Genomic DNA, 41,294 nt, shown 5'->3' with positions numbered 1-41,294 from the left:
TTGAATCGCCACGGATAATCTAGACACTTCCGAGCCGTTGATAATACTGGTTTTCATATTCTGTCGGTGACATCTGATTGCTCGAACCATGCCGACGCTTACTGTTATAAAACATTTCGATGTAATCAAAAATATCGCTGCGGGCTTCTTCCCGCGTTCCGTAGATCTTTTTCTTTATCCGTTCGCGTTTCAGCAACTGGAAAAAGCTTTCTGCAACCGCATTATCGTGACAGTTACCGCGACGGCTCATGCTCCCCTCCAGGCCGTGTGATTTCAGGAACGACTGCCACTCATGGCTTGTGTACTGACTGCCCTGGTCCGAATGAACCAGCACCTGTTTTTGGGGATTACGCCGCCATACAGCCATCAGCAGTGCGTTCAGGACAATGTCCTTTGTCATCCGGGATTGCATTGACCAGCCGATAATTTTGCGTGAGAACAGATCAACAACCACAGCAAGATACAGCCAGCCTTCGTGGGTCCTGATGTAGGTTATGTCCGTTACCCAACGCTTATCCGGAGCATCCGGATTGAACTGTCGCTGGAGCCTGTTGGGCGATACGATACTGGCCTCGCCTTTGCGTGCCCGCGGGCTCCGGTACCCGACCTGAGCCTTTATCCCGGCACGATTCATCAGTCGCCAGACTCTGTTCACTCCGCACTGTTGACCGCTATCCCGCAAGTCCAGATGGATCTTGCGATAACCATAAACGCAACCGGACTCCAGCCAGAACTGTTTGATCTGTCCCGTCAGTCTTAGATCTACCTGGTGGCGCTGAGAATACGGTTGCTTAAACCAGGCGTAAAAGCCACTGGGATGAACATCCAGCACCCTGCAGAGCAGACGAACAGGCCAGCAACGGGAGTTGTCACGAATAAAGGCGTACCTCAGTCGGACAGCTTTGCGAAGTACGCCGCGGCTTTTTTTAATATGTCTCGTTCGTCAGTAACCCGCTTCAACTCCTTCTGGAGTCGGCGGATCTCGGCCTGAGCATCTGACTGTTCTTTATTAGTGGATGAGTCCGGACCGTACTTCTTTATCCAGGCGTAAAGGCTGTGGGTGGTGATATCGAGACGTGTTGCAACGCTGGAAACAGAATGACCGCGATCAATAACCTGTTTGACTGCTTCAATTTTAAACTCTTCGGGATAACGTTTACCGCTCATGGGCACCTCTCTTTAAGTCATCTTAAATGACTCCGAGGTGTCTGTTAAACCCGTGGCGATTCAGTTTAGGCATCAAATTATCATGATGTTGACGTTAGTAATCGGTTCGTGCGAGATGGAAATATTGTTTCGGACAGCAATTTAATGGACTCAGTATCCATGATACTTCCTTCCGTGAGCTCGGTACCTCTACTGAGAAGGAGATCAATATCCTCAATAAAATTGAGCACTACGGTTACGGCAGCGAATAAATTCTCATCTCGTTTAACATACCCTGAGGTCCGCTCGTAGATGCTTGCTGCAAGATTATTATGGGAAAATTCAGTGTAGTACTGAGCGAGTCTTTCGGCCTCATTATCCTGAACCCAGTCGCCATTGCGATCTTTAGTGAATATTAGCGCACGATAGTTTTTGCATTTAAACTTCCCTTCCTTAACAGGAACTCCGAACACTAAACTATTAAGCAGTGCCCGTAATTTTACACGTAGCGCCGTTAGCGAGTCCATATACCCCATGTAGAGCTCCTGGTTAAAGCACACTGAGATAAGATTGAGACTGTTAAGCATTTCAATTAACGCACCAAGGAAGCTTTTAACTCTCGTACCGATAAAATCCGGATAAGTCATTTCCGTAACATCTGGTTCGTAACGATACCCCCCCGTAGCATATTCTCTCGATGTGTACATGGAATAATCCATTGTTTCATTCCCAACAACCAATTGTACGCTACCCAAATAGTCATCTATTAAGGCATCAGTTATTCCCGCTAACCTAGCAGCTAAACGGCCACCATGGTCGAGCACTCTCTCTGCCTTTACCGCCTCACTTGTATGTAAATGATCACATTGAGTAAAGAAATGATTAATCTCACCAGCCAACTCAGCGAATTTGACATCAGTCAGAAAATCAATTTTTCCTTCAATTCGGTTCAGAATGCTCCTTTGCTTGTCGAATGACTCACGAATCTTAATTGACATCAATCGTTGAGAGAGGCAAATCTCATCTCTTAAGGCTACGAACAGAGCAGGAGTGTACTCAGATTGATTACTCTTGGTAACCGTTTTGAGATTGGCAACCATTCTTCCATTTGAGGTATCCATCACGGACAAGCCGATTACACGCCATTCGCCGTTATCGATCTTTTCCCTAGCCCCTGGGCTCATTACTGCGTCATACGATACTGATTTCATTTGTTATCACCATTAGATAGACTGCAAGAAGTTCATCAAATGTAGTGAAGTTTAGTGCTCAAAAAAAGAGAGACTTTGGTTTGACCAAACTCCCCTCACTGCTCTGAACCTAATTCTGAATTGCCACTTGGAGGTGTGCGTAATGGCTCTACTGGAACCACATGAAATAAGTATGCTAAATCATCTGGATTGGTTACTCTCTTGTGACCTACTTGTTTGGGATGAGCTTAAGGCTGGTCGGTGTGATGAAGTAATTAACCTACATAAAGAGATAAATAAAAACATAGCCCTTTATATTTACTTGAATCCCGGAGATTCAACGTCGGCTCAATTGGAAAATCAAAAAGACGATATTTCAAAAATACTAATGGATTACCTCTACGCAAAAAAATCAAAAGCCTCGTGGGAAGTGATGGCGATTGAACAGCACATCATGAAAAATTACTCAGATCTGGTTGCTATAATTAATGATAAAATCATCACCAATTCAATCATAGGTATTTTAGATAAAATCACACATCATCACTCCATTCCGTGGACAACAATAATATCTCGCCAAATTAAATTTTCGATGGCATTCGATACTTACTATAGTTGGTTATGGGGTAATTATATTAAAGATGCTTTATTTTATCCTAGAAAACGTCCGAAATTAGTTGATACCCACACATGGGAAGACTGGCTTAAAGTTAGAGAGAATGAAAGTTCACTTGAGGAAAAAATCCCGCGGGAAGAAGCAAAAGTTATTATCGAGAAATGGAACAAAACCACTAAAAATAATTATGGACTAAGTGGCATTGTAGCTGGTTTTTTGAGGGATGCAGATGAAGAACCTATTTCAATTAACAACGAATTAATTGATAATGCTTTTATCATTAACATCCCAAAAGAAATTGATGAGAGTAGGTTCAATTCGGTTATCTGTGACATAAGAACTTTACTCTTCACACGACAGAAACCGTTGCATACAATAAAAGATTATTTAACCCATTACTTACCCACCAGTGTTCGTGGTGAACTTTATAAACGACAAATACTGGAACAAAGGAATCAATTTCTTGGCTATTTTACAGCGATGCTCTGCGATCGCATGTACCACTATAGGAAACAAATCAATGAAGGCTTAGAAATACACCCAAAAATAACCTCATATAACACTGCTGCTGTCCATGCTAATGAATACATGAAAGATTACGGTATCATCTATGGTACGGATTCAATTTTAAAAATGAGAAGGAAATTAATAGTTGATATTATCCCGCAATTGCGTGAAAATTTTAAAGACTTAAACTAATCGTAATTGGAGGATATTTAAAAAACACCGCAATCCATAATTTTTAGCGCTTTATGGTGTTTCCTTATGACTGTAAGGAAAGCCGCCTACCAGTAAAGAGTAGTCCAGCTGTTGAAATTATTATGGTAAGGACTAACATCCGATTCTCGCTCATAAGGGACAACCATACTCAAATCTCCAACATTGCAGGAGATTTGAGTATGAACATGTCACAGTGGAATAAAGACCGTATCATAGGCCAAAAAAGACCACTTCAGATATCTCATATCTGTGGGATCCGAATCCGGCTTGAACTGGAAGGTAAAACGCGTGATTTAGCTCTGTTCAATATGGCCTTAGATAGTAAGCTACGAGGCTGCGATCTGGTGAATCTCAAAGTATCTGATGTTGAATATGGTATGCTCGGTTTCAAGCAGAGCAACGGTGCTGCAACAGAAAACCGGTAGCCCTGTGCAATTTGAGATAACCAAAGGGACAAGAGAAGCTGTTGCTGCATTGATAAAGCTTGGCAATTTGCACAGTAAAGACTTCTTGTTTCGGTCTCGGATCGGAACTAACCGGCACATATCAACCCGACAATACAGCCGAATTTTTCATGGGTGGGTAGAAAAGCTTGGCCTCGAAGCTTCGCTTTACAGCACACATTCCATGAGAAGAACAAAACCTTACCTGATCCAAGAATCTCCGGATGATCCAACTTCTGTTGGGCCATAAGAAACTGGAAAGCACAGTCCGTTATCTGGGCATCGAAGTCGATGATAAATTAGAGATATCTGAATCGATTGAAGTCTAAGGTTGTCAGGGCTGCAACAGCAGCCCTGACAACAGCGGACGTTAATGAGAACAATCTGTGGCAATCAACGGGGTGGGGTCAGTTCATAAATGACCCTGAGGTTTCTGTTAAACCTGTGGCGATTCAACTGACCTTTGATATTGCGGTTTCAAATCTACGTTATAAAGCTTCGCTCTTTGAGCCGATGCAGCCCAAACGAGGATACAGATTTGGCTGACTATAAACTTCTGCTTTTGAGCGAGTTGGAGCATGAATTTCTTCCTGACACATCAATCCGATTGGCGGCGAACCTCGATGTCAACGATGTGGCGAGGCATTCGCCCAAGCCGAAGATCACCGTTAGCGATGGCAATGACGTCCTCATGCTCGTCACCAGCCCACAGGCCAACAAGCTCGTGCAGAAAAAAATCCGCGTAGGAGCAGCTGGCGTCGCGTACCTGCATCGCCAAAACAGTAGTTTTGCTCGTGTGCAACTGGGTCAAATTTCTGACGAGCCGCGCTGGGGCAACCCAGAGAACCGGGTGAGGCGAGGCCGGAGTCGTGAACAGGTAATAGGCGTGTTCTGACTGCTTGAGTATGTCCTCGCACTGCAGCAGGTCGATGCCTACTGTCGAACTGAAGCCCCGTCCCGAAACAGTGCCTCTGCGCTTTTTCACCTGCATAAGGGTCGCACGCTGGATCACTGTTTCCCCCTTGTCCACGATACGGCTCAGGAACAGCACGTCTGCCCCCAGCGGAGCCCCGGCTGATGTGTTCGCCCCTTCCTCTCGCTTGCTAGGTTGACGCACCTTCACTGTCAGGCTCGGATATGTCGCCCGCGTCGTAACCGAGAGTTGATGTAACTGGTCACTCGCGTTGTTCAACGCCTCCATTGTCAGAGTCAGGAGGCGCGCCGTATGGGCCTCCTCGTCATCTCCCCAGGTCTCCGAATATTCGCGACAAAATTTTTCCTCCATCTGGCTAAGCGCCCTATGGATGACGCGCTCCACGGAAGGGTCGCTCAGCCAAGTTTGGGCTCCTACGCTAGGCAACGCAGTAGCACCCTCGCCCCGGCCTACTGGCCCCTCCAGGTCCAGTGCCCCCTGCTTGGACCGCACTAGTCCCTTGCTCCTCAGTTGCAGTTGCCTTGCAGGAGTACCGACAAGCCGATTCGCAAACGCCAGATGCTCCTCGTCATCCATCAATCGCAAAAGCACTGGCTCGACTTCGGCAAATGCCGTCTGCTCGAGCCAAAGGCAGGCAAAATTGAGGAGCCCCTGGGCTAATTCAGGTTCCTCATTCACCAGATCGAACAGATCCTGCCGCCAGGCCTCGCGGGCGGCCGGGCCTAGTTGGGTCCACAGCGTTTCTCGATCCCACGGCTGGGATGGCAATTCTCTGAGGCTGGCAATGACGCTTTGCTGACTAGAGCGCGCTGGGTCTCCAAACTCGTGCCAAGCCGCCGCAAGTGCGAGGTCCGAGGGTATAGTGTCCCCGGACAATTCAGCAAGCCTCGAGAAAGCTTTGGCAACGCACTCCTTGATATTGTTTTCCTTCTCTTTCTGCGAACGGATATTCCAGCGCAGGAACAGATTACGTACATCTTCCGGCAATATCTTGCAGCAATGTTGGATAAGCTTAGGAAAGACTGACGGAACTGCTTGTTCAAAAACCTGTTCGCAAGCCCACCGGGATGTCTGCACTGTCGGCGAATTCGCAAATAGAGAGAAGACGAGCTCTTGCCTTGTGACGCTTGAATAGTCCGACGACATGCCGATATGATTCTTCAAATAGTCGCGTACACGCTGCCAATACAGCTTGACCAGTTTCTCGAAAGCCCAATTATTCTGCCACTGGTGAGGGTCGACTAGTTGAAGAACATCGATGCAATCTTCCTCGGACGTATTGTCCACCAACGCCTCCATGATCTGCTGATCGTCCAAAAAATTACGCCGATAATATGAACGGTCATCGAGCAACCAGTTCACCCAAAGCGCACGTGGCTCGATTTCCGCTACAATGATTTCACGTAAGCCCGGGGGATCGACCTTAAGTAAGCCATTCCTGAAGGTATCCTGAGCGCACCGGTAAGAATTTGGGTCCAAGATAGAGGACGAATTCTCAATCCCCGTGGATCCGTGTCCGAGAACTTTTAAGGTCAGCGCTATCTGCCCCTGCTGTGCCGCATACTTGAATTCGTCTTTAAACTGTTCACGCTTCCAACCCGTAAAAACGTGGTTATCAGGTGATATGTGGGAGTAGTCCAGACGAAGCATGTCTTTGTGGATGGTAAAATACTGTGAGAGGAATTCGACAAGCGGCTGAGCCCAACCTTCCAACGAAATACTGGCAACTGCCAGTTGATCGTCGAAGTCAATATTTAAGAACAAGATGATCTCCCTTTTCCGTAGCTGGCGCCGACGACCTTCGCCATGGTGATCTGCAAAATCTCAATAAGCCCACTATAGCCAAATCGCAGGCGGTTCAAGGAACCACTCTTAGACAACAACAGACATTATAGAATTCCGTTGAACTTTTTATTACTTCTACCTAAACAAATTTGCATATTACCGATCCACTTTAGCCAGATCATGATTGACCTGTTTCCAGTTGACCGACACACGCCATTGTTAGCAAGATTCATAGTGACTCGACTACGAACTTCTGCTCTTCGCTCACAGCGGATCTTCAGCTCAGCCAACTAGTCCGCTTAATGCCAACAGCGAACTTCGCTGAAATCAGCGCTTACTGACCGAATTCAGATTGCACAAATTTTAATGTCTGCCCATGCCGCAATTTACAGACGATATTTTGGTTCGCGAAGATGCCAGGAAATGTTTTCGCCTGTTCTCTCGGAAGAGACTTGATCCAACGAACACCAACAACCCATTCGGAAAGCTCTTCATTGTCAGAGTTTGCGTTTGGGTGTTCCGCTTTCAATCCTGCAGAGAGTAGAGGAACATTCGAATCAGTTATGAAATCGCGAATCATAACCGCTGGTTTGGTCACTTCCCCAAAGCCGACGTAACCGCATCCCTTCATGTAAGCATAAATTTTGTCACCAACTGCAAGACGATTAAGTGCAGATGAATACACCTTCCCTTGACCTGCTCCAATAAAGCCAAATTGTCTGTTATCGTCCCAAGTTCGATATTCGCATTCGCCCACATTCACGAACCAACTACCAGTCCATTCATCTTGATTAGAAGCAATTGTTCTTTGCTTAACTTCTTTTCGTTCAATATAATCTTTAGCCTCCGGCAACGGAATAATTGTTTCCGGCTTGATAAATAGCTCACCATCAGAATCGATAAATGGAGCAATCCGAGTGCATTGAATATCTATGCCATATTCTCGCAACCATAATACTGCGGAGATGACTTCAGAGTTAAACTCTTTTGAGGCCAAAATAATATGCTGTTTCGCGTTAAGTAACTCAATGTCAGCATCAATAAATTCCTCAATTTTTTTAGTCGCATCAAATTCTGACTTGTTTAAATAGGACGCGTATAGCTTAAAAATCTCACCGGGCAAGAGACTTGAGCAATACGATGCATACTTTATTGCCTGCCATTCAACGGACGAGCCAGAATCATCCCGTTTCAACTCAACCACAACAAGTGCTGCCGATTTATTTACGCAAAGCAAATCAAGGCGCTTACCAGAGGCAAGAATGACCTCTTTGCCAATGACAAGTAGTTCCTCACCTAAAATAGTCGGGCTTTTTTCGATCCATTCCTGAATATCAAAACGTTCCTTCAGCCCAAGTTCCGAGAAGTTTGTTGGTTTCAGTTTGATTAGTGTCTTATTTATTATATCTACACGAAACATTGGCTCTATCTCCTTTCAAACGTTTCCTACACATGAATATGCCATATTCAGCGGGATGCCTACACTACTATGACCATAAAAGATAGTACGCAACGTCAGCTCCTCGCTCTTAGCTGACTGTCAAATTTAACTAATCACTGAGAGTGCCAAGCTAAACCACAGCCAACATTGTTCGCCTATATAAATGCCAGTTGCTTTGCTCCCGTTGCCCTGACATAAACGGCCATGCTCATGGAATGACTAAATACCAGAATCTTCCCTATCCCCCCAACTCTACCTCATCCTGCGCTGCCAGCAGTACCAACTCTGACTTTGATACCAGCAGATCTTTCGGCCTCCCGCCGCGCAACCTGCGGTTTGCCGAACCGAACCAGATAGCCAGCCCCCACGGGGTTTTACGCTCCTTAAACAGTGAGAGAATCAAACGGACAACCTTAAGAGGCCGCATTTTCTCATCCAGAACATAATCCGGGTACAGATCCTCCCCGTCGACCTTCAACGAGAATATCTTCCCGGCGGCTTTCCAGCCTTTCGGACCAGCCTCAGGATCGGCAGAACGGAAACCCGCTTTTGCCGATAACTCAGACGCTGTAAGCCATTCCGAGTCGGCCAGTATTCTGGCTTTCAGCTCCTCTAGCTGCCGGTCATTGCGCTCCTGGAAGCTCATATGGTCGAGTGTGCCTCCCGGCGACTTTTTAAAGCCATACGGCACCACATGCCTGAACCGGTTTGCATCCAGATAATCCGCCCACCACTGCATCATTTCCCGGCGCTCTTCCAGGTGCTGCGCCTTATGGATATACGCCGCTCGCACGCGCTTACGCTCCTGATGGCTCATCTGGCGCTCTACCGCGTCGCTTGACCACAGGCCCGACTCCACCAGCGCGCTACAGGCCATAGTGCGAAAACCATGGCCGCAGACGTCTTTCTGGGTGTCGTAGCCCATCACCCGCAGCGCTTTGTTGATGGTGTTTTCGCTCATCGGTTTGCGGTAATTGTGATCGCCGGGAAACACCAGTTCAGTTCCCGGTCTGCAATGCTGCCGCACCTCGTGCAGCAGTTCGATGGCCTGACGCGACAATGGGACCAGGTGTGGGGAGTGCATCTTCGCCCCACGCGCTGAATATTTAACGCCGGGGATCGGCTCACGCTCGGCGGGGATTGTCCACATGGCGTTACGCAGGTCAATTTCATCCCAGCGGGCAAAGCGCAGTTCGCTGGAACGGATAAACAGCAGCAGCGCCAGCTTTACCGCCAGTTGAGTCAGTTGACGGCCTTTGTAATCGTCGATTCTTTCCAGGAAATCAGGGATAAGATTCAGATCCAGCGCCGGGTGGTGACGTACTTTGGGCGTGGAGACCGCGCCGGTTAAATCTGATGCAGGGTTATGATCGATAATGCCGTTCTGGACGGCATAGCGCATCACGCAGGCAGTGCGCTGCTGAAGCCGGGAAGCAACATCCAGTTTGCCCGCTTTCTCCACCTCCTTGATGGGCACCAGAAGGTCTTTGACCTTCATTTTGGTGATGTCGCAGCTGCCGTTCGTGGGGAATACGTAAAGCTCGAAATAACGCAGCACCCGCTTCTTATGTTCCGCCGACCAGTTCACGTTACTGGTGACCCATTCGCGTGCCACAGACTCAAACGTATGTTCCGGCGTTATCGCAAGACGTTCAGCCTTTCGGTGTGCACTCGGATCGATGCCGGAGATCAGCAGTAATTGTGCCTCTTCACGCATGCGTCTTGCCTGTGCAAGCGTCAAAAGCGGATAAGGACCTAAAGCGAGCTTTTTCTCTTTGTTTACAAAGCGGTACTTGATGTACCAGCGTTTTGAACCGTTAGGGTTAACCAGCAGGTAAAGTCCATGCGAGTCACTGAGCTTATACGGCTTGCCACAAGGCTTGGCGTGGACTATAGCGCGATCTGTTAGTGCCATTTGGGGGCCTCACTATTATCGAACTACGTCTAAGCCCCCAATTTGGCCCCCAAATCGCGTGGATGTCAATGGATGAAAAATGACCAACACGGAAAGACCACAAAATAAAAATGGTTATTATTGAAAAATAAATTATCTTTGAATTACAGACGGATATGGACGAATTTGGACGAAAATGGACACAAAAAAAGCCACCCTTAGGTAGCTAATTATTGCATCACTTGGTGCCGAAGGCCGGACTCGAACCGGCACGTATTGCTACGGTTGATTTTGAATCAACTGCGTCTACCGATTTCGCCACTCCGGCACGGAAGGGATGCGGAAAACGTTGTGAATTATACCTGTCATGCGCCACCATGCAAGCGCCAGCGTGTGTCTGGCTCGCTAAGTGTTGAAAATTTCAGCATTACCTTTCTTAGCTGTAGCCATCATCACATTTTGCCCCCTCCTTAATCCCCCCTTCTGCGAAGCGTCCCGTTTCCCCATGCTCTACACTTCCAGTTCAACACCATACTGAGGGAAACACGATGTCGATGATAAAAAGCTACGCCGCAAAAGCGGCGGGCAGCGAACTCGAACTCTATGAATATGATGCGGGCGAGCTTAAGCCGGAAGATGTCGAAGTCCAGGTCGATTACTGCGGTATCTGCCATTCCGATTTGTCGATGATCGACAACGAATGGGGATTCTCTCAGTATCCGCTGGTTGCCGGGCATGAGGTGATTGGTCGCGTGGCGGCGCTCGGCAGCGCGGCACAGGATAAGGGCCTGAAGGTTGGTCAGCGCGTCGGCGTTGGCTGGACGGCGCGCAGCTGCGGGCACTGCGATGCCTGTATCAGCGGTAATCAGATCAACTGCCTTGAAGGGTCTGTTCCCACAATTCTTAATCGCGGCGGCTTTGCCGAGAAGCTGCGGGCCGACTGGCAGTGGGTGATCCCGCTGCCGGACAGTATCGATCTGGCGGCAGCTGGTCCCTTACTGTGCGGCGGCATCACGGTGTTCAAACCGCTGCTGATGCACCATATCACCGCCACCAGCCGCGTCGGGGTGATCGGCATCGGCGGCCTGGGGCATATCGCCATTAAGCTGTTACACGCGATGGGTTGCGAAGTGACCGCGTTCAGCTCCAATCCGGCGAAAGAGCAGGAAGTGCTGGCAATGGGGGCGGATAAGGTGGTCAACAGCCGCGATCCGGATGCGCTACAAGCACTGGCGGGCCAGTTCGATCTCATTATTAACACGGTTAACGTCGATCTCGACTGGCAGCCCTATTTTGAAGCACTGGCCTACGGCGGTAACTTCCATACCGTCGGTGCGGTGCTGAAGCCGCTGCCGGTTCCGGCGTTCACCTTAATAGCCGGCGATCGCAGCATCTCCGGTTCGGCGACCGGTACGCCGTTCGAACTGCGCAAGCTGATGAAGTTTGCCGGGCGCAGCAAGGTGTCGCCCACCACCGAACTGTACCCGATGTCGCAAATTAACGAAGCCATCCAGCACGTGCGTGACGGTAAGGCCCGCTACCGCGTAGTGCTTAAAGCCGACTTCTGATCGTCTTTGCCGGGTGGCGTAAGCTTCCCGGCTATTCTCCCCGCTATTCCAGACAGGTTAAATTCTCCTCACAATCTCCGCAATTTAGCGGTGAAGAGTGCGTCACGGTTGCCTATACTCCAGGCAGGATAAATGGAGGAAATCTCAATGAGCGCACCCCTGCTAATTGCCTGCACGCCGGACACCGAACTGTTTTTACTGCCAGGCATGGCCAACCGTCACGGGCTGATTACCGGCGCGACCGGGACCGGTAAAACCGTCACGCTACAGAAGCTGGCCGAATCGCTGTCCGAGATTGGCGTTCCGGTATTTATGGCCGATGTGAAAGGTGACTTAACCGGCGTGGCCGAGGAAGGACAAGCCTCTGAAAAGCTGCTCGCCCGCCTGAAAAATATCGGCATTACCGACTGGCAACCGCATGCTAATCCGGTCACGGTGTGGGATATCTTCGGCGAAAAAGGTCACCCTGTGCGGGCCACGGTATCTGACCTCGGGCCGCTGCTGCTGGCCCGTCTGCTGAACCTCAACGACGTGCAGTCCGGCGTGCTGGATATTATCTTCCGCATTGCCGATGACCAAGGTCTGTTGCTGCTCGATTTCAAAGACCTGCGGGCCATCACCCAGTACATTGGCGATAACGCTAAATCCTTCCAGAATCAGTACGGCAATATCAGTAGCGCCTCGGTCGGGGCGATCCAGCGCGGACTGCTGTCGCTGGAGCAGCAGGGAGCGGCACACTTCTTTGGCGAACCGATGCTGGACATCAAAGACTGGATGCGTACCGATGCCAACGGCAAAGGGATGATTAATATCCTCAGCGCCGAGAAGCTCTACCAGATGCCAAAACTGTACGCCGCCAGCCTGCTGTGGATGCTCTCCGAGCTGTATGAACAGTTGCCGGAAGCGGGCGATCTGGAGAAGCCAAAACTGGTGTTCTTCTTCGATGAAGCGCACCTGCTGTTCAACGATGCTCCGCAGGTGCTGCTGGATAAAATCGAACAGGTGATCCGCTTGATCCGCTCGAAAGGGGTCGGCGTGTGGTTCGTCTCGCAAAACCCGTCGGATATTCCGGACCACGTGCTTGGTCAGTTGGGAAACCGTGTGCAACATGCCCTGCGCGCGTTCACGCCGAAAGATCAGAAAGCGGTGAAAACCGCGGCGCAAACCATGCGCGCCAACCCGGCATTTGATACCGAAAAAGCCATTCAGGAGCTGGGAACCGGTGAGGCGCTGGTGTCGTTTCTGGACGCCAAAGGCAGCCCGTCCGTGGTTGAACGAGCAATGGTGATTGCGCCATGCTCACGGATGGGACCGGTGACGGACGACGAGCGCAACGGGCTGATTAATCACTCTTCGTTGTACGGTAAATATGAAGAAGAGATCGACCGCGAGTCCGCCTATGAACGTTTACAGCAAGGCGTGCAGGCCAGTACCGAGCAGCAAAATACACCTCCCGCCAACGGTAAAGCTGTCGATGTGGATGGCGGTATTCTCGGTGGGTTGAAGGATATTCTGTTTGGCAGCACTGGACCGCGCGGCGGTAAACGCGATGGCGTAGTGCAGAGCGTGGCGAAAAGCGCGGCGCGACAGGTTACCAATCAGATAATTCGCGGCATGTTGGGGAGTTTGATGGGCGGGAGAAAACGCTAGCCCCGTGTTACGTTGCCGGATGGCGGCGGAAACGCCTTATCCGGCCTACGGGTCCGGAGTAGGCCTGAAAAGCACAACGCCATCAGGCCTACGATTACTATGATTACGACTTACGTAGCATCAGCCACAGGCTTATCAGGAAGAAGCTGGCGCTTGGCAGCAGCGCACCAATAATCGGCGGAATGCCGTACACCAACGTCAGTGGGCCAAAGATTTGGTCCAGCACATAGAACACAAAGCCAAAGCTAATCCCTGTCACCACGCGCACGCCCATCGGGACGCTACGCAGCGGACCAAAGATAAACGACAGCGCCATCAGCATCATGACCGCTACAGACAGCGGCTGGAAGACTTTGCTCCACATATTGAGCTGGTAGCGTCCGGCATCCTGGCCGCTCGACTTCAGGTACTTCACGTAGTTATGCAAACCGCTAATCGACAGCGCATCAGGGTCCAACGCCACAACGCCGAGCTTGTCGGGTGTCAGGTTGGTTTTCCAGGTGCCGCTCACCGTTTGCGAGCCGGTGATTTGTTTCGGATCGGTCAGGTTGGATTCATCCACCTGCGCCAGACGCCAGACCTTCTGCTCCGGGTCAAACGTCGCGCTCGCAGCGTAGCGTACAGACTGCAGACGGCGCTTATCGTTAAACGAGTAGATGCTAATCCCGCCTAACTCTGCGTCGCCTTTCACCCGCTCGATGTAGACAAAGCTGTCACCGTCTTTCGCCCACAACCCCTGCTGGGTAGAGAGCAACGAGCCGCCGTACATCTGCTGCGCACGGTAGTTACGCGCCATCTGTTCGCCTTGTGGCGCGACCCATTCGCCGATAGCCATCGTCAGCAGCACCAGCGGAATCGCGGTTTTCATCACCGACAACGCCACCTGCATACGGGTAAAGCCGGAAGCCTGCATCACCACCAGTTCACTACGCTGGGCCAGCATGCCCAGCCCCAGCAATGCCCCCAGCAGCGCCGCCATCGGGAAGAAGATCTGGATATCTTTCGGCGCACTGAGCAGGGTATACAGCCCGGCGCCCATCGCATCGTAGCTCCCCTGCCCGGCTTTTTTCAGCTGGTCAACGAACTTGATGATCCCGGAGAGCGACACCAGCATGAACAGCGTCATCATGATGGTGGTGAAAATGGTTTTACCGATATAGCGGTCAAGTACACCAAAAGGCTGCATTATACCGCTCCTTTACGCATAAAACGGGCACGTAAGCGGCGCATCGGCACCGTATCCCAGAGGTTAAGCACAATCGCCAGCGCCAGATACGCCAGGTTAACCGTCCACATCCAGAACACCGGATCCAGCTTACCTTTACCGCCGTTCGACTTCAGCGACGTCTGAACCAGGAAGAACAGCAAATAGAGCAGCATTGCTGGCAGCATCGACAGCACGCGCCCCTGACGCGGGTTCACCACGCTCAGCGGTACGACCATCAGCGCCATCATAAATACGGTGAATACTAACGTGATACGCCAGGTCAGCTCCGCACGGGCACGATCGGTGTCGGTCGTCCACAGCGTACGCATGTTCATCTGGTCGGTATCATTTGGATCCAGCGCCACGGCCTGATGACCGATAATCGCCTGATAATCCTGGAAGTCGGTAATGCGGAAATCGCGCAGCAGCGCGGTACCTTCAAAGCGCGTCCCCTGGTTCAGCGTCACGACCTGAGAGCCATCACGCATCTGGGTAAGATGTCCGGAATCGGCTACGACGACCGAAGGACGAGCGTTGCCTTTCGGGCGGATTTGCGCGAGGAACACGTCTTTGAAGTTGCTGCCGTCAACGCTTTCGATAAACAGCACCGAACTGCCGTTGGTCGCCTGCTGGAATTGCCCCTGAGCAAGCGCCGCCATACCGGGGTTCGCTTTCGCCTCCGCCAGGACTTCGTCCTGATGTCTGGAGGACCACGGCCCGGCCCACATCACGTTGACCGCCGCAATAATACTGGTAAACAGCGCCAGCACCATCGCCGCTTTCACGAGCACTGCCTTGCTCAGCCCGCAGGCGTGCATGACCGTAATTTCGCTTTCGGTATACAGTTTGCCCAGCGTCATCAACAGCCCGAGGAACAGGCTTAAGGGCAAGATAAGTTGCGCCATTTCTGGCACGCCCAGCCCCAGCAGCGAGAGCACCAGATTTGCCGGGATATCACCGTCAACCGCCGCACCAAGGATCCTGACCAACTTTTGACAAAAGAAGATCAAAAGCAGGATGAATAGGATCGCAAGTTGGCTTTTGAGCGTTTCCCGAACCAGATATCTTATGATTATCACTTTAAATACGCCCGTAAAAACCCGTCTTTTGCCGGAATTTAGCTTGTTTCATGGCTTAAACGTCATTTATTCTCTTGAGTCGTCGAAATCGTCGCTAAGATCATTATACTCAACGGATCCACCTCTCAGAAATTGTTCTGACGTGCCAATGCCGTAATAACGTTAAGATTAACACGAAGTCACCGCAACAGCGGGTATGAGTTACGAAAGCTTGCAATTCTATCCGTAGCCACCGCCGTTGTCTTTAAGATTCAGGAGCGTAGTGCATGGAGTTCAGTGTAAAAAGCGGTAGCCCGGAGAAACAGCGGAGTGCGTGCATCGTCGTGGGTGTCTTTGAACCACGCCGCCTCTCTCCGATTGCAGAGCAGCTCGACAAGATCAGCGACGGGTACATCAGCGCACTGCTGCGTCGCGGCGAACTGGAAGGCAAACCGGGTCAAACCCTGTTGCTGCACCATGTTCCTAACGTTCTGTCTGAGCGAATTCTCCTTATTGGGTGTGGCAAAGAGCGCGAACTTGATGAGCGCCAGTACAAGCAGGTCATTCAGAAAACCATCAATACCCTGAATGATACAGGCTCAATGGAAGCCGTCTGCTTTCTGACTGAGCTGCACGTCAAAGGGCGCAATAACTACTGGAAAGTGCGTCAGGCCGTTGAGACGGCACAGGAAACGCTGTACAGCTTTGATCAACTGAAGACCAACAAAAGCGAGCCACGTCGCCCGCTGCGTAAAATGGTCTTCAATGTGCCGACCCGCCGCGAACTGACCAGCGGTGAGCGTGCGATCCAACACGGTCTGGCGATCGCCGCCGGCATTAAAGCGGCAAAAGATCTTGGCAACATGCCGCCGAACATCTGTAACGCCGCCTACCTGGCCTCTCAGGCGCGCCAGCTAGCAGACAGCTACAGCAAAAATGTTGTGACCCGTGTAATCGGCGAGCAACAAATGAAAGAGCTGGGCATGCACTCTTATCTGGCCGTCGGTCACGGCTCGCAGAACGAGTCGCTGATGTCGGTCATCGAGTACAAAGGCAATCCGTCCGAAGACGCGCGTCCGATCGTGCTGGTCGGTAAAGGGTTAACCTTTGACTCCGGCGGTATCTCCATCAAACCAGCCGAAGGCATGGATGAGATGAAGTACGACATGTGCGGCGCAGCAGCGGTATACGGCGTGATGCGCATGGTGGCCGAGCTTCAGCTCCCCATCAACGTTGTCGGCGTGCTAGCGGGCTGTGAAAACATGCCGGGTGGCCGCGCGTATCGCCCAGGCGACGTGCTGACCACGATGTCTGGACAGACCGTTGAAGTGCTCAATACGGATGCCGAAGGCCGTCTGGTGCTGTGCGACGTGTTAACCTACGTCGAGCGCTTTGAGCCAGAAGCGGTGATTGACGTCGCGACCCTGACCGGCGCGTGTGTGATTGCGCTGGGCCATCACATCACCGGCCTGATGTCGAACCACAACCCGCTGGCGCATGAGCTGATCGGTGCGTCCGAGCAGGCTGGTGACCGCGCGTGGCGTTTGCCGCTGGGTGATGAATACCAGGAGCAGTTAGAGTCCAACTTTGCGGATATGGCGAACATCGGCGGACGTCCTGGCGGTGCCATTACCGCGGGCTGCTTCCTGTCACGTTTTACCCGTAAGTACAACTGGGCGCACCTGGATATCGCCGGTACCGCATGGCGTTCAGGGAAAGCCAAAGGCGCAACCGGTCGTCCGGTCGCGCTGCTGTCGCAGTTCCTGCTCAATCGTGCCGGTTTTAACGGCGAAGAGTGATGTAAAACGCCGGGTGGCGGCTTCGCCTTACCCGGCCTACAACGTCACTCAACCGTAGGCCGGGTAAGCGTAGCGCCACCCGGCTTTGCATTTAAATCCACAACAAGAAGCCCCATATCATGAGAAACGCAACGTTCTATATTCTGGACAATGACAACACCGTCGATGGCTTAAGCGCCGTTGAACAACTGGTGTGTGAAATTGCCGCAGAACGTTGGCGTGCTGGCAAGCGCGTGCTGATCGCCTGTGAAAACGAAAAGCAGGCTCTTCGACTGGATGAAGCCCTGTGGGCGAGACCGGCAGAAAGTTTTGTTCCGCATAATCTGGCGGGAGAAGGCCCCAGAGGCGGCGCGCCGGTAGAGATTGCCTGGCCGGAGAAACGCAATAGCAGCCCGCGCGACCTGCTCATCAGTTTGCGCGTTGGCTTTGCAGATTTTGCCACCGCTTTCACAGAAGTGATAGACTTCGTTCCTTACGAAGATTCTTTGAAACAATCGGCACGCGATCGCTACAAAGCTTACCGCGTGGCTGGTTTTAACCTGAATACGGCAACCTGGAAATAATGGAAAAGACATACAACCCACAAGATATCGAACAGCCGCTTTACGAGCACTGGGAAAAGCAGGGCTATTTCAAACCTAACGGCGATGAAAGCAAAGAGTCCTTCTGCATCATGATCCCGCCGCCGAACGTCACCGGCAGTTTGCATATGGGTCATGCTTTCCAGCAAACCATCATGGATACCATGATTCGCTACCAGCGCATGCAGGGTAAAAACACCCTGTGGCAGGCCGGTACCGACCACGCAGGTATCGCTACCCAGATGGTGGTTGAGCGTAAGATTGCCGCTGAAGAAGGTAAAACCCGTCACGACTACGGTCGCGAAGCGTTTATCGACAAAATTTGGCAGTGGAAAGCGGAATCCGGCGGCACCATTACTCGTCAGATGCGCCGTCTCGGCAACTCCGTTGACTGGGAGCGCGAACGCTTCACTATGGACGAAGGTCTTTCCAATGCCGTGAAAGAAGTCTTTGTTCGCCTGTACAAAGAAGATCTGATCTACCGTGGCAAGCGTCTGGTCAACTGGGACCCGAAACTGCGCACCGCTATTTCTGATCTGGAAGTGGAAAACCGCGAGTCTAAAGGCTCCATGTGGCACATCCGCTATCCGCTGGCTGACGGCGCAAAAACCGCAGACGGTAAAGATTACCTGGTCGTCGCCACCACCCGTCCGGAAACCGTACTGGGTGATACCGGCGTGGCTGTGAACCCGGAAGATCCGCGCTATAAAGATCTGATTGGCAAATTCGTTGTCCTGCCGCTGGTTAACCGCCGCATTCCGATCGTCGGTGATGAACACGCCGACATGGAAAAAGGCACCGGCTGCGTGAAGATCACCCCGGCGCACGACTTTAACGACTACGAAGTCGGGAAACGTCACGGCCTGCCGATGATCAACATTCTGACCTTTGACGGCGACATCCGCGAAACCGCGGAAGTGTACGACACCAAAGGCGAAGAGTCCGACGTTTACTCCAATGAAATCCCGGCTGAGTTCCAGAAGCTGGAACGTTTTGCTGCGCGTAAAGCGGTGGTTGCCGCCGTTGATGCCCTGGGCCTGCTGGAAGAAATTAAACCGCACGACCTGACCGTACCTTACGGCGACCGTGGCGGCGTGGTTATCGAACCGATGCTGACCGACCAGTGGTACGTCCGTGCCGACGTGCTGGCGAAACCGGCGGTTGAAGCGGTTGAGAACGGCGACATCCAGTTCGTACCGAAGCAGTACGAAAACATGTACTTCTCCTGGATGCGTGATATTCAGGACTGGTGTATTTCCCGTCAGCTGTGGTGGGGTCACCGTATCCCGGCATGGTATGACAACGACGGCAATGTCTACGTTGGCCGTACCGAAGACGAAGTGCGTCAGGAAAACAACCTCGGTGCCGACGTTGCGCTGCGCCAGGACGAAGACGTTCTCGATACCTGGTTCTCTTCTGCACTGTGGACCTTCTCTACGCTGGGCTGGCCGGAAAATACCGACGCGCTGCGTCAGTTCCACCCAACCAGCGTGATGGTTTCCGGCTTCGACATTATCTTCTTCTGGATTGCCCGCATGATCATGATGACCATGCACTTCATCAAAGATGAAAACGGCAAGCCGCAGGTTCCGTTCAAGACCGTCTACATGACCGGTCTGATTCGTGACGACGAAGGCCAGAAGATGTCCAAATCCAAGGGTAACGTGATTGACCCGCTGGATATGGTCGACGGTATCTCTCTGGCAGAACTGCTGGAGAAACGTACCGGCAACATGATGCAGCCGCAGCTGGCTGAGAAAATTGCCAAGCGTACCGAGAAGCAGTTCCCGGACGGCATCGAGCCGCACGGCACCGACGCCCTGCGTTTCACCCTGGCGGCGCTGGCCTCTACCGGTCGCGATATCAACTGGGACATGAAGCGTCTGGAAGGTTACCGTAACTTCTGTAACAAGCTGTGGAACGCCAGCCGCTTCGTGCTGATGAACACCGAAGATCAGGATTGCGGCTTCAACGGCGGCGAAATGACCCTGTCTCTGGCAGACCGCTGGATCCTCGCTGAATTCAACCAGACCATCAAAGCGTACCGCGAAGCGCTGGATAACTTCCGCTTCGATATCGCCGCGGGCATTCTGTACGAGTTCACCTGGAACCAGTTCTGCGACTGGTATCTGGAGCTGACCAAGCCGGTCATGAACGGTGGTTCCGAATCTGAACTGCGCGGCACCCGCAATACGCTGGTCACCGTGCTGGAAGGTCTGCTGCGCCTGGCGCACCCGATCATTCCGTTCATCACCGAAACCATCTGGCAGCGCGTGAAAGTGATTTGCGGCAACACTGCAGATACCATCATGCTGCAGCCGTTCCCGGAATATAACGCCGCACAGGTTGATGAAGCGGCGCTGGCTGATACCGAATGGCTGAAGCAGGCGATCGTCGCCGTACGTAACATCCGTGCGGAAATGAACATCGCCCCGGGCAAACCGCTGGAGCTGCTGCTGCGTGGTTGCAGCGCTGATGCGATGCGTCGTGTGAACGACAACCGCAGCTTCCTGCTGAACCTGGCACGTCTGGAAAGCATTACCGTGCTGCCAGCCGATGACAAAGGCCCGGTCTCCGTGACCAAAATCATCGACGGCGCCGAGCTGCTGATCCCGATGGCTGGCCTCATCAACAAAGAAGATGAGCTGGCACGTCTGGCGAAAGAAGTGGCGAAAATCGAAGGTGAGATTGCCCGTATCGAAGGCAAACTTTCCAACGAAGGTTTCGTTGCCCGCGCACCGGAAGCAGTTATCGCCAAAGAGCGTGAGAAGCTGGACGGTTACGCAGAAGCCAAAGCGAAGCTGATTGAACAGCAGGCGGTCATCGCTGCGCTGTAATCGCCTATGCCGGATAGCGCTGAGCTTATCCGGCAAACGGGCACCGTCAACGTAGGTCGGATAAGTCTAGCGCATCCGACACCACAGACGATAAAGCCTCTGACGCATATGCTCAGAGGCTTTTTATTGAATTATCCTCGCTTGCACTTCCCCTCACCGCAGTGGTATTAACTGCATATGTCTCACTTTTATGTCATGAGTTCGCTATGAGTGCCATTACCTCCGTCGCGGCAACGCTGCGCCGAATTTCTGCCGATGATAACGCCGCCATTGCCCTCGTTATCCGCAAAGTTTCCGCTGAATACGGGCTTACCGCCGATAAGGGCTATACCGTTGCCGACCCTAATCTGGACGAACTGTTCCAGGTTTACAGCCAGCCGGGCGCAGCCTACTGGGTGGTTGAGCAAAACGGTGAAGTCGTGGGCGGCGGTGGTGTTGCACCGTTAGGATGTAGTGAACCAGACATTTGCGAGCTGCAAAAGATGTACTTCCTGTCGAGCGCGCGCGGTCAGGGGCTGGCGAAAAAACTGGCGCTGATGGCGCTCGAACATGCCCGCGAGCAGGGTTTTAAACAGTGCTATCTGGAGACCACGGCTTTTCTGACTGAGGCAATCCGCCTGTATGAACATTTAGGCTTTGAGCATATCAGCGAAGCGCTGGGCTGTACCGGGCACGTAGATTGTGAAGTGCGGATGTTAAAGCCCCTCTGACCTTACGCCGAGAGGCTTTAGCCACGTTACTGCATCTCGGCTGAGAGCATCAGTCGAATAACGCCAGCCGCGCGGGCGGTTGGCAGCTTCAGCACCTGTGACCAGAGATCCTGCACTATCTCACAGGCAATCTTCTCTTTGCCGATCGCTTTAGTCGGATCGGCCATGATCTGAATATCCGGCCCATAGCGCTGTACTAGCCCAGGGCTTATTGCTTGCAGATCCTGCAACGCCAGCTGTTTCTCTTCTGCCGTGACCGTATGTTTGTTTGGACCATAGGCAGCACGCATCATACTCATATCACTCGCCATACGACGGTTCATGATCTCACGCGGAACCAGACGTGCCGGATTAATCCCCCCTTTCACTGCCGGAAACAGAAAGCGGAAGCATTCGTCATCACCGATTTTGGCCACAGCAGCGATCTGCTCAAGGTTAATTTTCATATATTCAATGACATTGGCATCTGGCGCCTGCTGCAATCTCGCCATTTGCAACTGAAGAATTTGCGGCTGTATCGCGTCGATAACCTGCTGTTCGCTACTCCCTGCTTTCTTCATCTGCGCAGCCTGGCTGATAATTTTTTGTGTCAGCTCAGGTTCCTGCTCCTTAATCACCTGAAACGCCGGATTGGAGAGCATCGCCTTTTCAAACTGCTGCTCTTCGGTCAGACCATAATCCGGGCTTTCGCGTGGGATCAGGTAGTGCACATCAAACAGATTCCACGCGATAATCGCCACCACAAAAACCACCGCGCCGGAGATCTTGCCCAGCCAGCCTTTTTTGCGAAACATGCCGACGACGATAGCAATCACCGCCCCGATATAACCTGCCAACAAAACGTGTGCCCAGTTCATTAACCATCCTTATGCCAAATCATCTCTGTTACGGGGATATATTTCCCCTTCGTGTGTTTTGATTATTACGGCAGCAGCGAGCGATTTCCAGCCACCAGATTTTGCTAACAGAAAGAGGAAGGATTAATCCGCGCGGCGATGGACACCGCGCGTCAAAGAAAGGAATTAAGCTGGCACACCACTGTGAAAACGGAATTCATCGTCAGGAGAGGTGATCAACGCGGCTTCTACTTCGCCAAAAAACCGAACCCGGCTACTGATATCATCGGCTGAAACCTGCTGCGCCAGCGCCAGGTAATCCTGATAGTGTCGGGCCTCGGATCGCAGCAGCGACAGATAAAACGCCTGCAGATCATCATCCAGATACGGTGCCAGCGCGGCGAACCTTTCGCAGGAACGCGCCTCAATGTAAGCCCCGCAAATCAGTTTATCGATTAGCGTCAGCGGCTCGTGGGTGCGTACCTCTTTGAGCATGCCTTTAGCGTAACGGCTGGCGGTAATCTTAATATAGGGAATGTTGCGGCTCATCATCGCCTCACGCACCTGCCAGAAGTGATGCAGCTCTTCTTTGATCAGCAAAACCATGCTGTCGATAAGCTTGCGTCCCCACGGGTCGTCGGTTTGCGGCATCACGCTTTTGCTTATCTGTTTATTCAGCGCGATAAAATCCGGCTCATCCCCTTCTCTGAAAGCAAACGCTTCATAGGGTTTCAGCCAGTCCAGCAGCGCCTGCGATCCCTGTTTATCTGCGACATACTTACGCACCAGCAGCATCGCCGTTTGCGCCGCTTTCAGCTCACAGACGAGGTGATCGGTCAATAACAGAGGCAGATTTGCCGGGTCCCGCGCTTTATCAAGCCAGTCCTGGGGCGTTTTACAGTGCAGGAAATTGTGGATCGGGGAGAGTATTTGCAGGTAATCCATACGTTGTCCTTGGCCTGCGGCAGCCTGGGCTACCGCAGGTCAGTTGATGACTTAGTGACGCACGCCGTCATCATCTTCGTCGACGAGGTCTTCATCGTCGCCGTCTTCACCTTCTTCGCCGTTCGGGTCTTCAAAATAGGTGCCCCAACCGTCGTATTCCACATCGTATTTTTCGGCCAGGTTCATCAGTTGCTCAACCTGAGCATCGATCAACTCCGCATTCAGTGCACATTCGCTCAGAATGTCACAGCAAATAACCGTGTCGCCTTCTTCCACTTCCAGCTCTTCCGGCTCGGTCACTTCATAACCCAGCTTGAAGGCTTCTACTGCCGCTTTTTCCAGGGTTTCGAAGTCATCCGCGGAAAGGTGATGCTCGATGGTGTACAGCGCGTCTGGATCGCTGCCATCTTCGAGTAACTCTTCAATAATCAAGCGCGTTTCTTCACGCTGTTCTTCCAGTAGTTCCGGGTTTGCCATGGCTCGTTCCTCATAATGTCCTGCCGATACTCTTATTGTCACATACCGCTGTCATTGCCTCCACCTTTCCAGGAAAGATTTGTTAAACAAGGTTGCAAATGAATAAACATACATATAAATTGAATTTTAATTCAATAAATGGCCTAAGCCATGTGAGGGAACCATGTCTGCGTTTTATCAGAAACATTTTTTGAAACTGCTTGATTTCACCTCTGCTGAACTCACGTCACTGCTTCAGCTCGCCGCACAGCTGAAGGCGGATAAGAAAAACGGCACTGAAGTCGCAAAGCTCACCGGTAAAAACATCGCGCTCATCTTCGAAAAAGACTCAACCCGTACCCGTTGCTCTTTCGAAGTTGCCGCATACGATCAGGGCGCGCGCGTGACATACCTCGGGCCAAGCGGCAGCCAGATTGGCCATAAAGAGTCGATCAAAGACACCGCCCGCGTGCTCGGCCGCATGTACGACGGTATTCAGTATCGGGGCCACGGTCAGGAGATTGTCGAGACGCTGGCGGAATATGCCGGAGTTCCGGTGTGGAACGGATTAACCAACGAGTTTCATCCCACCCAGCTCCTGGCGGATCTGTTAACTATGCAGGAACACCTGCCGGGTAAAACGTTTAATGAAATGACGCTGGTCTACACCGGTGATGCCCGCAACAATATGGGCAATTCCATGCTGGAAGCCGCCGCGTTAACCGGGCTGGATCTGCGTCTGGTTGCACCGCAGGCCTGCTGGCCGGAGGAAAGTCTGGTTGCGGAGTGCAAAGCGCTGGCACAGAAAAACGGCGGCAATATTACGCTGACCGAAGATGTCGCCACGGGCGTGAAAGACGCGGACTTCATCTATACTGACGTCTGGGTATCAATGGGCGAAGCAAAAGAGAAGTGGGCCGAACGTATTGCGCTGCTGCGTAAGTACCAGGTTAATAGCGCGATGATGGCGTTGACCGGCAATCCGCAGGTGAAATTCCTGCACTGCCTGCCCGCGTTTCATGACGATCAAACCACGCTTGGCAAACAAATGGCACAGGAATATGGTCTGCACGGCGGAATGGAAGTGACCGATGAGGTCTTTGAATCCCCCGCCAGTATCGTATTTGATCAGGCAGAAAACCGGATGCACACCATCAAAGCGGTGATGGTGGCGACGCTGGCGAAGTAAGAGCATGGATGAAAAGAATGCCGGATGGCGATGCTAAGCATCTTATCCGGCCTACAATCGCGCTCCCGTAGGCCGGGTAAGGCGAAGCCGCCCCCGGCAAATACGCTTATGCCACCCGCATTTTCACCACGGCTTTGCGTACCAGCGCTGGTGCACCGACCGCGCACAGCGGTTTATGCACTTCGCCCGGATAGAACACCACGAAATCACCTTCGTTCAGCACCACCGTTTTTTCCTGTACCCCCTCCGGTAGGAAGGCGATATCTTTATCCGCCAGCCAGTCAGTTTCCGGCGCGCCCGCAGGCTGCGTGCTGAAGGTCATGCCTTCCTGACCTTTGAGCAGGATCTGAATATCCAGATAGCGCGCGTGATACTCGGCGCGGCGCTGTGCAAACGGCTCCGTCATATCTTCAGCAATCAGATAAAACAGACGATCGCCGTCGATGTCGTGCTTACCTTTTTCCGTCTCATCCGTCACATGCGCTTTAATGTGTTCAATCGCCTGACGCAGCTCTTCCGGCAGCCAGGCATCCAGGTTGTGAATATTGCCGACAATCATCTCAAACCCCTTAATTAAAACATTGTTTCATTTTAGTTGTTATACGAAAAAACGGTCTGCCATACTACTGCTATTTGCCAATATTTTGCGTCAACGCATGTTTATCTCATTGTTGCTGTTTGGCATTCAGGGTGAATGAATATTCATGAGAATCGTTTGCGATGAATAATTTGTGAATTTTTCGCTTGATCCCATAACGGAGCTGAGTATAATCGCGGACAATTTGCCGGGAGGATGTATGGTTCAGTGTGTACGACATTTTGTCTTACCGCGTCTGAAAAAGGACGCTGGCCTGCCGTTTTTCTTTCCGTTGATCACCCATTCCGAGCCCCTCAATTGAGGGGCTTTTTTTTTGCCCAGGCGTCAGGAGATAAACATGGCTAACCCGCTCTATCAAAAACACATCATTTCCATAAACGACCTCAGCCGCGATGACCTCAATCTGGTCCTCGCAACAGCGGCGAAATTAAAAGCTAACCCACAGCCGGAGCTGTTAAAGCATAAGGTTATCGCCAGCTGCTTCTTTGAAGCCTCAACCCGCACCCGTTTATCCTTTGAAACCTCCATGCACCGCCTGGGCGCCAGCGTGGTGGGTTTCTCTGACAGCAGCAACACCTCTCTGGGCAAAAAAGGTGAAACGCTGGCCGACACTATTTCCGTCATCAGCACCTATGTCGACGCCATCGTAATGCGCCATCCGCAGGAAGGCGCCGCGCGTCTGGCTACGGAGTTCTCCGGTAACGTTCCGGTACTGAACGCAGGCGACGGCTCCAACCAACATCCCACCCAAACGCTGCTGGATCTGTTCACCATTCAGGAAACTCAGGGTCGCCTGGACAATCTGCACATCGCCATGGTGGGTGACCTGAAATATGGCCGCACCGTCCATTCCCTGACCCAGGCGCTGGCGAAGTTCGAAGGTAACCGTTTCTACTTCATCGCCCCGGACGCGTTGGCGATGCCGCAATACATTCTGGATATGTTGAATGAAAAAGGTATCGCCTGGAGCCTCCACGGCACTATTGAAGAGGTGATGGCGGAGGTCGATATCCTCTATATGACCCGCGTACAAAAAGAGCGTCTGGACCCGTCCGAATACGCCAACGTGAAAGCGCAGTTTGTTCTGCGCGCCAGCGATCTGAACGGCGCCAGAGCAAACATGAAGGTACTGCATCCGCTGCCGCGTATCGATGAGATCACCACCGACGTCGACAAGACGCCGCACGCCTGGTATTTCCAGCAGGCTGGCAACGGCATCTTCGCCCGCCAGGCGTTACTGGCACTGGTACTGAATAGCGAACTGGCACTGTAAGGGAGAAAAAGAGATGACACACGATAACAAACTGCAGGTTGAAGCCATCAAACGTGGCACCGTGATTGACCATATTCCCGCACAGGTTGGTTTTAAGCTGCTGACGTTGTTCAAACTGACGGAAACCGACCAGCGTATCACCATCGGTCTGAACCTGCCGTCAGGCGAGATGGGCCGTAAGGACCTGATTAAAATTGAAAACACGTTCCTGACCGATGAGCAGGTAAACCAGCTATCCCTGTACGCCCCGCAGGCAACGGTAAACCGCATTGACGATTACGACGTGGTGGGTAAATCACGTCCGAGCCTGCCAGAGCGTATCGACAACGTACTGGTTTGCCCGAACAGCAACTGTATCAGCCATGCTGAGCCGGTTTCCTCCAGTTTTGCAGTGAAAAAGCGCGCTGATGACATCGCACTCAAATGCAAATACTGTGAAAAAGAGTTTTCGCATTATGTGGTGCTGGCCAACTAATTGGGGTTGGTTATGAGATCCCGGCTCCCTATAATGAGCGGGAACATTCTACTACCGCTGTAATTCAGGAGAAATCATGAGCAAGACTATCGCGACGGAAAATGCACCAGCAGCAATCGGCCCATACGTTCAGGGCGTTGACCTGGGTAGCATGGTAATCACTTCCGGTCAGATCCCGGTCGATCCGAAAACCGGTGCCGTAGCGGAAGACGTGTCCGCTCAGGCACGTCAGTCGCTGGAAAACGTAAAAGCTATCGTTGAAGCAGCAGGCCTGAAAGTGGGCGACATCGTAAAAACGACCGTCTTCGTAAAAGACCTGAACGATTTCGCAACCGTAAACGCGACCTACGAAGCGTTCTTCACCGAACACAACGCGACCTTCCCGGCGCGTTCTTGCGTGGAAGTTGCCCGTCTGCCGAAAGACGTGAAAATCGAGATTGAAGCGATCGCCGTTCGTCGCTGATTTCTAGCGTAAAGATAATCCAGGCGACGTTCTGGATTATCTCAAGGTTGACCGCGCCATGGAGGGCCGGTAATGACAAAAGCTCGTTTTACCGCAGAACAAATCGCCGATTTTCTTCAGCAGTCTAAAAACGGCGTATCCAATAAGGTATTATGTGAAAAATACGAATTTAGCGTCAGCACGCTCCGTCGCTGGCAGGAGCAGCACGCCGAAGGCATCCGCCGTGAGTTAAAACAATTAGAATCGACGGGCGCAATCGTATTCTTGTTCTTTTTCATTTCGGCCACATTACTCGCCATTATGTTCTCTAAATCCCTCTCCGCATGTGTGATGTTCTTTTTCCTCGCGTACTGCGTTGGCTACATCCGTCAATTTCGCAAGATATCTGCAAAACACATCCAAGAAGAAAATATCTTTCTCGCCCGCTCCGGACGTGGAGCGAGAAATGCGTTTTATCATTTCAGTTGGGCCTACATTGCTCTTTTTGTCTTTGCCGTTGGGTATATAATTGTGCGCATGGTCTGAAAGATTATCGGCCTGGCGAAGCATAGTTTGTAGGCCCGGTAAGCGCGAGCGCCACCGGGCATTTATCACATCACACCAAACAGTTTCGGCAGGAACAGCGAAATCGCCGGAATGTACGTCACGAGCATCAGCACCAGGAATAGCACAAGGTAGAATGGCAACATCGCCTTCACCACCTGCTCTATTTTCTGTTTACTCACCGCACTGGCCACAAACAGCACCGAACCTACCGGCGGCGTAATCAGGCCGATCCCTAAGTTCACCAGCATGATCATGCCAAAATGGACCGGATCAATGCCGAGCGCGTTGGTCACCGGCAGCAGAACCGGCGTCAGAATGAGGATCAGCGGTGCCATATCCATCAGCGTACCGATCAGCAGCAGCATGATGTTAATACACATCAGGATGACGTATTTGTTGTCCGAGATGCTGGTGAAGGCTTCAGTGATACGCATCGGCAACTGCATATAAGTCATGACGGCACCGAACGCAGCAGCAAAACCTATCAGGATCATAACGATAGTGACCGTTTTCACCGTGCGGAACATCAGCTTCGGCAGCTCAGACCATTTATAGTCACGATAGATAAACATGGTGACAAAGAAGGCCCACAGGCAGGCAATTGCCGCAGACTCCGTTGCGGTAAAGATACCTGACAGGATACCGCCCATGATGATCACAACGGTCATCAGGCCCCACAGCGTATCAACGAAAATCTTCAGCGCCTGGCGAAACGGTACACGTTCTCCTTTTGGATAACCGCGCTTGTGCGCAAAAGCCACGCACATCACCATCAGGCTGAGGCTTAACAGCAGCCCCGGCAGGATCCCGGCGATGAACAGTGCGGCAATCGACACCGTGCCGCCGGTCGCCAGCGAGTAAATAACCGAGTTATGGCTGGGCGGCGTAAGAATCGCCTGTACCGAACCACTGGCCGTTACCGCTGCGGCAAAGTCACGCGGATAACCTTTTTTATCCATCTCCGGGATCATTACCGAACCGATGGACGCGGTATCAGCCACAGACGATCCGGAAATAGCACCAAAAAAGGTTGATGCCACAATGTTTACCAGCGACAGTCCGCCGCGGATAAAACCAACAAAAATATAGGCAAAGTTCACCAGTCGCCGCGCAATTCCCCCTTCGGCCATGATAGCCCCGGCCAGAATAAAGAATGGGATCGCTAACAGAGAGAACTTGTTCACCCCGCTGGTCAGTTGGATCATTACCGCTTCCAGCGGAATATCAATATACCAGGCCCCAATGATGGCGCTAATGCCAACCGCGTACGCTACCGGTACCCCAATCGCCAGCATAATGCCGAGCGTAAAGACGAGAATAAATGCATCCATCTGCTTTCCTTTCTGAAATGGGGGCGGTAACTAGCTGGTCGATCCCAGCATGACAACGGGACGTTGGTACTGCGGACCACGGAAAATCTTTTCAGCGATAAACAGCAGCGTTATGGCAGAGCCTATCGGCAACGGAAGATAGTTTTGCCCGGCGCTTAAAAGCGGGAATTCCGCCACGGGCTGGTCCCACAGTTCAAGACAGAGATTGGTTCCGTACCAGAGGATAAACAGGCTTATCGCCACCAACATAACGTCTGCGATTACCGAGCAATAACGGCGGGAAGCATCCCCCAGACGGTCAATCACCATACTTACCGCAATATGCGAGCCTGCACGATAGCTCACCGCCGCGCCAATAAAGGTGAATGTCACCATACAGAGAATAGCGACGGGTTCAGGCCATGACAGGGCGTTATTCAGAACATAACGCGCGAATATACCAATGGGGATAATGGCGACCATGACCAATAATGCGATACCGGCAATCCACATTGATACCCGATAAAGAAAATCCATTACCGATGAATAGCATTCACCCATAATTATCACCTCGAATTAATCAAAAGATTCAGGCGGAGGGTTGATATCCTCCACCTGATGAATTACTTCACATCCTGAATACGTTTGATCAAATCCTGGTGGTCTTTACCGTAATTATCCCGCACTGACTGCGTGGCTTTATAGAAATAGTCCGTATCAATATCGTGGAACTGAACGCCGTTGGCTTTCATGGTCTCCAGTGATTTCGCATTATAATCCTGCCAAAGTTTTCGTTGCTCTATCTGTGCTTCTTTGGCGAGTTTAATAATGAGATCCTGATCTTCTTTTTTCAACTTATCCCATTTAGCTTTCGAAAACAGAAAAAGCTCAGGAATAATAAAGTGTTTGCTCCAGGTATAGTTTTTCACGACCGGCAAATAGTTATGCGCAACAAACGTTGGCGGGTTATTTTCCGTGCCATCAATAACGCCGGTCTGCATGCCGCTAAATACTTCACTGACGCCCATGACAACGGAGTTAGCGCCCATCGCTTTCAGGGTATCCAGCGCTATCGGACTTCCTTGAACGCGGATTTTCATACCGTGTAAATCTTCCGGTTTCACCACCGGATTTTTGGTGATCAGGTTACGCGTGCCGGCATCCATCCAGCCGAGAAACACCAGCCGCGATTTGGTATTAGCCGTCAGACGGTCGCCAATCTCCTGACCGATCATGCCGTCGAGAACCTTATGCAGATGGTCCTCATCGCGGAAAATATATGGCAGGGTAAACACGTTAATTTCAGGGAGAATGGCGGCAACAGGCGTCATTGAGACACGAATAATATCGATAGCGCCTAATTGCGCCTGTTCAATCATCTGTTTTTCATCGCCTAACACGCCACCAGGAAATGTTTTAATCTCCAGACGCCCGTCGGTCGCGGCGCTAAGTTTTTCCCCCATATGTTTTACTGCGACAACGTTCGGGTAATCAGCCGGATGCACATCTGCGGCGCGAAAAGTTTGTGCCAGCGTTGCATGACTCGCCAGGAATACAGACGCGCCAATACACAGACTTAACAGGTTTTTTGTCAGTTTCATTTGTCCTTCTCCAGAAGTTCATAATATCCATTAACAGGAATAGCTTGCAGAGCAAATGACTGCCGGAATTAAAAACGGGCAGCGAGAAACTTTCTTAACGACGTTACCTGCGCAGACTAACTGGTGTAACAATTTATTTCGATGACTGCGTTCACAAAAACTCGCAGATGCTTAAAATTTTTAGCACACTGTTTCATTTTTGCAATGCAGATCGTTTTATTGATAAAAAAACAACGCAAGGAAGGCGATTTGATACTAATAACACCCGTTAGAATTTCAATAAAAATAAAACACTAATGTTGCGAGGTAATATCTTCGAATGAAAATGAGGAATGCAGGATGGTATTAACACCATCCTGCTGAGGCGTTTGATGTTTACTGCCAGCCGTAGCGACGGCTATAAAAACCTTTCACTAATTGAGTCAATGTCATGTAACCCGCCAGAATCGCAATCAGCCACGGGAAGTAGCTCAGCGGTAATGCCTGCAATTGCAGATAGCTGGCCAGCGGCGAGAAGGGTAATGCAATGCCGACGACCATCACCACCAGCGTCATCAGCATCAGCGGCCACGCGGCGCGGCTCTGGATGAACGGCACGCGACGGGTACGAATCATATGCACAATCAACGTTTGCGACAGCAGGCCCACCACGAACCAGCCAGACTGGAACAACGTCTGATGTTCAGGTGTATTGGCATGGAAGACGAACCACATCAGGCAAAAGGTCAGAATGTCGAAGATCGAGCTGATCGGTCCAAAGAAGATCATAAAGCGGCCCAATTCGCTGGGATTCCAGCGCTGCGGCTTTTTGATCTGCTCTTCGTCGACGTTATCAAACGGAATCGCCACCTGGGATACATCGTACAGCAGGTTCTGAATCAGTAAGTGCAGCGGTAACATCGGCAGGAACGGTAAGAAGGCGCTCGCCACCAGCACGCTAAATACGTTACCAAAGTTTGAACTGGCCGTCATTTTGATGTACTTCAGCATGTTAGAGAAGGTACGGCGTCCTTCAATCACCCCTTCTTCCAGCACCATCAGGCTCTTTTCCAGCAGGATGATATCCGCCGCTTCACGCGCAATATCAACCGCGCCGTCAACGGAGATACCAATGTCCGCCGCGCGCAGCGCCGGGGCATCGTTTATACCATCGCCCATAAAGCCGACCACATGGCCTTCGCGCTTGAGCAGCGTGACAATGCGCTCTTTGTGCATTGGCGTCAGACGGGCAAACAGCGTGGTGCGCTGAGCAAGCCGAGCCAGCTCATCATCGCTTAACCCTTCAATGCTGCTACCGATAACCACATCGCCCGCATCCAGGCCCACTTCATGACACACTTTTGCCGCCACCAATTCGCTATCGCCAGTGAGGATTTTCACCGTAATGCCGCTGGCTTTCAGCGCTTTAAGCGCAGGTGCGGTGGTCTCTTTCGGCGGATCGAGGAACGCAATATAGCCTTCGAGGATCAGATCGGATTCATCAATACGCTGGTAATCACCTTCACGCGCTGGCAGGTATTTCGTCGCCACCGCCACCACGCGCAGCCCCTGGCGGTTCAGCGTGTCCGTAACGCGTTTCACCCGACGCAGCATGTTGTCATCTAACGGGACTATCTCACCGTTGTGACGCACCTGGGTACATACGCTGAGGATCTCCTGTAGCGCCCCTTTACAGACCAGCTGATGCACATCGGTTTCTTCTGCCACCACTACCGACATGCGGCGACGTTCAAAATCAAACGGGATCTCATCGATTTTCTGCCAGCGAGTCGAGAGCTGGCGGGCTGATTCTTCGTCCACACCTTCCAGCACCGCCGTATCCAGCAGATTCTTCAGCCCGGTCTGATAATGGCTGTTCAGCCACGCAGAATGCAGGACATGTTCGCTGGGCTTTCCAGAGATATCCGTATGATTCTCAAGTACAATTTTATCCTGAGTCAGGGTGCCGGTTTTATCGGTGCACAGGATATCCATCGCGCCAAAGTTCTGGATAGCGTCGAGGTGTTTAACGATAACCTTTTGTTTTGACAGCTTCACCGCCCCACGCGCCAGCGTTGAGGTGACGATCATCGGCAGCATTTCTGGAGTCAGTCCCACCGCCACAGACAGGGCAAACAGCGCCGCTTCCCACCAGTCACCTTTGGTGTAACCGTTGATAATAAGCACGATGGGCGCCATCACCAGCATAAAGCGGATCAGCAGCATGCTGACGCGGCTGATCCCTTTCTGGAAGGCATTCTGCTCGCTTTCCTGCTCGCTGACGCGACCCGCCAGTTGCCCGAACCAGGTATTGGCGCCGGTTGAAATCACGATGGCCTGCGCCGTGCCGCTCACCACGTTGGTGCCCATAAAGCACAGGGTATCGCATTCCAGCGGGTTGCTTTGCTGCGGATCGCGACTGGTTGCCACTTTCTCCACCGGCAGCGATTCACCGGTCAGCGAAGCCTGGGCGACGAACAGGTCACGAGCCTGCACCACGCGCAGATCGGCCGGGATCATATCCCCTGCCGCCAGCTTGATGACATCGCCGGGAACCAACTGGTCGATCGGCAGTTCAACCCAGCCGTTCTCCCCTTTCTCGTTGATGACGCGCAGCACCGTGGCGGTGTTGCTGACCATCGCTTTCAGCGCATCAGCCGCTTTGGTGGAGCGCGCCTCCTGCACAAAATTCAGCAGCGTAGAGATGACGACCATCAGGGCGATGACGCCAGCGGCAAACAGATCTTCGGTGGCATAGGAAATCGCCCCGAGAATGGTCAGCAGTATATTAAACGGGTTGCGATAGCAGACCCACAAATGCACCCACCAGGGTGACGGCTTCTGTGCCGGCAACTGGTTCTCGCCATGTATTTCGCGGGCGTTCTCGACTTCTGCGGCGTTTAAGCCTTCCGGATGAGCGCCGAACGTTTTCCACAGCGCGTCTTCGTCCATCAGCGCCATTTTCAGGCAATGTTCGCTCAGCGATGGCGGGATCGGTGTGCTGGCAACGGTCTGAGCATTCGGCAACGGATCGCGATGCACCAGACGATGTGGTAAATGGCGGCTTAGCCGGGCAAACAGCTGGCGAGTCATATTTTTGAACATAGGCAGTCCCTCTGCACCAGTATAAACAGGCGCAGTAAATCCTTCAGGCGTGGCAAAGCCTTGCCTGGTGGCAATATTAAAATCACAACAGGGACGTCAGAACGTCACTGTCTTACTGTTCCGGTAAGACAGTGAAAGACAGGCTTACCGGAAAGGGTTGTTTCTCCATCTCGGGAGAGGGGTGGGATCGGGATCCATATAGCCTCCGGTAAGTGAATGATTTGCGCCGCGGATTATACGCAGAAAACCATAAGGTTTGTGGCAATTATGGCGGTATGATAAACCATGGAAACTAAACCAAACGTATACCAGACTTTGCCCATTGCGCCGCGCTTGAGTAAAGTTATTCTCTATTTGGCATAACTTCACACGCAACACGGGAAAACAGGATGCAAAATCGGCTGACCATTAAAGACATCGCCCGCTTAAGCGGTGTGGGAAAATCAACCGTTTCCCGTGTGCTCAACAATGAAAGCGGCGTGAGTGAACGCACCCGCGAACGCGTTGAGGCGGTGATGAATCAGCACGGTTTTTCCCCTTCCCGCTCCGCACGCGCCATGCGCGGACAAAGCGACAAGGTGGTGGCGATTATCGTCACGCGTCTGGACTCGCTTTCGGAAAATCTCGCCGTGCAGACCATGCTGCCCGCCTTTTATGAACAGGGCTACGATCCGATCATGATGGAAAGCCAGTTCTCGCCCGAGCTGGTTGAAGAACATCTCGGCATGCTCAGACGCCGCAACATTGATGGCGTGGTGCTGTTTGGTTTTACCGGCATTACTGAAGCCATGCTCGCCTCCTGGCAAGATTCTCTGGTGCTGCTGGCAAGAGATGCAAAAGGCTTTGCCTCCGTCTGCTATGACGATGAGGGTGCCATTCGTACCCTGATGCAGCGTTTATACGAACGCGAGCATCGCCATATTAGCTTTCTTGGTGTTCCGCATAGCGATGTGACCACTGGTAAACGCCGCCATGAGGCCTACCTGGCATTCTGTAAAAAACACAAACTACATCCTGTGGCCGCGCTGCCGGGTCTGGCCATGAAGCAGGGCTATGAGCAGGCCGCCAACGTCATCACCCCGGAAACCACCGCTTTAGTCTGTGCGACGGATACCCTTGCCCTTGGCGTCAGCAAATACCTGCAGGAGCAGCGGATTGAGAACCTGCAGCTGGCGAGCGTGGGCAGCACGCCGCTGATGAAATTCCTCCATCCGGAAATTATCACCGTCGATCCAGGATACGCCGAAGCCGGGCGACAAGCGGCCTCGCAGCTGATCGAACAGATCAACGGCCGCAGCGAACCACGACAAATCGTTATTCCTTCCACCCTCTCCTGATCGCTTTCTGAGCATTAATTTGTGATCTTCGCTGCGTTTCGGGAACGTTCCCATTTTTAAATATTCATCGAAGATATACTCTGGCGCCAACAACGAGAGAGTTGCCGAATGACGACGCAACAGCGTCTTTTCCGGTCTACGGGGAACACACACCATCATGAGCAAAATAAAACAAGCAGACATCGACCGGCTGATTGAGCTGGTTGGCGGGCGCGACAATATCGCTACGGTGAGTCACTGCATTACTCGCCTGCGTTTTGTGCTGAATCAGCCTGCAAACGCCAGACCGAAAGAGATCGAATTGTTGCCAATGGTCAAAGGCTGCTTCACCAACGCCGGGCAGTTTCAGGTGGTAATTGGCACCGAGGTGGGCGATTACTACAAAGCGCTGTTGGCGACCACCGGACAAGCCAGTGCCGACAAAGAGCAGGCAAAGAAAGCGGCGCGGCAGAACATGAAGTGGCACGAGCAGCTGATTTCTCACTTCGCGGAGATCTTCTTCCCTCTGCTGCCAGCACTGATTAGCGGCGGCCTGATCTTAGGTTTCCGTAACGTGATCGGCGATCTGCCCATGAGTAACGGGCAGACGCTGGCGCAGATGCATCCTTCGCTGAAAACCCTCTATGACTTCCTGTGGCTGATTGGCGAAGCGATCTTCTTCTATTTGCCGGTCGGGATTTGTTGGTCGGCGGTGAAGAAAATGGGCGGTACGCCGATCCTCGGTATTGTGCTGGGCGTGACCCTGGTTTCTCCGCAACTGATGAACGCCTATTTGCTCGGTCAGCAGGTGCCGGACGTGTGGAACTTCGGCCTGTTCAGCATTGAGAAAGTGGGCTACCAGGCGCAGGTCATTCCGGCACTGTTGGCCGGGCTGGCGCTCGGGTTTATTGAAACACGCATGAAGCGCATCGTCCCGGATTACCTGTATCTGGTGATCGTCCCGGTGTGCTCGCTGATCCTTGCGGTATTCCTTGCGCACGCCTTTATCGGTCCATTTGGCCGCATGATTGGCGACGGTGTCGCGTTTGCGGTCCGTCATCTGCTGACCGGCAGTTTTGCTCCGATTGGCGCGGCGATGTTCGGCTTCTTGTATGCCCCGCTGGTGATCACCGGTGTGCATCAGACCACGCTGGCTATCGACATGCAGATGATTCAGAGCATGGGCGGTACGCCGGTATGGCCACTGATCGCACTGTCGAATATCGCTCAGGCCTCTGCGGTGGTCGGGATCATTATCTCCAGTCGCAAACACAACGAACGTGAAATCTCCGTTCCAGCCGCGATCTCCGCCTATCTCGGGGTAACCGAACCAGCAATGTACGGGATCAACCTGAAATACCGCTTCCCAATGCTGTGCGCGATGATCGGCTCCGGTCTCGCCGGACTGCTGTGCGGCCTGAACGGTGTGCTGGCGAACGGGATTGGCGTCGGCGGTTTGCCGGGCATCCTCTCCATCCAGCCGACTTACTGGCAGGTCTTTGGCATGGCGATGGTCATTGCGATTGTCATCCCAATGGTACTGACCTCATTCGTTTACCAGCGTAAACACCGTCTGGGCACATTACAGATTGTCTAACTTTTCTTCGGGGCGCAGTTGCGCCCCAGCGTATTTCCAGGAAACAACCATGACTATTCCCCACTGGTGGCAAAACGGCGTTATCTATCAGGTTTACCCCAAGAGTTTTCAGGACACCACCGGCAGCGGCACCGGAGATTTACGCGGCGTGACGCAGCGCCTCGACTATCTGCAAAAGCTGGGCGTTGATGCCATCTGGCTGACGCCGTTCTATATTTCGCCGCAGGTTGATAACGGTTACGACGTCGCAGACTACACGTCTGTCGATCCGGCCTACGGCACGCTGGAAGACTTTGATGAACTGGTGGCGCAGGCGAAAGCGCGCGGCATCCGTATTATTCTCGACATGGTGTTTAACCACACCTCAACCCAGCACGCCTGGTTTCGTGAAGCGCTGGATAAAGACAGCCCGTATCGTCAGTTTTATCTCTGGCGCGACGGCACGCCAGACTGCCCGCCAAATAACTGGCGCTCCAAGTTTGGCGGCAACGCCTGGGGCTGGCACGCCGAAAGCGAGCAGTACTATCTGCACCTCTTTGCTCCGGAGCAAGCCGACCTGAACTGGGAAAACCCGGCGGTACGCGCCGAGCTAAAGAAAGTATGCGAGTTTTGGGCCGATCGCGGCGTGGACGGACTGCGCCTCGACGTGGTGAATCTTATCTCTAAAGACCAGGACTTCCCGAACGATCCCGACGGCGATGGACGCCGTTTTTATACCGACGGCCCGCGCGCGCATGAATTTTTGCGTGAGATGAACCGCGATATTTTTACCCCACGCAACCTGATGACGGTCGGCGAAATGTCTTCCACTACGCTTGAACATTGCCAGCAGTACGCCGCACAAGATGGTAGTGAACTGTCGATGACCTTTAACTTCCACCACCTGAAAGTGGATTACCCCAACGGTGAGAAGTGGACGTTAGCAAAACCCGATTATGTGGCGCTAAAAACCCTGTTCCGCCACTGGCAACAGGGCATGCACAATCAGGCCTGGAACGCGCTATTCTGGTGTAACCACGATCAGCCGCGCATCGTGTCGCGTTTTGGCGATGAAGGTAAATACCGCGTTCCGTCGGCCAAAATGCTGGCGATGGTGCTGCATGGCATGCAGGGCACCCCCTACATCTACCAGGGTGAAGAGATTGGCATGACCAACCCGCACTTCCGCCAGATTACCGATTATCGCGATGTGGAAAGCCATAACATGTTTGCCGAGTTGAACGGCCAGGGACGCGATGCGCAAGAACTGCTGGCGATCCTCGCCAGTAAATCACGCGATAACAGCCGCACGCCGATGCAATGGGATAGCAGCAAACACGCGGGCTTCACCTACGGCGAGCCGTGGATCAATCTGTGTGACAACGCAGCAGACATTAACGTGGCGGCAGCACTGAACGATGCCGACTCGGTGTTCTACACCTATCAGAAGCTGATCGCCTTGCGCAAAGCGGAGCCGGTTATCACCTGGGGCGACTACCAGGATCTGCTACCGGACAGCCCGCATCTGTGGTGCTATCAACGAGAGTGGCAAGGGCAGCGGCTGCTGGTCATTGCCAATCTTAGCGATACCTTCCAGAGCTGGCAGCCAGCCCAGACCGACGGAAACTGGCAGGTGCTGATGCACAACTATGCCGAGGTTGCCAGCCAACCTGGGGGCATGACACTGCGTCCTTTTGAGGCCGTCTGGTGGTTGCAAAAATAGCTTGCAATTATGTTCAGGCCCGGTACGCATAGCGCTACCGGGCGTTGCTATATACGCTTAGCTTAGCTTCCTGTTTTTGTTGAATAATTAATCAGAATTTTCTGCCCACAATTTACAATCGCTGTACTGCCCGTCATCTGTACGCTCCGATTTTTACTTTGCGCTACATCAAATAAATCGTAAACATCCTTGATGCAAATCACTACATATAGAACTTAAAATGCACGCCGACCCAATATGTTGTATTAATCGACTACAATTGCTACAACTACAGTGCACCGTTTAACGGTGGAATTGTGGATAAAGTGGGTCAGGATTGCGGGAAGTCATTGGCAATAGAGATGAATAAAGCCATGACCGCTTCCCCAACCTCTGTGGATAACCTGTTCTTATAAATATGGAGTGATCATGACACCGCATGTGATGAAACGAGATGGCTGTAAAGTGCCGTTTAAATCAGAGCGCATCAAAGAAGCCATTCTGCGTGCAGCTAAAGCAGCGGGAGTCGATGACGCAGATTACTGTGCCACCGTCGCAGAAGTCGTTAGTAGCCAGATGAATGAGCGCAGCCAGGTCGATATCAACGAGATCCAGACAGCGGTAGAAAACCAGCTGATGTCTGGTCCGTACAAGCAACTCGCCCGTGCGTACATCGAATATCGCCACGACCGTGATATACAGCGTGAAAAACGTGGCCGTCTGAACCAGGAAATTCGTGGTCTGGTTGAGCAAACCAACTCTGCTCTGCTGAACGAAAACGCCAACAAAGACAGCAAAGTGATCCCGACCCAGCGCGACCTGCTGGCCGGTATCGTCGCCAAACACTATGCGCGTCAACACCTGTTGCCGCGTGATGTCGTCCAGGCGCACGAGCGTGGTGATATTCACTATCACGATCTCGACTACTCTCCGTTCTTCCCAATGTTTAACTGCATGCTGATCGACCTGAAAGGTATGCTGACGCAGGGCTTTAAGATGGGTAACGCGGAGATTGAGCCGCCAAAATCCATCTCCACCGCGACGGCCGTCACCGCGCAAATTATCGCGCAGGTTGCCAGCCATATTTATGGCGGTACCACCATTAACCGTATTGACGAAGTTCTCGCACCGTTCGTGACCGAGAGCTTTAATAAGCATCGCAAAACCGCTGAAGAGTGGCAGATCCCAGATGCCGACGGTTATGCGCATTCCCGTACCGAGAAAGAGTGCTACGACGCATTCCAGTCCCTTGAGTATGAAGTGAATACCCTGCATACCGCCAACGGTCAGACGCCGTTCGTCACCTTCGGTTTCGGCCTGGGAACCAGCTGGGAATCGCGTTTGATCCAGCAGTCCATTCTGCGTAACCGCATTGCTGGCCTGGGTAAAAATCGTAAAACCGCCGTGTTCCCGAAACTGGTGTTTGCGATTCGTGACGGTCTGAACCACAAGTTTGGCGATCCGAACTATGACATCAAGCAGCTGGCGCTGGAGTGCGCGAGCAAGCGTATGTATCCGGACATCCTGAACTACGATCAAGTGGTTAAAGTGACCGGCTCGTTCAAAACGCCAATGGGCTGCCGTAGCTTCCTGGGTGTATGGGAAAACGAGAACGGCGAACAGGTTCACGATGGCCGTAACAACCTCGGCGTTATCAGCCTTAACCTGCCGCGTATCGCGCTGGAAGCTCATGGCGATGAAGCCACCTTCTGGAAACTGCTCGACGACCGTCTGATCCTGGCGCGTAAAGCGCTGATGACCCGCATTGCGCGTCTGGAAGGCGTGAAGGCCCGCGTTGCACCGATCCTGTATATGGAAGGGGCCTGCGGCGTACGTCTGAAAGCAGACGATGACGTGTCTGAAATCTTTAAAAACGGCCGCGCGTCGATTTCTCTGGGTTACATCGGCATTCACGAAACCATCAACGCGCTGTTTGGCGACAAACACTTGTACGACAGCGAGCAGCTTCGCGCTAAAGCTATCGCCATTGTGGAACGTCTGCGTCAGGCGGTCGATCAATGGAAAGACGAAACCGGCTACGGCTTTAGCCTGTACAGTACACCAAGTGAAAACCTGTGCGATCGTTTCTGCCGTCTGGATACCGCCGAGTTTGGCGTGGTGCCGGGTGTTACCGACAAAGGTTACTACACCAACAGCTTCCACCTCGACGTGGAGAAAAAGGTTAACCCGTACGACAAGATCGATTTTGAAGCGCCGTACCCGCCGCTGGCGAACGGAGGTTTCATTTGCTACGGCGAGTATCCGAACATTCAGCACAACCTGAAAGCACTGGAAGACGTCTGGGATTACAGCTATCAGCACGTGCCGTATTACGGGACCAACAC

36 protein-coding genes, 1 tRNA gene and 1 pseudogene (1 of these 38 cut by a window edge) are annotated in these 41,294 nt (G+C 52.3%); 20 read left to right on the top strand and 18 right to left on the bottom strand.

Annotation, left to right across the window (positions count from 1 at the left end):
• Positions 1-19: 19 nt before the first annotated feature.
• Together OGX90_RS14550 and OGX90_RS14545 are read right to left on the bottom strand one after the other, a co-directional pair.
• Positions 20-1,167 (bottom strand): IS3 family transposase gene (locus OGX90_RS14550; protein WP_155959297.1). Its coding sequence is split into 2 segments (ribosomal slippage): positions 20-930 and positions 930-1,167, totalling 1,149 coding nucleotides; the frame shifts between segments, so codons are not numbered across the junction.
• An 80-nt stretch (positions 1,168-1,247) separates the two neighbouring features.
• Positions 1,248-2,357 carry a hypothetical protein gene (locus OGX90_RS14545; RefSeq protein WP_286624140.1) on the bottom strand — a complete coding sequence of 370 codons (1,110 nt, stop codon included), beginning with the start codon at positions 2,355-2,357 and terminating at the stop codon, positions 1,248-1,250.
• 142 nt (positions 2,358-2,499) lie between these two features.
• Between OGX90_RS14545 and OGX90_RS14540 the strand changes: the two genes are divergently transcribed.
• Together OGX90_RS14540 and OGX90_RS14535 are read left to right on the top strand one after the other, a co-directional pair.
• Positions 2,500-3,651, top strand: coding sequence for a hypothetical protein (locus tag OGX90_RS14540; RefSeq protein ID WP_286624138.1), 1,152 nt, complete (start codon positions 2,500-2,502; stop codon positions 3,649-3,651).
• Between the two features lie 200 nt (positions 3,652-3,851).
• Positions 3,852-4,444, top strand: a pseudogene (locus OGX90_RS14535) (tyrosine-type recombinase/integrase).
• 269 nt (positions 4,445-4,713) lie between these two features.
• On the opposite strand, the gene OGX90_RS14530 reads toward OGX90_RS14535, so the two are convergent.
• The 4 genes from OGX90_RS14530 to OGX90_RS14515 form a co-directional block, all read right to left on the bottom strand.
• Positions 4,714-6,813, bottom strand: a complete 2,100-nt coding sequence (locus OGX90_RS14530) for a hypothetical protein (RefSeq protein WP_150344559.1) — start codon at positions 6,811-6,813, stop codon at positions 4,714-4,716.
• A 355-nt stretch (positions 6,814-7,168) separates the two neighbouring features.
• Positions 7,169-8,254, bottom strand: a complete 1,086-nt coding sequence (locus OGX90_RS14525) for a DUF8606 domain-containing protein (protein ID WP_064188545.1) — start codon at positions 8,252-8,254, stop codon at positions 7,169-7,171.
• A 259-nt stretch (positions 8,255-8,513) separates the two neighbouring features.
• Positions 8,514-10,190, bottom strand: a complete 1,677-nt coding sequence (locus OGX90_RS14520) for a tyrosine-type recombinase/integrase (RefSeq protein ID WP_286624134.1) — start codon at positions 10,188-10,190, stop codon at positions 8,514-8,516.
• Positions 10,191-10,412: 222 nt separating this feature from the next.
• Positions 10,413-10,497, bottom strand: a tRNA-Leu gene (locus tag OGX90_RS14515).
• Between the two features lie 220 nt (positions 10,498-10,717).
• Here OGX90_RS14515 and ahr point away from each other — a divergent pair.
• Together ahr and OGX90_RS14505 are read left to right on the top strand one after the other, a co-directional pair.
• Positions 10,718-11,737, top strand: a complete 1,020-nt coding sequence (gene ahr, locus OGX90_RS14510; protein ID WP_234692595.1) for an NADPH-dependent aldehyde reductase Ahr — start codon at positions 10,718-10,720, stop codon at positions 11,735-11,737.
• 147 nt (positions 11,738-11,884) lie between these two features.
• Positions 11,885-13,387 carry a helicase HerA-like C-terminal domain-containing protein gene (locus OGX90_RS14505; RefSeq protein ID WP_234692596.1) on the top strand — a complete coding sequence of 501 codons (1,503 nt, stop codon included), beginning with the start codon at positions 11,885-11,887 and terminating at the stop codon, positions 13,385-13,387.
• A gap of 103 nt (positions 13,388-13,490) precedes the next feature.
• Here the strand turns inward: OGX90_RS14505 and lptG are convergent, their stop codons facing one another.
• The 3 genes from lptG to OGX90_RS14490 form a co-directional block, all read right to left on the bottom strand.
• The gene (gene lptG, locus OGX90_RS14500; RefSeq protein WP_043018254.1) at positions 13,491-14,573 is read right to left on the bottom strand and encodes an LPS export ABC transporter permease LptG; all 1,083 of its coding nucleotides are present in this window, start codon (positions 14,571-14,573) and stop codon (positions 13,491-13,493) included.
• A complete protein-coding gene (lptF, locus tag OGX90_RS14495) occupies positions 14,573-15,673 on the bottom strand; it encodes an LPS export ABC transporter permease LptF (protein ID WP_032942200.1) in 1,101 nt (366 codons plus the stop codon). Before lptF ends, lptG begins: the two co-directional genes overlap by 1 nt.
• A 62-nt stretch (positions 15,674-15,735) precedes the next feature.
• A complete protein-coding gene (locus tag OGX90_RS14490) occupies positions 15,736-15,786 on the bottom strand; it encodes a hypothetical protein (RefSeq protein ID WP_212723231.1) in 51 nt (16 codons plus the stop codon).
• Between the two features lie 153 nt (positions 15,787-15,939).
• Here OGX90_RS14490 and pepA point away from each other — a divergent pair, with 153 nt between their 5' ends.
• From pepA to OGX90_RS14470, 4 genes are all read left to right on the top strand, one after another.
• Positions 15,940-17,451 (top strand): leucyl aminopeptidase, encoded by a 1,512-nt coding sequence (pepA, locus tag OGX90_RS14485; RefSeq protein WP_003025870.1) that lies wholly within the window; start codon positions 15,940-15,942, stop codon positions 17,449-17,451.
• 119 nt (positions 17,452-17,570) lie between these two features.
• On the top strand, positions 17,571-18,014 hold the full coding sequence (holC, locus tag OGX90_RS14480) for a DNA polymerase III subunit chi (protein ID WP_003830256.1): 444 nt from the start codon (positions 17,571-17,573) through the stop codon (positions 18,012-18,014).
• Positions 18,014-20,869: a valine--tRNA ligase gene (locus OGX90_RS14475; RefSeq protein WP_008786064.1), complete on the top strand. Its 2,856-nt coding sequence runs from the start codon at positions 18,014-18,016 to the stop codon at positions 20,867-20,869. Before holC ends, OGX90_RS14475 begins: the two co-directional genes overlap by 1 nt.
• Positions 20,870-21,075: 206 nt before the next feature.
• A complete protein-coding gene (locus OGX90_RS14470; protein WP_008786063.1) occupies positions 21,076-21,579 on the top strand; it encodes a GNAT family N-acetyltransferase in 504 nt (167 codons plus the stop codon).
• Between the two features lie 26 nt (positions 21,580-21,605).
• Here OGX90_RS14470 and OGX90_RS14465 read toward each other — a convergent pair whose 3' ends face one another.
• The 3 genes from OGX90_RS14465 to rraB form a co-directional block, all read right to left on the bottom strand.
• A complete protein-coding gene (locus tag OGX90_RS14465; RefSeq protein ID WP_060682819.1) occupies positions 21,606-22,436 on the bottom strand; it encodes a hypothetical protein in 831 nt (276 codons plus the stop codon).
• A 165-nt stretch (positions 22,437-22,601) separates the two neighbouring features.
• Entirely contained in the window at positions 22,602-23,360 is a 759-nt protein-coding gene (gene miaE / locus OGX90_RS14460) for a tRNA isopentenyl-2-thiomethyl-A-37 hydroxylase MiaE (RefSeq protein WP_286576491.1), read from the bottom strand.
• Positions 23,361-23,411: 51 nt separating this feature from the next.
• Entirely contained in the window at positions 23,412-23,837 is a 426-nt protein-coding gene (rraB, locus tag OGX90_RS14455; protein ID WP_003025845.1) for a ribonuclease E inhibitor RraB, read from the bottom strand.
• A 98-nt stretch (positions 23,838-23,935) separates the two neighbouring features.
• Here rraB and argL point away from each other — a divergent pair, with 98 nt between their 5' ends.
• The gene (gene argL / locus OGX90_RS23920) at positions 23,936-24,031 is read left to right on the top strand and encodes a putative translational regulatory protein ArgL (RefSeq protein ID WP_373371225.1); all 96 of its coding nucleotides are present in this window, start codon (positions 23,936-23,938) and stop codon (positions 24,029-24,031) included.
• Positions 24,001-25,005 (top strand): ornithine carbamoyltransferase, encoded by a 1,005-nt coding sequence (gene argF, locus OGX90_RS14450; protein WP_286576489.1) that lies wholly within the window; start codon positions 24,001-24,003, stop codon positions 25,003-25,005. The genes argL and argF overlap by 31 nt, the downstream gene beginning before the upstream one ends.
• A 106-nt stretch (positions 25,006-25,111) precedes the next feature.
• On the opposite strand, the gene OGX90_RS14445 is transcribed toward argF, so the two are convergent.
• On the bottom strand, positions 25,112-25,564 hold the full coding sequence (locus OGX90_RS14445; RefSeq protein WP_048215052.1) for a YhcH/YjgK/YiaL family protein: 453 nt from the start codon (positions 25,562-25,564) through the stop codon (positions 25,112-25,114).
• Positions 25,565-25,802: 238 nt separating this feature from the next.
• Between OGX90_RS14445 and pyrL the strand changes: the two genes are divergently transcribed.
• The 6 genes from pyrL (at position 25,803) to OGX90_RS14420 (ending at position 28,339) form a co-directional block, all read left to right on the top strand.
• A complete protein-coding gene (pyrL, locus tag OGX90_RS14440; protein WP_003025819.1) occupies positions 25,803-25,904 on the top strand; it encodes a pyr operon leader peptide in 102 nt (33 codons plus the stop codon).
• The gene (locus tag OGX90_RS23850) at positions 25,885-25,938 is read left to right on the top strand and encodes a pyrBI operon leader peptide (RefSeq protein WP_106875647.1); all 54 of its coding nucleotides are present in this window, start codon (positions 25,885-25,887) and stop codon (positions 25,936-25,938) included. The genes pyrL and OGX90_RS23850 overlap by 20 nt, the downstream gene beginning before the upstream one ends.
• Positions 25,939-25,940: 2 nt before the next feature.
• On the top strand, positions 25,941-26,876 hold the full coding sequence (pyrB, locus tag OGX90_RS14435) for an aspartate carbamoyltransferase (RefSeq protein WP_003025818.1): 936 nt from the start codon (positions 25,941-25,943) through the stop codon (positions 26,874-26,876).
• Positions 26,877-26,889: 13 nt separating this feature from the next.
• Entirely contained in the window at positions 26,890-27,351 is a 462-nt protein-coding gene (gene pyrI, locus OGX90_RS14430) for an aspartate carbamoyltransferase regulatory subunit (protein ID WP_003025816.1), read from the top strand.
• A 76-nt stretch (positions 27,352-27,427) separates the two neighbouring features.
• The gene (gene ridA, locus OGX90_RS14425) at positions 27,428-27,814 is read left to right on the top strand and encodes a 2-iminobutanoate/2-iminopropanoate deaminase (protein WP_000047544.1); all 387 of its coding nucleotides are present in this window, start codon (positions 27,428-27,430) and stop codon (positions 27,812-27,814) included.
• Between the two features lie 72 nt (positions 27,815-27,886).
• A complete protein-coding gene (locus OGX90_RS14420; RefSeq protein WP_008786057.1) occupies positions 27,887-28,339 on the top strand; it encodes a transposase in 453 nt (150 codons plus the stop codon).
• A 65-nt stretch (positions 28,340-28,404) separates the two neighbouring features.
• On the opposite strand, the gene OGX90_RS14415 is transcribed toward OGX90_RS14420, so the two are convergent.
• The 5 genes from OGX90_RS14415 to mgtL all read right to left on the bottom strand — a co-directional run bounded on the left by OGX90_RS14415 (position 28,405) and on the right by mgtL (position 34,553).
• The gene (locus OGX90_RS14415) at positions 28,405-29,691 is read right to left on the bottom strand and encodes a TRAP transporter large permease (protein WP_003830349.1); all 1,287 of its coding nucleotides are present in this window, start codon (positions 29,689-29,691) and stop codon (positions 28,405-28,407) included.
• A 30-nt stretch (positions 29,692-29,721) separates the two neighbouring features.
• On the bottom strand, positions 29,722-30,231 hold the full coding sequence (locus OGX90_RS14410; protein ID WP_020996255.1) for a TRAP transporter small permease: 510 nt from the start codon (positions 30,229-30,231) through the stop codon (positions 29,722-29,724).
• A 62-nt stretch (positions 30,232-30,293) separates the two neighbouring features.
• Positions 30,294-31,271: a TRAP transporter substrate-binding protein gene (locus OGX90_RS14405; protein WP_048215053.1), complete on the bottom strand. Its 978-nt coding sequence runs from the start codon at positions 31,269-31,271 to the stop codon at positions 30,294-30,296.
• A 375-nt stretch (positions 31,272-31,646) separates the two neighbouring features.
• Entirely contained in the window at positions 31,647-34,355 is a 2,709-nt protein-coding gene (mgtA, locus tag OGX90_RS14400) for a magnesium-translocating P-type ATPase (RefSeq protein ID WP_032942195.1), read from the bottom strand.
• Positions 34,356-34,499: 144 nt separating this feature from the next.
• The gene (gene mgtL, locus OGX90_RS23845; protein WP_223240846.1) at positions 34,500-34,553 is read right to left on the bottom strand and encodes a mgtA regulatory leader peptide MgtL; all 54 of its coding nucleotides are present in this window, start codon (positions 34,551-34,553) and stop codon (positions 34,500-34,502) included.
• A 191-nt stretch (positions 34,554-34,744) separates the two neighbouring features.
• Here mgtL and treR point away from each other — a divergent pair, with 191 nt between their 5' ends.
• From treR to nrdD, 4 genes are all read left to right on the top strand, one after another.
• Positions 34,745-35,692, top strand: coding sequence for a trehalose operon repressor TreR (treR, locus tag OGX90_RS14395; protein WP_032942194.1), 948 nt, complete (start codon positions 34,745-34,747; stop codon positions 35,690-35,692).
• 157 nt (positions 35,693-35,849) lie between these two features.
• Positions 35,850-37,268 (top strand): PTS trehalose transporter subunit IIBC, encoded by a 1,419-nt coding sequence (gene treB / locus OGX90_RS14390; protein WP_286573893.1) that lies wholly within the window; start codon positions 35,850-35,852, stop codon positions 37,266-37,268.
• Between the two features lie 49 nt (positions 37,269-37,317).
• Positions 37,318-38,970: an alpha,alpha-phosphotrehalase gene (treC, locus tag OGX90_RS14385; protein WP_267452357.1), complete on the top strand. Its 1,653-nt coding sequence runs from the start codon at positions 37,318-37,320 to the stop codon at positions 38,968-38,970.
• Between the two features lie 408 nt (positions 38,971-39,378).
• A protein-coding gene (gene nrdD / locus OGX90_RS14380; RefSeq protein ID WP_003830363.1) for an anaerobic ribonucleoside-triphosphate reductase crosses the window boundary here: on the top strand, positions 39,379-41,294 show its 5' portion. The gene runs 223 nt beyond the window's last position; 1,916 of the gene's 2,139 nt are visible here — the first part of the coding sequence; its start codon is at positions 39,379-39,381; its stop codon lies beyond the right edge, outside the window.

This window comes from Citrobacter sp. Cpo012 (genome assembly GCF_030333015.1).
Classification (GTDB): Bacteria; Pseudomonadota; Gammaproteobacteria; order Enterobacterales; family Enterobacteriaceae; genus Citrobacter; species Citrobacter portucalensis.
Note: the sequence above shows the minus strand (reverse complement) of the source record. Positions and strands in the feature narration are given on the sequence as shown.

Bases quoted from the DNA above. Each gene is read 5' to 3' on its own strand.
- OGX90_RS14545 (WP_286624140.1), bottom strand. From the start codon at position 2,357: ATGAAATCAGTATCGTATGACGCAGTAATGAGCCCAGGGGCTAGGGAA.
- OGX90_RS14540 (WP_286624138.1), top strand. From the start codon at position 2,500: ATGGCTCTACTGGAACCACATGAAATAAGTATGCTAAATCATCTGGAT.
- OGX90_RS14525 (WP_064188545.1), bottom strand. From the start codon at position 8,254: ATGTTTCGTGTAGATATAATAAATAAGACACTAATCAAACTGAAACCA.
- OGX90_RS14520 (WP_286624134.1), bottom strand. From the start codon at position 10,190: ATGGCACTAACAGATCGCGCTATAGTCCACGCCAAGCCTTGTGGCAAG.
- ahr (WP_234692595.1), top strand. From the start codon at position 10,718: ATGTCGATGATAAAAAGCTACGCCGCAAAAGCGGCGGGCAGCGAACTC.
- OGX90_RS14505 (WP_234692596.1), top strand. From the start codon at position 11,885: ATGAGCGCACCCCTGCTAATTGCCTGCACGCCGGACACCGAACTGTTT.
- lptG (WP_043018254.1), bottom strand. From the start codon at position 14,573: ATGCAGCCTTTTGGTGTACTTGACCGCTATATCGGTAAAACCATTTTC.
- pepA (WP_003025870.1), top strand. From the start codon at position 15,940: ATGGAGTTCAGTGTAAAAAGCGGTAGCCCGGAGAAACAGCGGAGTGCG.
- holC (WP_003830256.1), top strand. From the start codon at position 17,571: ATGAGAAACGCAACGTTCTATATTCTGGACAATGACAACACCGTCGAT.
- OGX90_RS14475 (WP_008786064.1), top strand. From the start codon at position 18,014: ATGGAAAAGACATACAACCCACAAGATATCGAACAGCCGCTTTACGAG.
- OGX90_RS14470 (WP_008786063.1), top strand. From the start codon at position 21,076: ATGAGTGCCATTACCTCCGTCGCGGCAACGCTGCGCCGAATTTCTGCC.
- OGX90_RS14465 (WP_060682819.1), bottom strand. From the start codon at position 22,436: ATGAACTGGGCACACGTTTTGTTGGCAGGTTATATCGGGGCGGTGATT.
- miaE (WP_286576491.1), bottom strand. From the start codon at position 23,360: ATGGATTACCTGCAAATACTCTCCCCGATCCACAATTTCCTGCACTGT.
- rraB (WP_003025845.1), bottom strand. From the start codon at position 23,837: ATGGCAAACCCGGAACTACTGGAAGAACAGCGTGAAGAAACGCGCTTG.
- argL (WP_373371225.1), top strand. From the start codon at position 23,936: ATGAATAAACATACATATAAATTGAATTTTAATTCAATAAATGGCCTA.
- argF (WP_286576489.1), top strand. From the start codon at position 24,001: ATGTCTGCGTTTTATCAGAAACATTTTTTGAAACTGCTTGATTTCACC.
- OGX90_RS14445 (WP_048215052.1), bottom strand. From the start codon at position 25,564: ATGATTGTCGGCAATATTCACAACCTGGATGCCTGGCTGCCGGAAGAG.
- pyrL (WP_003025819.1), top strand. From the start codon at position 25,803: ATGGTTCAGTGTGTACGACATTTTGTCTTACCGCGTCTGAAAAAGGAC.
- pyrB (WP_003025818.1), top strand. From the start codon at position 25,941: ATGGCTAACCCGCTCTATCAAAAACACATCATTTCCATAAACGACCTC.
- pyrI (WP_003025816.1), top strand. From the start codon at position 26,890: ATGACACACGATAACAAACTGCAGGTTGAAGCCATCAAACGTGGCACC.
- ridA (WP_000047544.1), top strand. From the start codon at position 27,428: ATGAGCAAGACTATCGCGACGGAAAATGCACCAGCAGCAATCGGCCCA.
- OGX90_RS14420 (WP_008786057.1), top strand. From the start codon at position 27,887: ATGACAAAAGCTCGTTTTACCGCAGAACAAATCGCCGATTTTCTTCAG.
- OGX90_RS14415 (WP_003830349.1), bottom strand. From the start codon at position 29,691: ATGGATGCATTTATTCTCGTCTTTACGCTCGGCATTATGCTGGCGATT.
- OGX90_RS14410 (WP_020996255.1), bottom strand. From the start codon at position 30,231: ATGGGTGAATGCTATTCATCGGTAATGGATTTTCTTTATCGGGTATCA.
- OGX90_RS14405 (WP_048215053.1), bottom strand. From the start codon at position 31,271: ATGAAACTGACAAAAAACCTGTTAAGTCTGTGTATTGGCGCGTCTGTA.
- mgtA (WP_032942195.1), bottom strand. From the start codon at position 34,355: ATGTTCAAAAATATGACTCGCCAGCTGTTTGCCCGGCTAAGCCGCCAT.
- treR (WP_032942194.1), top strand. From the start codon at position 34,745: ATGCAAAATCGGCTGACCATTAAAGACATCGCCCGCTTAAGCGGTGTG.
- treB (WP_286573893.1), top strand. From the start codon at position 35,850: ATGAGCAAAATAAAACAAGCAGACATCGACCGGCTGATTGAGCTGGTT.
- treC (WP_267452357.1), top strand. From the start codon at position 37,318: ATGACTATTCCCCACTGGTGGCAAAACGGCGTTATCTATCAGGTTTAC.